Raw genomic sequence first — 57,267 nt, 5'->3', positions numbered from 1 at the left:
CACAGCTCCCCGCGACGACCCGGGCTAGGTGGCGAGTACCTCTTCCGGCTCCCCGCTCAGCCGCGGTTCCGGCATCTCCCGGTGTGCCGGGTCCCGGACCTCGCCCACCAGCATCTCCAGGACGTCCTCCAGGGCCACCAGACCCAGCACCTTGCCGGACGCATCCGCCACCTGGGCCAGATGCGTCGCCGCCCGGCGCATCACGGTCAACGCGTCGTCGAGCGGCAGCTCGGCCCGCAGGGTAGCCATCGGGCGCCACACGTGCTGCGGCACCGCACGGTCGGAGTCCTCCAGGTCCAGGACGTCCTTGACGTGCACATACCCCATGAAGGGGCCCTTGTCCGTGGCGGCGACCGGGAAGCGGGAGTACCCCGTGCGGGCCGTCAGCTCGACGATGCGTCCCGGGGTGACCGCAGGGTTCACCGTGACCAGGGACTCCCGGCGCAGCAGGACGTCCGTCACCGGGCGGGAGCCCAGTTCCAGCGCGTCCTCCAGCCGTTCCCGCTCCTCGGGGTCGAGCAGGCCCGCCTGGCCGGAGTCCTCCAGCAGACGGTTGAGCTGCTCGCTGGTGACCACAGCCTCCACCTCGTCCTTGGGCTCGACCCGGAAGAGGCGCAGGATCGCCTGGGCGCAGGCGCCGAGGGACACCGTGATCGGCTTGCACAGCCGGGCGAAGTACACCAGGCCCGGGCTCAGCCAGAGCGCCGCCTTCTCGGGGGCCGCCATCGCCAGGTTCTTCGGCACCATCTCGCCGATGACCAGGTGGAAGAAGACCACCGCCGCCAACGCGATCACATAGCCGAGCGGATGGACCATGCCGTCCGGCAGATGCACCGCCTCGAACACCGGTTCCAGCAGGTGCGCCACGGTCGGCTCGGCCACCGCGCCCAGCGTCAGGGAGCACACGGTGATGCCGAACTGGGCCGCGGCCATCATCTGCGGCAGCCGCTCCAGGCCGTACAGGACCTGGCGGGCCCGGGCGGTGCCGAGCGGTTCGATCTGGCTGCGGCGCACGGAGACCAGCGCGAACTCGGCGCCGACGAAGAAGCCGTTGGCGAGCACGAGCAGCGCGGCGAAGACCAGTTGCAGGACGCTCATCGGGCGGCCTCCAACATGTGCGCCGCCGGGGCGGTCCTGACCAGGCGGACCCGTTCGGCGCGGTAGTGGCCGACCTGGCGGACCGAGAGCCGCCAGCCGGGCAGTTCGGCCCGGTCGCCGGGGGCCGGGATCCGGCCGAGCAGGTCGGCGACCAGTCCTGCGACCGTCTCGTACGGCCCCTCGGGCACGTCGAGGCCTATGCGCAGCAGGATGTCGACGCGGCAGCTGCCGTCCACGTCCCACGCGGGCCTGCCGTCCTCGGGCGCGGCGGGGGCCAGCTCCGGCATGTCCTTGGCGTCGTGTTCGTCGCGGACCTCGCCGACGAGTTCCTCGACGATGTCCTCCAGGGTGACCACGCCGGCCGTGCCGCCGTACTCGTCGACGACGACCGCGATGGGCTGCTCGGAGCGGAGCCGGGCGAGGAGCGGCTGGACGGGCAGGGTCTCGGGGACGAGGAGCGCCTTGCGGGCGATACGGCTGACCGGCGTGCGCAGCCGGTCGTGCACGGGAACCGCCAGCGCGTCCTTGAGGTGGGCCATGCCGACGATCTCGTCGATCTTCTCCCGGTAGACGGGGAAGCGGGACAGGCCGGTGGCCCGGGTGAGGTTGACGACGTCCTCGGCGGTGGCCGAGTCCTGCAGGGCGCTGACCTTCACGCGCGGGGTCATGACGTGCTGCGCGGTCAGCTCGCCCAGGGACAGGGTGCGCACGAACAGGTCGGCCGTGTCCTGTTCCAGGGCTCCGGCCTGGGCGGAGTGCCGGGCCAGGGAGACGAGTTCCCCCGGGGTGCGGGCGGAGGCCAGCTCGTCGGCGGGTTCGACGCCGAGCGCGCGCACCAGCCGGTTGGCGACCGTGTTGAGCGCGGCGATCACCGGGCGGAACAGACGGGAGAAGTGGTGCTGCGGGCCGGCCACGAACCGCGCGACCTGCAGCGGCTTGGACACCGCCCAGTTCTTGGGCACGAGTTCGCCGATCACCATCTGGATCGCGGAGGCCAGCAGCATGCCGACGACCACGGCGACCCCGGAGACGGCACCGCCCGGGATGCCGAGGGCGGCGAACGGGCCGTGCAGCAGCCGGGCCAGGGCCGGTTCGGCGAGCATGCCGACGACCAGGGAGGTGATGGTGATGCCGAGCTGGGTGCCGGAGAGCTGGAAGGACAGCTCCTTGAGCGACTCCGCGACCCTGCGGGCCCGGCGGTCGCCCTCGGCGGCGGCCTTCTCGGCGTCCGTCGACTCGACGGTCACCAGGCCGAACTCGGCGGCCACGAAGAAGCCGTTGGCGAGGATCAGCAGGAAAGCCGCTCCGAGGAGCAGCAGGGGGGTGGTCACGCTGCCACCGCCTTCCCGGTATGTCGGGTCGGGGCGGCGCAGGTACTACAGGACGATCCGTCCATCGCTGGAGGGAGTCACTCCTCGGGTAGCAGGAACCCCTGTGCACCGGTTGGCACGCAGGGGCGGAGGCGCAGCGAACAGGCCTCCGTCACCAGATTAATCAAGACAGGGCCCACTCGGGCAGGGTGGGCGCCCCCGAGTCAGCCCTGATCTTCCGCCGGATGGGCCGGGGAGCGGGCTTCGGCGAGGGCCCTCAGGGCCTGCGCGTCGGCGATGGCGCGCTGCTTGGCGAGGCCCGGCTGGATGCCGAGCGCGGGCAGGCTGGTGCCGTCGCTGAGGTTGAGGAAGACCCACGGATCGCCCGGACGGAGGTTCACCTGGAGGATCTCCGCCCAGTCCAGGCGCCGCTTGCTGGCGATGTTCACCACGGTGACACCGGAGTCGTCGGCGACGACTTTCACCCGGGCCAGCTGGGCGAGCACCCAGAAGATCAGCGCCCCGGTGACGACGAAGCTGGCCCGCTCGCCCGGGCCGAGCTGCTCCAGCAGCATGGCGACCCCGGAGATGGTCAGGAAGATCGCCACACCGGCGGTGAGCAGGATCACGCGGGTGTGACCCGGCCGGAAGGTGACGGGAAGCGAGGGAAGGGTGGGAGCGTCGGACATCGCGGTGCGTACCCCTTACAGGCGGCAGGCGTGGATGGCCGTGGTGAGGATGGCGCGCGCGCCGATGGCGTAGAGGTCGTCCATGATCCGCTGCGCCTCCTTGGCGGGGACCATGGCGCGGACCGCGACCCAGCCCTCGTTGTGCAGCGGGGAGACGGTCGGGGACTCCAGGCCGGGGGTGAGCGCGACGGCCTTCTCCAGCTGCTCGACGCGGCAGTCGTAGTCCATCATCACGTAGGTCCGGGCGACCAGGACGCCCTGGAGACGGCGCAGGAACTGCTGGACCTTCGGTTCCTCGCCGTCCGCGCCGGTGCGGCGGATGACGATGGCCTCGGACTTCATGATCGGCTCGCCGAAGACCTCCAGACCGGCGTTGCGCAGGCTGGTGCCGGTCTCCACGACGTCGGCGATGACCTCGGCGACGCCCAGCTCGATGGCGGTCTCCACGGCGCCGTCCAGGTGGACCACGGAGGCGTCGACGCCGCTGTCCGCGAGGTGCCCCGCGACGATGCCCTCGTACGAGGTGGCGACCGTGCGGCCCTTGAGGTCCTCGACGCCGTTCGCGGTGCCGGGCTTGGCGGCGAAGCGGAAGGTGGAGCGGGCGAAGCCGAGCGGCAGGATCTCCTCGGCGTCGGCGCCGGAGTCGATCAGCAGGTCGCGGCCGGTGATGCCCACGTCGAGGCGGCCGGAGGCGACGTAGATCGCGATGTCGCGGGGGCGGAGGTAGAAGAACTCGACCTCGTTCACCGGGTCGACGATCCGCAGCTCCTTGGACTCACGGCGCTGCTGGTAGCCGGCCTCATGCAACATCTCCCCCGCAGGGCCGGACAGGGAACCCTTGTTGGGGACGGCGATGCGCAGCATGAGGTCGGCTTCCTTTGCGTGAAGGGTTTTCTACGGCTTTTACGACGGGCGGGCTTACAGGTGGGCGTAGACGTCGTCCAGGGAGATCCCGCGGGCGACCATCATCACCTGGACGTGGTACAGCAGCTGCGAGATCTCCTCGGCGGCCGCCTCCCTGCCCTCGTACTCGGCGGCCATCCAGACCTCGGCGGCCTCTTCGACGACCTTCTTGCCGATGGCATGGACGCCCTTGCCGACCAGCTCTGCGGTGCGGGAGGTGGCCGGGTCGCCGTGGGCGGCCTTCTGCTGGAGCTCGGTGAAGAGCTCCTCGAACGTCTTCTTGGACATGGTGGTGCCCACCCTACGCGGTTCGGGCGTCTGCCTAGTGCCAGGGTTCAGATACTGAGCGCAGCGTGGCCGCGGTCGCCACGGCGGCCGTCACCGCCTCGTGTCCCTTGTCCTCGTTCGAGCCCTCGATGCCGGCCCGGTCCAGGGCCTGCTCCTCGGTGTCGCAGGTGAGCACGCCGAAGCCGACGGGGACTCCGGTCTCGATGCTGACCTGGGTGAGGCCCTGGGTGACGCCCTGGCACACGTAGTCGAAATGGGGGGTGCCGCCGCGGATGACGACACCGAGGGCGACCACGGCGTCGTAGCCGCGTCCGGCCAGTACCTTGGCGGCGACCGGCAGTTCGAAGCTGCCGGGAACCCGGATCAGGGTCGGTTCGTCGATCCCCAGTTCGTGCAGGGCGCGCAGGGCGCCGTTCACCAGACCGTCCATCACCTTCTCGTGCCACTGCGCCGCGATGACGGCGACCCTGAGGTCGCTCGCATTGCGTACGGACAGCTCCGGTGCACCCTTGCCGCTCACGTGTCTCCTCAGTGCTTCTTGCTTACTTGTTGCCGCAGGCTGCGGTGGCCGGCGTGTCCAGCCAGGGCAGGTCGTGTCCCATCCGGTCCCGCTTGGTGCGCAGGTAGCGGAGGTTGTGCTCGCCCGCCTGGACCGGCATCGGTTCCCGGCTGCCGACCTTCAGGCCGTGCCGCAGCAGCGCGTCGGTCTTCTCGGGGTTGTTGGTCATCAGGCGCAGGCTGCGGACGCCGAGGTCCGCCAGGATCTGCGCGCCGGCGCCGTAGTCGCGGGCGTCGGCGGGCAGGCCGAGTTCCAGGTTGGCGTCGAGGGTGTCGTGGCCCTGTTCCTGGAGTTCGTACGCCCGGAGCTTGGACAGCAGGCCGATGCCGCGCCCCTCGTGGCCGCGCAGGTAGACCACCACGCCGCGGCCCTCCTCCTGGATACGCCGCAGGGCGGTGTCCAGCTGGGGACCGCAGTCGCAGCGCAGGGAGCCGAAGACGTCACCGGTGAGGCATTCGGAGTGGACGCGGACCAGGACGTCCTCGCCGTCGCCGATCTCGCCGTGGACGAGGGCGACGTGCTCGACGCCGTCGGCGGTGGAGCGGTAGCCGTAGGCCCGGAAGGTGCCGTGCCGGGTGGGCAGGTGGGTCTCCGCCTCGCGGCGGACCGTCGGCTCGCTGCTGCGTCGATAGGCGATCAGGTCCTCGATCGAGATGATCGTCAGCCCGTGCTTGCGGGCGAACGGGATCAGCTCGGGCAGGCGGAGCATACGGCCGTCCTCGCCGGCGATCTCGACGATGGCCCCGGCCGGGCGGAGCCCCGCGAGGCGGGCCAGGTCGACCGCGGCCTCGGTGTGGCCGTCGCGGACGAGGACGCCACCGGGCCTGGCACGCAGCGGGAAGACATGGCCGGGGCGGACGAAGTCCGTCGGCTCGGCCGTACCGCTCGCGAGCAGCTGGAGCGTCGTCGCGCGGTCGGCGGCCGAGATGCCGGTGCTCACACCGTGCGCGGCGGAGGCGTCCACGGAGACGGTGAACGCGGTCTTCATCGACTCGGTGTTGTCCTGGACCATCTGCGGGAGCTGGAGCCGGTCCAGCTCCTCGGGCTCCATGGGAGCGCAGATCAGGCCGCGGCACTCGCTCATCATGAAGGCGACGATCTCGGGCGTCACCTTCTCGGCGGCGATGACGAGGTCGCCCTCGTTCTCCCGGTCCTCGTCGTCCACGACCACGATCGGGCGGCCGGCCGCGATGTCGGCGATGGCCTGTTCGACGGGGTCGAGCGTGAAGTCCTCGATGTCCTCGGCGTTGTAGAGGATGGGGGCCGTGCTCATGCCGGTGCTCCTTCCAGGACCGGCTGCGCGGTCCGGCGGGAGCGCAGCCACCAGTCGCGCATGCCCCACAGGACGAGCGCGCCGTAGATGACGTAGACGAAGCCGGAGAAGGCGTAGCGGTTGGCGAAGTTGAGGGGCACGCCGACGAGGTCGACGAGCAGCCAGGCGATCCAGAACTCGACCATGCCCTTGGCCTGGGCGTACATGGCGACGATGGTGCCGACGAAGATGTAGGCGTCGGGCCAGGGGTCCCAGGACAGGGACGGGTAGGCCGTGAAGAGCAGGGCGACGGCGACCGTGCCGGCGGCGGCCGCGCCGAGCATCGCCGCACGCTCGCGCCAGGTGGCGAACCGCGGGGCGATGTGGCCGTCCGCGGACCGGCCCCGGTTGCGCTGCCACTGCCACCAGCCGTACAGGGCGACGGCCATGACGACGGCCTGCTTGCCGGCGCTGCCGGTCAGGTGGCCGTAGAAGGCGACGAAGAGGACGAGGCCGGACAGGAACTGCACGGGCCAGGTCCACAGGGAGCGGCGCCAGCCGAGGGCGAGGGTGATCAGGCCGAGGATGTTGCCGACCATGTCCGACCAGATGATGCGCTGGCCGAAGAGGGTGAAGGCCTCGGCGTTCATCCAGTTCACCGGGTGGCTCCCTGGGCGCGGTCGCCGAGGAGCCGCTCGACGTACTTGGCGATGACGTCGACCTCAAGGTTGACCGGGTCGCCGGGCTGCTTGTGGCCGAGCGTGGTCAGGTCGAGCGTGGTCGGGATGAGGCTGACCGTGAAGTGGTCCGGGCCGGCCTCCACGACCGTGAGGCTGATGCCGTCGACGGTGATGGAGCCCTTCTCGACGACGTAGCGGGAGAGGTCCGCGGGGAGCGAGACCTTGACGATCTCCCAGTTCTCGGAGGGCCTGCGCTCCAGTACCCGGCCGGTGCCGTCGACGTGGCCCTGCACGATGTGCCCGCCGAGGCGGGCGCCCACGGCGGTGGGGCGTTCGAGGTTGACCCGGGAGCCGACGGCGAGCGCGCCGAGGCTGGAGCGGTTCAGGGTCTCGGCCATGACGTCGGCGGTGAACTCGTCGCCCTCGTGCTCCACGACGGTGAGACAGACGCCGTTCACAGCGATGGAGTCGCCGTGCTGGGCGCCCTTGGTCACGACGGGGCCGCGGAGCCGGAAACGGGAGGCGTCGCCGAGGTTCTCGACGGCGGTGACCTCACCCAGCTCTTCGACGATTCCGGTGAACACTTCCCGGGTCCTCCTGCCTCTTCGGGCACGGACTCCGGGGCCTGTCGATGACGACAGAGTCTACGGGTGAGCACACACCGGAGGCGTCGCCGAAGAGGAGACACGTCCGCGTACGGACGAGTCCCGGTACGGCGGCGCGCACACGGAAAACGCATGCCCGCCCGCCGCGCACTGCCTCCCATCCGGACTTTAACCGTCGGTCCAGGAATTTCACCTGGTCAACCGGCCGCTGGAAGCGACCGGGTCGCGGACTGTAACCGCCGGTTCGGACTTTCACCGACCCCGGAGTGCGCTGCTTCTGGTACAGGGCCAGTGTGCCACGCCGGATGACCGTTCAGACAGGTGCGGGGTGTGGGCTCCCTCACAGCGCGTGTCACCCCTCTTGCGCGGCGCGGTCACCCCGCACAACTACCGGGAGGGCAGGGCGGATTGACCCCGGTCCGAACCCATTGACCATGCTGGTCTAGTCCTTTTAGGGTGCGGACGGGTCCGGCGGCGGTGACGACGGCCCTTGCCCGCCGCCGGACCACCACCGACCGCCGCCGGCCGGGCGGGGCCACCGAGGCATGTCACGTTCACGGAGGCCCGCCCGGTCTCATCCGGAGGAGGGCACCCCGACCGGGGCGCCCCGGAGTCCGGAGGGACAGGTACGGCATGACCACGATCCTGGTGACCGGCGGCACCGGCACGCTCGGCCGGTGCGTGACGGCGCGGCTGCGGGCGGACGGACACGAGGTGCGGGTGCTCAGCCGGCACACGCGGCCGTACGCCGTCGATCTGCGCGTGGGCGGCAGCGGCCTCGACGCGGCGCTCGCCGGCGTGGAGACCGTGGTGCACTGCGCGAGCAGTCCGCGGGGCGGGGACGAGGAGGCGGCCGAACAGCTGATCGCGGCGGCGCGGCGGGCCGGGGTGGGGCATCTGGTCTACATCTCCATCGTCGGTGTCGACCGGGTGCCGCTCCGCTACTACAAGACCAAGCTGGCCGTGGAGCGGCAGATCGAGACGTCGGGGCTCGGCTGGACCGTCCTGCGCGCGACCCAGTTCCACGACCTGCTGGTCTCGGTCCTGGGCGGGCTGGCCAAGGCGCCCGTGCTGCTGGTCCCGGCCGGCGTGCAGGACCAGCCGGTGGAGGTGGAGGAAGTCGCGGACCGGCTGGCCGGGCTGGCGCTCGCCGCTCCGGCCGGGCGGGTGGCGGACATGGGCGGCCCCGAGGTGCGGACCCTGGACTCCCTGGCCCGCTCCTACCTCCGCGCGACCGGCCGGCGCCGGGCGGTCCGCAGGGTTCCGCTGTTCGGCGGAACCTATCGCGCCGCCCGCGCGGGCGGACTGCTGGCGCCGGAACAGGCCGTGGGGAAGACCACGTTCGAGGAGTATCTGGGGCGGCGGTTCGGCGGCTGACGCGAGGCGGGTGACCGGGCGCCCCTTCGGGACAGGGGCCGGCCGACGGCGCCGGGGGCGGTCGCATCCGTAGGCGGGCGCGCGGCCCGGGGTGATCCGGTCGACCGGCCGCACCGGGCTAGGGCCGCGCGAACAGCTCCTCCTGGGCGCGGTCCCGGGCTGTCAGGAGGGCTCCGCGCAGCACCGCCGCGCCGCCGAGGGTGCTCGCCCGGACCTCGGTGAGCAGGGGCGACATCCGGCGGAGCCGGTCCTGGACCAGTCCGGCGAGCACCGCGCCGCCGGCCTGCCCGGCCTCCCCGCCGAGCACCACGCAACCGGGGTCGAGCACCGCCACCACGGACGCGGCGCCGAGGGCGATCCGGTCGGCCAGGGCGTGCAGGAACCGGCCGGCGGGCCGTGCCGCTGCCAAAGGGGCCGCGCCTGCCGCGCCCTCCTCCCCCGCCCGAGGCGTACCCGGCTCCCCCGCCGGGCCCGCGGCCGAACCGCTCTGCTGCCCGGCCAGCTCCGCCACGGCCGCCCGCAGCACCACCGCCGCGCCCGGTCCGTCCATCGCGGCCGGTACCGGCAGGCCGCACTCGGCCGCCAGAGCACCGATCGCCGCCGCGCCGGCCAGCGAGTGGAACCCTCCGTCGCAGTCACCGGCGGAGGGCAGTGAGGTGGTGCCCGGGACCGGCAGGAAGCCGATCTCGCCCGTGCCTCCCGAGGCGCCGCGACGGAGCGTGCCGTCGAGGACGACCGCCGCGCCGACGCCATGGCCCAGCCAGAGCAGGACGAAGGTGTCCCGGTCCCGGGCGGCGCCCTCGCGCTGTTCGGCCAGGGCGGCCAAATTGGTCTCGTTCTCCACGGTGACGCGGGCCCCGGACAGCCGTTCCTGCAGGGCGGCGGCCAGGCTGCGGTGCCAGGCGGGCAGTCCACCGGAGTCACGGAGATCGCCGGTGGCCGGGTCGACGAGCCCGGGCGCGCCGATGCCGACGGTGTGCAGCCGGTCCGCCCCGGCCTCCTTCGCGGTCCGCTCCACCGTGGCCACCGCCTGTTCCACGGCGGGTCCGGTCCCGGTGTCCCCGCCGATCGGCACGGACGCCTCGGCGAGGACCCGGCCGACCAGGTCGGAGACCAGCACGAAGACGCCCCCGGTGCGGACGTCGAGCGCGGCCAGGTGGGCCCGGTCGGCGACGATGCCGTACAGCCGGGCGTTGGGGCCGCGACGCTGTTCGCCGGCCTCGCCGACGACGGTGATCAGCCCGGCGGCGGTGAGCCGTTCCACGAGGTCGGCGACCGTGGGCCGGGACAGACCGGTCAGCTGCTTCAACTGCCCTGCCGTGAGCGGGCCTTGCTGCTGCAACAGCCGCAGGGCCAAGCGGTCGTTGATGGCCCGGGCGGTGCTGGGTGATGCAGGCATGGCGGGAATCCTCCCAGATCCACGCGCCGGGGAACGCCGACGGTGGCCGTAGAACCGCCTATCTATCAGGCAGGGTTCCTGATAGTTTACGGCGCGTCCGCGAGGGCGACCTGTGGGGAGGGACCGGACCATGAGTGACGTGGGCTTCGCGCGCGGTGAGGTGAGGCGCGCCCGGTACGCCGTGGCGGCCGTGTTCGCCGTGCACGGCGCCGTGACCGGCACGTTCGCCACCCGGGTGCCGTGGATCCAGGACCACGCCTCACTGGGCGCGGGCCGGCTGGGCTTCGCACTGGCCTTCACGGCGTTCGGCGCGTCGTGCGCGATGCCGCTGGCGGGCCGGATCAGCCACCGCTTCGGCAGCCGTACGGCCCTGCGCGGGCTGCTCGCGCTGTGGACGCTCTCCCTGGTGCTGCCGTCCCTCGCGCCGAACCTGTCCACCCTGTGCCTGGCGATGTTCGCCTACGGGGCGAGCGCGGGCATGGCCGACGTGGCGATGAACGCGCTCGGGGTCGAGGTCGAGCGGCTGCTCGGCAAGTCGATCATGTCGGGGCTGCACGGCATGTGGAGCGCGGGTGCCCTGACGGGCTCGGCGGCCGGCACGCTCGCGGCGCACCTCGGCTCGGACGCCCGGCTGCACTTCGCGCTCTCCGCGGCCGTGCTCACCGTGCTCGGCGGGGTGGCCTGCGCCTGGGTGCTGGACCTGCAGCCGGCCGACGACGAGGAGCCGCCGCCGCGGTTCACGCTGCCGCCGCGCTCGGCGCTGCTGATCGGCACGGTCGGCTTCTGCGCGGTCTTCGCGGAGGGCGCGAGCCTGGACTGGTCGGCGGTGTTCCTGCGGGACCGGCTGGGCGGTTCGGCCGCGGTCGCGGCGGCCTGCACGACCGGCTTCATGCTGACGATGGCGGTGGCCCGCATCGCCGGGGACGCGGTGGTGAACCGGTACGGCGCGGTCCGCACCGTCCGCGCCAGCGGCGTCCTGGCCGTGCTGGGCGGGCTGCTGATCGTCCTCGCCGGCCGGCCGGCGGTCGCGATGGCCGGGTTCGCGCTGATGGGGCTCGGCATCGCGGTGGTCGTACCGCTGTGCTTCGCGGCGGCCGGGCACGCCGGGCCGAACCCGAGCCAGGCCATAGCGGGCGTGGCGACGATCACCTACACCTCGGGGCTGATCGCGCCGAGCCTGATCGGCGGGGTGGCCCAGGCGACCAGCCTGGTGGTGTCGTTCTGCGTGGTGACGGCGCTGGCGTGCGGACTCGCGGTGTTCGCGGGCGTGCTGCGCACCGCCGCACCCGGCGGCCGCGAGGAGGTCAGTCCGCGGGCCGCAGCAGTTCCCGGCCCACGGCCCTGAAGGCGTCGGTCCACGGCGTGGGCCGCAGGGTCGTGGCGTCCAGCCGGACCAGCACCCGGGCCCCCTGGGCGTAGGTCCGGGTGCCATCGGCCGAGCAGAACCGGAAGCCGTAGGTCAGGCCGGTGGTCCCGAGCCGTTCCAGCCAGAGGTGGACGGCGTAGGTGCCGGGGCGGGTCACCGGCGCCTCGTAGCCGATGCGCAGCTCGCGCACCGCGTTGCAGGCGTCGCCGGCCGCATGCCAGTCGCCGTCGAAGCGGACGCCGTGCTCGTTCCACAGCTCGGTCCAGGCGCGCTCGACCATCAGCGGGTAGCGGGCGTTGTGCAGGAGTCCCAGGGCGTCGAGGTCGTCGAAGTGGACGGTGACGGGGATCAGCCGGCCGTAGGCGACGGCGGGCGCGATCGGGGCTTCGGCGGTCACGGGAGGGGCTCCTGAACATCGCTGATGTTGACGATTCATACTAAGCGACCGCTCAGAAGACCCCTCCGGTGGAGCGTTCTCGTACATGAGCGAAGTTCACGAACAGGACCGTGCGAGCGAAGAGCCGCGAGATACCCGTGACAATGGTCCGGAACCCCTTCACAGACGTGAGAAAGCGAAACCCCACCATGGATCTCGGCGTGCGCTGGAAACTGCACGGTGACGGGCGCACGCCCGCACCCGGAGCGGTGGTACGCCCCGACGAACGGCTCTCCTGGCCCCGCACGGTGGGCCTGGGCGCCCAGCACGTGGTCGCCATGTTCGGCGCGTCGTTCGTGGCGCCGGTGCTGATGGGCCTCGACCCGAACCTGGCCATCATGATGTCGGGCGTGGCGACCGCGATCTTCCTGCTCGCCACCCGCGGCCGGGTGCCGAGTTATCTGGGCTGCTCCCTGTCCTTCGTGGGCGTGGCCGCCGTCATCCGCGCACAGGGCGGTACGAGTGCCACCGTGACCGGCGCGGTCCTGGTCGTCGGCGTGGTGCTGTTCCTGGTGGGCCTCGCCGTGCAGCGCTTCGGCGCGCGGATCATCCACGCGGCCATGCCACCGATCGTCACCGGTGCGGTCGTCATGCTGATCGGCTTCAACCTCGCCCCGGTGACCGCCGCCACCTACTGGCCGCAGGACCAGTGGACGGCCCTGCTGGTCATGCTGTTCACGGGCCTGGCCGTGGTCTGCCTGCGCGGCTTCTGGTCCCGCATCGCGATCTTCCTCGGACTGGTCTTCGGCTACGGCGTCTCCTGGGCCTTCGACCGGATCTTCGGCAAGATCCACTCCATGAGCCCGGGCGGCAAGGTCACCGACCACTGGCGGCTCGACCTCTCCGGTGTCTCCAAGGCCGACTGGATCGGCCTGCCGCACTTCCACGGTCCGTCCTTCCAGTGGTCGGCGGTCCTGGTGGCGTTGCCGGTCGTCATCGCCCTGGTCGCCGAGAACGCGGGCCACGTCAAGGCGGTCGGCGAGATGACCGGCGACCCGCTGGACGACAAGCTCGGTACGGCGATCTCGGCGGACGGCGTCGCGTCCGTGCTGTCCACCGCGGTGGGCGGCCCGCCGAACACCACCTACTCCGAGAACATCGGCGTGATGGCCGCCACCCGCGTCTACTCCACCGCCGCCTACTGGGCCGCCGCCGGTTTCGCGCTGCTCTTCGGTGTCTGCCCCAAGTTCGGCGCGGTCGTGGCCGCGATCCCGGGCGGTGTCCTCGGCGGCATCACCGTGATCCTCTACGGCATGATCGGCCTGCTCGGCGCCCAGATCTGGCTCAACGCCAGGGTCGACCTGCGCAACCCGCTGAACCTGGTGCCGGCCGCCGCGGGCATCATCATCGGCGTCGGCAACGTGAGCATGAAGTTCACCAGCACCTTCTCGCTCAGCGGCATCGCCCTCGGAACCCTGGTCGTCATCACCGGCTACCACGCGCTGCGCGCCTTCGCCCCGGCGCATCTGAAGACGCAGGAGCCCCTGCTGGACGAGGGCACCTCGACCTACGACGCTCAGGAGGCTCCGCGCGCCAAGTCGTAGGCGTACGAGGGCGTGAACGTGCCGGCCGCGCCCCGGCAGCCGTCGGACTCCCCCGGCAGTTTGACCCACAGGTAGGCGTCGATCCGCGGCTCGCCGGTGGCCAGGGTCGGGACCCGGCCGAGCTTCCGGCCGGCCGGGTCGCACCACCGGCCGTCCGGCGGGGCGCCGTTGCCGTTGCGGCTGGTGTCGATCACCGCTCCGAGGCTCGGCGGGCCGGCGAGCGCGTCGAGGACCTGACGGTCGTAGGCGATCTCGTCGGCCGTGGTGCGGAAGTTGGAGACGTTGCTGAAGACACCGTCCGCGGCCGCCGCTCCCGCCCGTCGCAGCAGGGCGGCCTGCTCGGCCGGCGGGTTCCAGCCGGAGTGGCCGGCGTCGTAGTAGACACGCGCCCGCGGATCGGCGGCCTTCAGCACCCGGCCGGCGCGGGCCAGCGAGGCGAACCTGGCCGCGCGAACGGCCTCCGGCAGACAGCCGGACTGGGCGATCGAGTCCGGCTCCAGGATGACGATCACCTCGCCCTGGCCCAGCCCCCGCGCGAAGGCGTCGACCCAGGCGTCATAGGCCACGAGATCCGGCGCGCCGCCCCCGGAGGCGCCGCCGCAGTCGCGGTCGGGAATCGCGTACGGCACGAGCACCGGGACTTCGCCCCGCGCCGTCGCGTCCGCGGTGACCGTGCGCACCCGGGCGGTGACGGCGTCCGGGTCCGGGTCGGTGAACCACACCGCGGCCGGCCGGTCGGCGATCCGGGAGGCGATGACGGCGGCCCGCGGGTCGCCGGGGTGGGCGCGGACCCAGTCCAGCACCTGGGAGCCGGGGTGGCGGTACAGGAAGGGCGACACGGGCCCGGTGCGCTGCTTCCGGCTGGTCGGCGTGGGGGCGGCGGTGGGAGTGGGCCGGGGTATGAGGGTGGGTGTCCGGCTCGGTGGAGCCGGCGTCGGCCTGCCTGCGGCGGGCTCGCCTGGCGACGGGGTGGACGGCCCCGGCGCGGGTGCCAGGGCCGGCGGGCGGGCCACCTCGGTACGGGGCCGGCCGGTGCCGTGGCCGGAGCCGAGCGCGGCGACGGTCCCGGTGACCGAGCCGACCAGGGTCACCACCGAAGCCGCCGCGACCATCACGCCGCGCCGCACGGCACGCCTGCGCGCGGCCCGGCGCTCGGCAAGACGCCGGGTACGTAAGCCTGACACGGTGCCGTTCCCCCCTCGCATCCGCGGCTCGCCGTCCGTTCCCCCGTTCCGGCGAAGCACCGGGCCGGTCGGCACGCCCGTCGGCCCAGGGCTGGGACCCTTCCCCCATGACGCAGTTGGAACACTTCACCACTCCGGTCGACACGGTCGTCTTACGGATGCGCGCCCTCGACGCGGCGCTGCCCGAGCGGGACGGTGTCGCCGTGTTCAACCGCGTCTACCTCACCGTCACCGAGGAGATCGACCGGCGCCTGAACGCCGGGGAGTTCCCGGACCCACGGGCGGCGATCGCGCTGGACGTGCGGTTCGCCGAGCGGTATCTGACGGCGGTCGACGCGTCGGTCGCGGACCGCCGGCCGCCCGCCTGCTGGCGTCCGCTGTTCCAGCTGCGCCGCCATCCCGGGGTACGGCCGCTGCAGTTCGCGCTGGCGGGCATCAACGCGCACATCGGGCACGACCTGGCGCTCGCCGTGGTGGACGCCTGTCGTACGCTCGGCTGCGAACCACCCGATCTGGAGGACGAGTTCGACCGGGTGGGTGAACTCCTCGTCTCGCTGGAGGAGCGCATCCGCGAGGATCTGATGCCGGGTCCCGACCTGCTCCAGATCGCCGATCCGCTCACCCATCTGCTGGGCTCCTGGAGCCTGGAGCGGGCCCGGGACGCGACCTGGGTGACGGCACGGGCCCTGTGGGCGCTGCGCCACTGCGACGACGTGGCCGAGGAGTTCACGCAGCGGCTGGACGCGGCGGTGGGGTTCGCGGGGCGGATGCTGCTCACCCCCCTGACCGACTGAGGTGGCCTGATCCTTTCGCCGCGCGCCGCCTCCGGAACTGCCCGGTGCGGACCCTACGTTGACCGGTGCGTACCCGATCGCAGAGGAGCAGCGGTATGGCGACCAGGCTCGGCCTCAGCCTCCCCCAGATGCGCCAGTACTCCATCGGAAGGGACGTGCCCGACGTGGCACGCGCCGCCGAGGCCATCGGCTATGACAGCCTGTGGGTCTTCGAGCGCGCCCTGTTCCCCGAGCCGGCCACCCAGGGCCTGTACGGCATCGAGGGCCTGCCCTGGCCCGACGAGTACCGGGACGTGGCGGACCCGCTGGTCACCCTCGCCCTGGCCGCGGCGGCCACGGAGCGGGCGGAGCTGGGTTCCAGCGTCCTGGTGGCACCGCTGCACGTGCCGTTCCAGCTCGCCAAGGCCCTGGCCTCGCTGGACGCGGCGAGCGGGGGCCGGGTGATCGCGGGCTTCGGTACCGGCTGGTCCCTGGACGAGTACGCGGCCTCGGCCGTTCGGCCGTTCGAGGAGCGGGGCGCCGCACTGGACGAGATCATCGAGGTGTGCCGGGCCGTGTGGGGTCCGGATCCGGTCGTGTACGAAGGGCGGTTGACCAGGATCGCCTCCGCCGTCGTCGGTCCCAAGCCGGCACGGCCGATCCCGGTCATGCTGGCCGCGGGCAACAGGCGGGCGTGGCGGCGGCTGGTGGACCACGCCGACGGCTGGCTTCCGGTGGGCATGGGCGCCGAGCAGGTCGCGGCCCAGTGGCGCCAGGTGCGGGAGCTGGCCGAGCAGCGGGGGCGTACGGAGCCGATCCGGACGGTCCTGCGGGTGAACACCGTCCGCCTGCCCAAGGCGTACGAGGGCGCGGACCGCCGGCCCTTCCAGGGCAGTGTCGACCAGATCGTCGAGGACCTGGCGGAGCACGCGGCGATCGGCCTGGAGGAGATCCTCGTCGACCTCCAGGGCAACGCGCGGGACGCGCGTGAGCTCAAGGACGTCGCCGCGGAGGTGTTTGAAAAGGCGCGGGCGGCCGGAATCTGAGTCCGGCCGCCCGCGCCTTGGTCCTTGCTCGCTCCTGGGTCAGTCCTCGGGCAGCTCCACAGGGGCGATCTCGTCGTAGACGTCACCCGGGCCGGGGTTGGCCGCGTCGGTGGTGCCGCCGAAGTGGTGCATGACGCCCCAGACCGCGTTCAGCGCGGTCTGGATCGCGCCCTCGGCCCAGCCGGCCGTCCAGGAGATGTCGTCGCCGGCGAGGAAGATGCCCCGCTTGTCCTCGGGCAGCCGGTCCTGCATGAAGTGCGTGAACAGGCGCCGCTGGTAGCGGTAGTGGCCGGGCAGGTTGGCCTTGAACGCGCCCATGAAGTAGGGCTCGTTCTCCCAGGAGACGGTCACCGGGTTGCCGATGATGTGCTTCCTGATGTCGACCTTCGGGTAGATCTCGCCGAGCGACTTCAGCATGACCTCCATCCGCTCGTTCGCGGACAGCGGCAGCCACTTCAGGCTGTCGTCGCACCAGGTGTAGGACAGGCAGATCACGGCGGGCTTGTCCGGGCCGTCGTCCAGCAGGTAGGTGCCGCGGGTCATGCGGTCGGTCAGCGTCATCGACATGACGTCCCGGCCCGTCTCCTCGTCCTTGTCCAGCCAGAACGGCCGGTCGACCGGGACGAAGAGCTTGGAGCTCTCCATGTAGTGGGTGCGCTCGATCGCGGTCCAGTGGTCGATCGGGAACAGCGAGTCGTCGCAGGCGATCTTGGACAGCAGCATCCAGGACTGGGCGGTGAAGATCGCCGCCTTGTAGGTGCGGATGTCGCCGTTCGCGTCCGTCACGGTGATCTGGTTGCCCGCCGTGCGGTGCAGCCGGGTCACGGCGGGCTTGGGCTCGCCGTCCACGTGCAGGGACTGCAGAGAGGTCCCGTACGGCCAGTGGACGATCTTCTCCGGCTCGCGCTCCCACAGGCGCAGCGGCAGCTGCTGGGAGCCGCCGACGATGCCGCGGTGGTGGTCGTCGGCCTCGGTGTAGACGACGCGCAGGATCTCCAGGATGGAGTTCGGGAAGTCGGTGTCCCAGCCGCCGGTGCCGAAGCCGACCTGGCCGAAGATCTCGCGGTGCCGGAAGGACTTGAAGGCCTCGGAGTCGCAGAGGAAGCCGTAGAAGGTCTGGTTGTCGAGCTTCTCGACCAGCTTCGCCCAGATCTCGCGGATGCGCGGAACGTCCCGCTCACGCATGGCGCGGTTCATGTCGGAGAAGTCCGCGCCCTCTTCCAGGCACTTGTTCCAGGCGTCGGCGACGTCCCGGTAGACCTGGGGCAGGTCGTCGACGGTCTCGGCGTAGTGCGACTCGCCCTTGAGGTCCACGACGGTCGAGGGGGTGGCCTCGGCCAGCGGGTTCGGGAAGGGCGTGGTCTCCAGGCCCACCATGTCGATGTAGTGCTGCAGGGCGGTCGAGGACGGCGGGAAGCGCATCGCGCCCATCTCGGCAGTCAGCGACTCGTCGCAGCCCTCGAAACCGACCGTGCGCAGCCGGCCGCCGATCTGGTCGGCCTCGTAGACGACGGGCTTGAGGCCCATCTTCATCAGCTCGTACGCGGCCACGATGCCGGACAGGCCGCCGCCGATGACCGCGACCTCGGTGCCGTGCTCGGTCGCGGGTATCTGGCCGAGGCCCGCCGGGTGGGCGAGGAAGTCGTCGTAGGCGTAGGGGAAGTCCGGGCCGAACATGGTGATCGGCGGCTGCTGCTCGTCGGTGTGCTCGACGGCGTTGGGCACCGTGGACGTCATGGGGTACGGACTCCTTGCGCGGGGGTGACTCGGGGGAAGGCTCGGGGGGTTCAGACCAGGGACCCGTACAGACCGGGGCGGCGGTCCTTCAGGTACGGGTTCGCCTCGCGGGAGGCGGCCAGGAAGGCGGGGTCGACGTCGGCGAGGACCAGTTCCTCACCGCGGCCGGCGCGGGTACGGGCGATGCCGTCGGGCCCGGCGAGGGCGGAGAGCCCGAAGAACTCGAACTCGCCCTCGTGGCCGACCCGGTTGACGTACGCCACGTACATCTGGTTCTCCCAGGCACGCACCGGCACCATGGCTTCGGCGACGAACTGGAACGGGTGCATGTTCGCCGTCGGCACGACGAGCAGGTCGGTGCCGGCCAGGGCGTGGGCGCGCGCGTTCTCCGGGAACTCGACGTCGTAGCAGATCATGATGCCGACGGTCAGACCACCCAGCCGGGCCTGGACGAGCGACTGCTCGCCGGGGGTGAAGTGCTCGCGCTCGGCACAGCCGAAGAGGTGGGTCTTGCGGTAGTTCGCGAGGCGGGAGCCGTCGGCCGAGACGAGCTGGGCGGAGTTGTAGACGGTCTCGCCGTCCCGCTCCGGGTAGCCGTAGGCGATCGCCAGGCCGTGCCGGGTGGCGATCTCGGCGATCGCGTCGGCGGAGTCGCCGTCGGCCGGCTCGGCGAGGCGGGCGATGTCGTCGCCGATGGCGTAGCCGGTCAGGAACATCTCCGGTGCGGCGAGCAGCGCGGCTCCCCCGGCGGCGGCACGGCCCGCGGCGGCGTCGAGGACCTTGAGGTTCTCGGCGATCGAGCCGGGGCGGCCGGAGCTCTGGAGCAGGGCGGTGCGCATGCGGGTTCCTCACCGGAAAGAGGGTTCTGGGGGACGGAACAGCGGGCCGGGAACGTTTTTCGGGGCCATGAAGAAGGTACGGTCGGCGCGCTCGGCCGGACAAGAAGGAGCCGTTGCGCGCCTGTGCGCGGTTCGTTGCGTGACGGGCGGGTCGGGCGGCGATTCGTTGCGCGCCCTCGGGGCCGGTTCCCGTCCTCCCTGGGGCGCAGGTCACGGCCGGGGTTCCCCGCCGGATGGCGGAGGTGGGGTCCCGCCCGCGGGGCGATGTGCGGGATGCCCGCCGCCGGGAGAGTGGTGAGCGTTCAGTTCACGCTTTTGACCTGCGGAAAGGACCGCCATGAAGCGTCGTACGAAGATCGCTGCCGTCACCCTCACCGCCGCCCTGCTGATCACCGCCGGAACGGCCGGGGCGGCCCTGGCCTCGGGCGGCGGGGCCTACCACCCCCAGCGGGAGGCCGCCGCCCTGACGGGTACGGCCAAGCTGTACCGGTCGGCCGGGGACGACATCACCTTCAGCTTCGACGCGCATCTGGCGCAGAAGGACAACATGAACCCGCGCAAGGCCACCGGCACCTTCGAGTTCAGCCACTACCTGCACGGTCAGGGGGCCTGGGCCAAGGCCAGGGTCGACTGCCTGGTCACCGGCGGCCCGGTCGCCGTCGTCTCCGGTGTGATCACCGCGTCCGACCTGCCGGGGGCGAAGGGCAAGCGGGTCGGGGTCACGGTCCACGACCTCGGCCGGCACGACCGGCTGGGCTACAGCTGGGCGGGGGTGGGCAGCCCCACGGACACCAAGAATCTGCCGCCGTGTGTGTCGTCGGCCCCGTTCGAGAAGGTCGAGCAGGGTACGGGTGACTTCACGGTCGTGCCCTGGCAGCCGAAGCTCTAGGTTCGGCCACCGGACGCCGGCCGCGGCTCGCCTAGATCTCCCGCAGGCGCTGCACGATCTCCCGCAGCAGCCCCGGGTCGGCGGCCGGGCCGCCGGCCGGGAGGCGGCGCGGCTCGTCGATGCGGACCAGGCCCGCCTCGGCCAGGTCGCCGAGCAGGACCCGGACGACGGTGAGCGGCAGATCGGCGTCCGCGGCCAGCTCCACGACGGGGCGCGGGCCGCGCCGGATCAGGTCGAGCAGGGCGGCCCGGGCGTGGTCGAGGTCCGGCCCCGGCGTGTCGGTGTCCAGCGCGGTGACCCGGGACATCAGGTCGATGGCGTGCCCGCCCGAGGGCCGGGTGCGGCCGCGGGTCACCGTGTAGGGGCGCACCATCGACCCGGTCTCGTCCTCGTACCAGTGTTCGTCGCTCACCGCGGGATCAGCTGGGGTTGCGGACGGCCGCGTCCAGGTGGCGGCCGAGGCGGCGGACGAGCAGGGCCATCTCGTGGCCGAGCTGGCCGACATCGGTGCGGGCCTCGCTGAGCACGGCGAGCCGGCTGCCGTGTCCGGCCGGGGTGATGAAGAGGTAGGCGTCCTCGAGCATCACCATGGTCTGCCGTACCCCGCCCGCGGCGAACCGCTCGCCCGCGGAGCGGGCGAGGCTGTGGAAGCCGGAGCAGACGGCGGACAGATGCTCGATGTCCGCCCGGCGCATCCCCTGCGAGCTGCTGAGCGGGAGGCCGTCGGCGGTGAGCAGCACGGCCTGGCGGACGTGCTCCGTACGCGCCACGAGGTCGTCCAGCAGCCAGCCGAGGTCCGCGCCGGGCGCGGCCGCGGGCACACCCTGCGGCTCGGGGTTCTGGTCGTCACCGGTCATGATCGGTGTCGGTCCCTTCGTCGGCGTGGCTGGTCACGGATCGGCAGTCGGCACCGGTGGAGGCGCCGCCCGCGCCATCGGGCACGGGAGCTTCGTCGGGCGCCTGCGCGGTGGGGGGAACGGGTGCGGGGAGCTGGGGGCGGGGCTCGCTGGTGCCCGCGGTCTGGGTGCCCGCGGTCTGGGTGCCCGCGGTCTGCGTGCCCGCGGTCTGGGGGCCGGCCGGCTGGGTGCCCGCGGTTCGGTGGGGCGGTGGGGCCGTGGGTTCTGCCGGGTCGGAGCTGCGGACAGCCGTATCGGTCGCCGGCAGGCCCTTGCGGCCACGGTCGAGGCCGCGCTGGAAGGCGCCGAAGATCGCCCGCATCTCCTCGGCGTCCAGCTCCGCCCCGGCCGCGCTCTCCCGGGCCGGCGGGTCGTCCCGCAGCTCCGGCACGAGCGACGCCTGCCGGATCCGGGTGGGCAGAGCGGGCGGGGCCGTCGGCGACTCGGAGACGTCCTGCGGACCAGGGGTGGAAGTGGGCCCGGACAGGGGTGAGAACGAGGGCCGCTCCCCCGGCGACGGCTCGGCCCCAGGGCCCGGCGTGGGCAGGGACACGAGCCGGTTCCGCGGCGGCGGCTCCGCCCCGGCCGAGCTCGGCTGCCCGGCCCGTGCAGCGGATCGCGTCCTGGACGGCAACGTGTGTACGGCGGCCCCCTGCTCCCGTGGCGCGGGCACCACCGGATCCACCTGTGCCAGCACGGCCTCCGGCAGCAGGACCACCGCCGTCGTCCCCCCGTACGGCGAGTCCCGCAGGGTCACCTCGATGCCGTGCCGGGCGGCGAGGCGGCCGACGACGTAGAGGCCCAGCCGGTCGTGGCGGGTGGGGTCGAAGGCGTCGGGGTCGGTGAGCGTGCCGTGGGCCTCCTCGCGTGCTTCGGCGTCGAGGCCGAGCCCCCGGTCGTCGATCTCCAGCACGAACCCGCCGCCGACCGGCCCCGTGCGCAGGGTGACCTGGGTGTGCGGCGGCGAGAACACCGTGGCGTTCTCCAGCAGTTCGGCGACGAGGTGGACGACGTCGGCGACCGCGTCCGCCGCGACGCCGGTCTCCGGCATCGGCGGCACCACCACGCGCGCGTAGTCCTCGATCTCACCGACGGCCGAAGCGACCACGTCCGCGAGCGGCACGGGCCGCCGCCAGCGCCGGCCGGGCGTGGCGCCGGAGAGGATGATCAGGCTCTCCGCGTGCCGGCGCATACGCGTGGTGAGGTGGTCGATGCGGAACAGCTCGCGCAGCACATCGGGGTCGTCCGTGCGCCGTTCCAGGGTGTCGACCAGCTTCAGCTGCCGGTGGACGAGGGCCTGGTTGCGCCGTGCGATGTTGAGCAGAACCGCGAACAGACCGCGGCGCAGGCCGGCCTGTCTGACGGCGGCCTCGACGGCGGCGAGCCGCGCGGTGTTGAAGGAACGGCCGACCTGTCCGATCTCGTCGTCGCGGACCTCGTCGGCGGCCAGCGGCGGCGCCTCGGCGAGCGCGTCCACCTCCTCGCCGGCGCTCAGTCGGCGCATGACATCGGGGAGTTGGTCCCTGGTCAGGACGTCGGCCGCGTCCCGCAGGGTCTCCAGGCGCCGTGAGATGCGCCGCGCACCACGCACCGCGGACCACAGGGAGAGCCCGACGGCGCCGAGTCCCACCACGCCGACCACGGCCGCCTTGGTCAGCTCCCGGTAGGCGAAGGCCCGGCCCCGTGCGGCGGAGTTCTCGGCGGCGGTGGTGCACAGCTCCCGGTACCGCACGACGGCCCGGTCGGTGGTGGACCGCCAGGTGTCCGCGGCGACGGCCTTCGCGGCGCCGGCGGCCCCGGCCCTCAGCAGCGCGTCCTCCCCGCGCACCAGCGAGCCGTACTGCTCTGCTCGCTGGAAGTCCTCGAACAGCGCCCGCGAGTCGGCGGGCAGGTCCGGCACGTACGTGCGCTGGAACACGCGCCGGTCCTCGATGGTCGCGGTCAGGCTGTCGTACTGCCGGTCGGTCAGCGTGCCGGCCGCCCGTGCCCCGGCGACCAGCGCGTCCTCCCGCGAGACGAACTCCCGTACCCGCACCAGCTCGATGACGACCTGTGCCTCACGGGCGAGCTGTCCGGCCTGCAGTGCGGTGAGCGTGGACTGCACGTCGAAGCCGGGCTCGACGAGCGCGCTGTACCGGTCCACGGCCCGGTCCCAGGTGATGTGCCGGGACAGCACCTGTGTGCGCAGCCCCTCCAGCCCGCCGGTGGCGGTGACCATCGTGTCCAGTGCCTGGCGCTGCCGTGCCGTGAGCCGGCTGCGGTCGCCGTCCCGGACCGCCTCCCGCATCGCCTCGACGGCCCGGTCGGTGCGGCGCTGCTGTCCGAGCAGGTCGCCGGCGGTGGCCGTGTCCAGACGGGCACCGAGGTAGGCGGCGGACATCCGGCGCTCGATCTGGATCTGCCCGATCGCGGTGTCCACGGGGGTGCCGAAGTCCTCGTACACCCCCTGGAGCCGGATCAGCGCGCGCAGTTCGGCGGTGACGGACACCATGGCGAAACTCCACAGCGCCATCAGCGCGACGGCCGGGGCGAGCGCGAGCGCCACGATCCGCGTGCGGACAGTGGTGGAACGGCCGAGGGGCCAGCGCATGGAATACCTGCCGGTGTTACCAGTCAGTAGAAAGTTCGGCACAACCTACGGGATGGTCACCCCGTACCGCAACGGTGACCTGCGGTAACCCCCGGTCACATGCGGGTCACGGCGAAGGTCGTGAGGACCGCCGCGTGGTCGGAGGGCCATTCGTTGTCCGCGACGTCCGGCCACGGCCGCGGGGTGCCGGTGACGAGGGTTCGCGCGTCGCGCACGGTCAGGCCCCGGTGCAGCACGTAGTCGATCCGGTCCTGCGGCTCGGGCCGCCCGCCGCCGTCCTCGTGCTCGGGGTGGACGGGCGACCAGGTGTGGCCGGGCTCGGCGGCGGGGTCCGGGTGGACCTCGCGATAGGAGTCGCTGAAGCCCGCGTCCTCGGCGGCCTGCGTCACCGGCCAGGCGACGTCCGGCCAGTCCAGGTGCGAGGGGCAGTTGAAGTCGCCGACGAGGACCGCCGGGACGCCCGGGGCCGAGGACTTCGCGATCCGGCCCAGCGCGTCCCGCATCTGCGCCAGCCGCAGCTCCTCGTGGGCGATCAGCTCGGCGGCCGGCAGCCCGTCGAAGGCGGACTCGTAGGGGCCGTACGGCGTGTAGTGCAGATGCGCGGTCCACACGTCGACCTCGCGGCCGGGCGCGACGGCGATCCGGACGCCGGCGGCGCCGTAGAAGCCGACGTCCGGATCGCCGAAGCGGGCGGTGATCGGGTGCCGGCTGATGACGCCGAGGTTCTCGCCGGCCCGGTGGTGGTGCCAGCCGAGCGCCTCGGCCAGCTCCTGGGCGGCGGTTCCGCCCGTCTCCTGGAGTCCGACGACATCGGCGCCGCTGTCCAGGATGACCTTGAGCTGCTTGGCGCGGTGGTCGTCGACCGCGCTGCCGCCCAGCCACAGGTTCCAGCTCATGACCCGGAGTTCGGGCGCGGCCATCTCCCGCAGCTCCTCGACCGTGACCCCGGCGAGACTCTCCCGCACGGTCCGGCCTGGTGCCGTACCGATCGGCGCGAGGGACGGCACGGCGAGCACGGCGCAGCCGGCGGCCTCGGCCGACGCCACACCGGTCTCGGTGTCCTCGACGGCCACGCAGCCGCCCGGGTCGACACCGAGGGCCCGGCAGGCCGCGAGGTAGGGGTCGGGAGCGGGCTTGGTGCGGGCGGTGTCGTCGGCGGTGACGGACGCCGAGAAGCGCTCGGCACCCAGGGCGTCGAGGACGACGTCGGCGACCGCCCGCGGGGACGCGGTGACCAGGGCGGCGGGGACGCCGGTGGCGGCCAGCGCGTCCAGCAGCTCCAGCGCGCCGGGCCGGGGCACGATGCCGGTGCGGACGCGGTCGGCGAACTCGCGGTGCAGGTCGGCCGCGAGGTCGGCGGCCCCTCTGCCGGTGGGCTCGGCGAGCCAGGCCGCGGTGTGCTCGACCGGGCGGCCGAGCACGTCCGGCTGGTCGGCCTCGGTCAGCGCGCGTCCGGCGACCTGCTCGACCGCCTCCCACCACAGCCGCTCGGTGTCGACGAGCGTGCCGTCCATGTCGAACAGGACGGCCTGGAGCGGGAGTTCGAAGGTGTGGGGGGTCACGTTCGGTCATTCCTCACTTCTGGATACGTTCGGACACGAGCACCGGCCGCTCCGGCAGCGACACGCCGACGGCGGTTCCGGCGCCGAGCCCGGTGGCCTCGTGCGCGGGCAGGTCGGCCTTGACCTCGGTGCCGTCGGCGAGCCGGACGGTGGCGCGGACGACCGCGCCGAGGAAGGCGGTGGCGACGAGGCGGGCGCTGCCCTGCTCGTCCGGGTGGACCCGGACGGCCTCGGGCCGCACCAGCACGTCCACCGCGCCGTCGGGCACCTCGCCGTCGGCCGGCAGCCGCTGCCCGAGCACCTGGACCGTGCCGTCCGTCAGCTCGCCCGGGATCCGGCTCATGGTGCCGACGAACTCGGCGACGAAGGCGGTGGCGGGGCGGCCGTACAACTCGGCGGGTTCCGCGCACTGTTCGAGCCGGCCGGCGCGCATGACGGCGACCCGGTCGGCGACCGACAGGGCCTCCTCCTGGTCGTGCGTGACGAAGAGCGTCGTGATGCCGAGTTCCTGCTGGAGCCGCCGGATCTCCTCGCGCAGGGTCAGGCGCACCTTGGCGTCGAGGGCGGACAGCGGCTCGTCGAGCAGCAGCACGCGCGGGCGCAGGGCGAGGGCGCGGGCCAGCGCGATGCGCTGCTGCTGGCCGCCGGAGAGCTGGTGCGGGTAGCGCTCGCCCTTGTCGCCGAGGCCGACCAGTTCCAGCAACTCGGCGGCGCGGGCCCGTCGTTGGGCCGTGCGGACCTTGCGCATGCGCAGTCCGAAGGCCACGTTGTCGACGGCGTTCAGATGCGGGAAGAGGCTGTACGACTGGAACACCATGCCGGCGTCACGGCGGTGGGCCGGGACGTGCGTGACGTCCTCGCCGTCCACCAGTACGGCTCCGGAGTCGGGGTGTTCGAACCCGGCGAGCATCCGCAGCGCGGTGGTCTTGCCGCAGCCGGACGGCCCGAGGAGGGCCAGGAACTCTCCGGGGCGTACGGTCAGGTCGAGCCCGTCGAGGGCGACGGTGGTCCCGAACTCACGGCGCAGCCCCCGGAATTCGACGGTGGCGGCCTTTTCGAGGGTCTCGGGCAGGGTGGCGGTCATGTGTGTCATCCCCGGGAGGAAGCGGTTCGGTTGCGGCCGCCGGCACCGGCGAGCGCGAGGAGCAGGGCCCAGGTGACGAGCAGGCTGAGCACGGACACGGCGACGGACATCTGGGCCTGCGAGCCGCCGACGTCGTAGATCCACACGGCGAAGGGCCGGAAGCCGAGCAGGCTGGCGACGGTGAACTCGCCGAGCACCAGGGCGAGGGTGAGGAAGGCCGCGTTCAGCAGGGCCCCGCGCAGATTGGGCAGGACGGCCCGCACGAGGGCCTGGGGCCAGGAGGCGCCGCAGCTGCGGGCGGCCTCGACGAGGGTCCGTACGTCGATGGCGCGCAGTCCGGCGTCCAGGGCGCGGTAGACGAACGGCAGGGCCATCACGACGTACGCGAGGACCAGCACGACCGGGAAGCTGTCGTCCTGGATCACCACGAAGGTCTCGAACAGCGGTGTCCGCGACAGGTACTCCGGGCCCCACTTCAGGACGGTGGCGATCCCGGCGACGAACGCGATGGGCGGCACCACCAGCGGCAGCGAGCACACCACCTCCACCACCGGCCGCAGCCGGGGCGCGCCGAGCCGCAGGGCGACCATGGCGGGCACCATCAGCAGCAGCACGACGGCGATGGTGGCCACGGCGAGCTCCAGCGAGAGCAGCAGGCTGGTCAGGAAGCCGTCGGTGGAGAGGATCTTGGTGTAGGCGTCGAAGGTGACACCTTGGCCGGGCACGTCCACGGTGAAGATCACGGACGCGCCGAGCGGTACCAGGAAGTACAGGGCGGCGAGGCCGAGGACGATCCACCGCCACAGGGTCAGGCGTCGAGCCATCGGGCACTCCGTCGCTGTAGGGGCAGGTACACGGCCATCACCAGACCCGCCACCAGGACCATGTCGAGGCTGAGGGCGAGTGCGACGTTCTCCTGGCCGACCAGGACGTTGCCGGACAGGGCGTCGGCGATCTGCAGGGTGACCAGCGGGACCGCGCTGCCGACCATGGCGGCGGCGGTGGCGTAGGCGGCGAAGGCGCTGCCGAAGAGCAGGACGAGACCGCCGAGCAGCGAGGGAGCGAGCACGGGCAGGGCCACGTGCCGCCAGTACTGGACGCCGGTGGCGCCGTTGTTCAGCGCGGCCTCCCGCCACTGGGAGCGCAGTCCGTCGAGCGCCGGGGTGATGGTGAGGACCATGAGCGGGATGAGGAAGTAGAGGTAGACGAGGACCAGGCCCCAGAAGCTGTAGAGGTCCCAGCCGCTGTCCTTCAGGCCGAGGTGCACGGTCAGCACACCCGCGTTGCCGAGGGTGGCGACGAAGGCGAAGGCCAGCGGGACGCCACCGAAGTTGGCGAGCACGCCGGAGGCGGTCAGCACGGCCTCGCGCAGCCAGCGCGAGCGGGAGCTGACCACGGCCTGCGCGAGCGGCAGCCCGATCAGGGCGCCGAGTGCGGCGGAGATCGCGGACAGCTTGACGCTGCCGAGCAGGGCGGTGAGGTACGGGCCCTGCAGCGAGGCCGTCATGTTGGCGCCGGTGTAGGAGGTGGCGCCCGTGGTGGCGTCCTTGGCCGTGAAGGCGCCGTCGAGGATGGCGACGGCCGGCAGCCCGAAGGCGACGGCCGTGAACACCAGCAGCGGCAGCACGGCGAGCCAGCCGGGGGCGCGGCGCCGTCGCTTCGCCGAAGCGACGGGCGCCACGTCCACGCGCGAAAGAGCGGTGGTCATCCGGAGACGGCCTTCCCCCAGCCCTGGGCGATGACCGTCTTGGCCTTGCTCTGCTGGTCCTCGGTCGGGAAGGACGGCGTGCCGGTGACCTTCGGGAGCTTGGCGGCGGCGGTCTTGTCGAGGGTGCCGGCCTTGTCCATGGCGGTCATCAGGGCCGGGCGGGCGTAGCCCTTGAGCCACAGGTTCTGGCCCTCGGCGCTGTAGAGGTACTCCTGCCACAGCCGGGCGGCGGCCGGGTGCGGGGCGTCCTTGTTGATGGCCTGGGAGTAGTACTGGGCGTACTGGCCGTCGCTCGGGATGGCGACCTTCCAGTCGAGGCCCTTGGACTTGAACTCGTCGGCGTAGCCGGCGTTCAGGTAGTCCCAGTCGATGGAGATGGGCGTCTCGCCCTTCTCGACGGTGGCCGGGGTGGACTCGACGGGCGTGTAGTTGCCGTTCTTCTTCAGCTTGCCGAAGAAGTCCAGGCCGGGCTGGATGTCGTCGAAGGAGCCGCCGCTCGCGAGGGCCGCCGCGTAGACGCCGCCGAAGGCCGAACCGGACTTGGTGGGGTTGCCGTTGAGGGCGACCTGGCCCTTGTACCGGGGCTTGAGCAGGTCCTTGAAGCTGGTCGGGCACTGCTTGACGCGCTTGGCGTCGCAGCCGATGGAGATGTAGCCGCCGTAGTCGTTGTACCAGCGGGCCTGCGGGTCCTTCTGGGCCGAGGAGATGTCGGCGAAGGAGGCGACCTTGTAGGGAGCGAGCAGGCCCTGCTGGGCGGCACTCAGCGCGAAGGAGCTGCCCAGGTCGAGGACGTCGGGGGCGCGGTCCTGGCCCTTGCGGGAGGTGACGGCGTTGATCTCGTCCTGGCTGGTGCCGTCCGGGCTCTCGTCGTCGATCTTGACTCCGTACTTCTTCTGGAATCCGTCGATGAGGGCGCCGTAGTTGGCCCAGTCGCGGGGCACCGCGATGATGTGCAGCGTCCCCTCCTTCTTGGCCGCCTTGACCAGGGCGTCCATGCCGCCGAAGTCGGCCGCGGAGGTGGCGGTGGCGGCGCTCTTGCCGTCCTTGGTGGTGGACGCGTTGTCGGGGGCGGCGCCGCAGGCGCTGAGCGCGAACGCGGCGACGACGGCGATACAGCCGCCGAGGACGGCGTTTCTCGGCAGGGACACGGTCACGGTCTCTCCAGGGGTGCACACGAGGGTTGAGGCAGTGCGGAGAACTTGTCTGAACAAGTTGCGTCACAGTACGCCCGCTCACGGTGTCCTGTCTGTAAACGGGAGCGAAACTTTGAGCCCTGGTTGGCTGCACAATCCAGACCGTTGCAGATCACGCTCCGGTCTCGATTAGGCTGGTCACGCTGTGCACAGCGACCTGAGCAGAGGGGAAGCATGACGGCGCGACACGAGGAGATCGCCGACGAACTGCGGCGCGCGATCGACCGCGAGCAGTACACGGTCGGCAGCCGCCTGCCCTCGGAGTCGGAACTCGCCGCGCACTACGGCGTCTCGCGCGGCACGGTCCGCCAGGCCGTCGCGACCCTGACCGCCGAGGGCCTGATCGGCTCCCGTCAGGGTGCCCGGCGCGTCGTGCTGGCCAGCCGCCGCAGCCAGAGCTTCGAGGAACTGCGCAGCTTCGCCCAGTGGGCCCGCGCGATGGGCCGCGAGGCCACGGGCCACGTGGTGACGCAGGAGTACCGCCCGGCCACCCACGAGGACGCCGTACGCCTCCAACTGCCCGCCGGCGCGCCCGTGTTGCACGTGCTGCGGGTACGCGGCCTGGACGGCGAACCGGTGCTGCTGGAACGGACCGTGTACGCGGACTGGATCTCCCCGGCGGTCGAGGCGATCGAGCCGGAGTGTCCCTCGGTCACCCAGCGGCTGTACGACGACACGGGCCTGGTCTTCGCGTACGGGGAGCATGTGATCGACGCGGTCGCGGCCGGTGCGCAGGACGCCGAGCTGCTGGGTGTGCGCCGTACCAGCCCGCTGCTGCGGGTGCGGCGCGTGACGACGACCCGCGAGGGGCGCCCGGTGGAGTGGTCGGACGACCGGTACCGCTCGGACGCGGTGAGTTTCAGTGTGTACAACTCGATCGGGAACAACGCGCTGGCGCGGAAGACGGCGGAATAGGACTCGGGCGGCTCACCGCCGCCGAGCGCGGGTCGTGTGGGGCCCTACCCCGGTGCCCCGGAGGAGAAGCGGCGCAGCAGCGGCGACAGCACCAGCACCGACTTGGTCCGCTCGACGAAAGGTTCCCCGGCGATCCGCTCGAGCACCCGCTCGAAGTGACGCATGTCGGACGCGAAGACCTGGGCGATCGCGTCCGCGTCACCGGTGACGGTCGACGCGGCCACGACCTCCTGGTACCGCTCCAGCCCCCGCTGAATGGTGTCCGGCGAGGTGTTGCGCCGGCAGTAGATCTCGATGTACCCCTCGGTCTCCCAGCCGAGCGCCGCCGGATCCACCCGCACGGTGAATCCGGTGATCGCTCCGGTGGCGCGCAGCCGGTCCACGCGCCGCTTCACGGCGGGCGCGGACAGGCCGACCATCTGCCCGATGTCCGCGTAGGAACGGCGGGCGTCCTCGGCGAGGGCGTGCACGATGCGTTCGTCGAGATCGTTCAGCACAGGGGGTGGTTCACTTCTTCGGTCCGGTCACTTCTCTGCCGCCACCGCGAGATCCTCACCGGCCGCGAGACGGGAACGGCGATAGCCGTATACGAAGTAGAACACGAGCCCGACAGCCATCCAGACACCGAACACGATCCACGTGACGGCCGACAGGCTGCCCATCATCCAGATGCAGAAGGCGAAGCCCAGCACGGGCAGCACCGGCGACAGCGGGACGCGGAAGGTGCGGTGCATCTGCGGGCGCGTCCGGCGCAGCACCACGACCGCGACGTTGACCAGCGCGAAGGCGAACAGCGTGCCGATGCTGGTGGCGTCCGCCAGCTGACCGAGCGGGATCGCGGCGGCGAGGACACCGCAGAACACGGAGACGATCACCGTGTTGGCGCGGGGCGCACCGGTCTTCGGGTGGACCTTGGAGAAGATCTTGGGCACCAGGCCGTCGCGGGACATGGCGAACAGGATGCGGGTCTGGCCGTAGACCACGGTCAGGACGACGCTCGCGATGGCGACGACGGCGCAGGCGGCCAGCAGGGTGCCCCAGAAGCTCTGCCCGGTGACGTCCTTCATGATCTCGGTGAGCGCGGCCTCGGAGCCGTTGAAGCTCCGCCACGGCTTGGCTCCCACGGCGACGGCGGCCACCAGCACGTACAGGGCGGTCACGATGACCAGGGACAGCATGATCGCGCGGGGCAGGTCGCGCTGGGCGTTCTTCGCCTCCTCACCGGCGGTGGAGGCGGCGTCGAAGCCGATGTAGGAGAAGAACAGCGTGCCGGCGGCGCCGCTGACGCCCGCCATGCCGAGCGGCATGAAGTTCGAGTAGTTGCCGGACTTGAAGCCCATGAAGCCGATCGCGCAGAACAGGATCAGCGCGGCGATCTTCACGCACACCATGATGGTGTTGGCCCGCGCGGACTCCTTGGCGCCGCCGAGCAGGAACACCATCGCGAGGATCACGACGATCAGCGCCGGCAGGTTGAAGATGCCGCCGTCGCCGGGCGGCGCCGCCAGGGCCGTCGGGATGGTCACGCCTATCGTGCCGTCCAGCAGCTCGTTCAGGTACTCGCCCCAGCCGACGGCCACGGCGGCCACCGAGACCCCGTACTCCAGCAGCAGACACCAGCCGCAGACCCAGGCGATCAGTTCGCCCATGGTTGCGTATGCGTACGAGTACGAGGAGCCGGAGACCGGGATGGTGCCCGCCAGCTCGGCGTAGGACAGGGCCGAGAACAGCGCGGTGAGACCGGCGATCACGAAGGCGAGGGTGACGGCCGGGCCCGCCTTCGGGACGGCGTTGCCGAGGACGACGAAGATGCCGGTGCCGAGTGTGGCACCGATGCTGATCATGGTCAGCTGCCACAGCCCGAGGGAGCGCCGCAGCGAGCCCCCCTCGCCCTGGCCGCCCTCCGCGACCAGGTGTTCCACGGGCTTGCGCCGCATGAGGCGCGCGGCGAGGCCCGGGGACACGGGGGCGGTCGCTGTGCGGTCGTGCGGGGGTGCGCCTTGATCGAGCACGCGCTGGCTCCTTCTTCCTGCCGGTCATTGCGGGTGGGGACCGATGGCAGCCCTGCGAAGGCAGGAGCCCACCGAGCGGGGTCCCCGCCACGCCACGTACAGACGAGCACCCTATGAGGCGGGCCTTCACGGGCGTAATGCAGCAACCTTGCGCGTCCCCGGATGATCATTGCGTTCATCCGCCCCGAACGCCAAATCGTTGCGCGCGGGCTGTCGACCGTTGCACAACCCCTCGCAGGCATCCCCGCCCCCACGGATGAGCCGCCGGGAAAGCCGACGGCCCCCGCCCTTCCCGGCGCGGGAAGAACGGGGGCCGTGCGGGACGCGGAGGGGTCAGCTCCAGCTGGCGTGCAGCGGCTTGCCCTCGGCATAGCCGGCGGCGCTCTGGATGCCGATGATGGCCTTCTCGGCGAACTCCTCCAGGGAGGCTGCACCGGCGTAGGTGCAGGAGGAGCGCACGCCCGCGATGATCGAGTCGATCAGGTCCTCGACGCCCGGCCGGGCCGGGTCGAGGAACATCCGGGAGGTGGAGATGCCCTCCTCGAACAGCGCCTTGCGGGCGCGGTCGTACGCCGACTCGTCGGACGTGCGGTTGGCCACGGCACGCGCGGAGGCCATGCCGAACGACTCCTTGTACGCACGGCCGTTGGCGTCGTGCTGGAGGTCGCCGGGGGACTCGTAGGTGCCCGCGAACCAGGAGCCGACCATCACGTTGGACGCGCCGGCCGCGAGGGCCATGGCCACGTCGCGCGGGTGGCGGACACCGCCGTCGGCCCACACGTGCTTGCCGTACTTCTTCGCCTCGGCGGCGCACTCCAGCACCGCGGAAAACTGCGGCCGGCCCACGCCGGTCATCATGCGGGTGGTGCACATGGCGCCGGGGCCGACACCCACCTTGATGATGTCCGCGCCGGCGTCGATCAGGTCCTTCACGCCCTCGGCGGAGACGATGTTGCCGGCGGCGATCGGCACCTGCGGGTCGAGCGCGCGCACCAGCTTGATGGCGCTGATCATCGACTCCTGGTGGCCGTGCGCGGTGTCGATGACGAGCGTGTCCACGCCCGCGTCGAGCAGCTGCTTGGCCTTGCCCGCCACATCGCCGTTGATGCCGACGGCGGCGGCGATGCGCAGCTTGCCCTGCGCGTCGACGGCCGGCGTGTACAGCGTGGCGCGCAGGGCGCTCTTGCGCGTGAGGATGCCGGCCAGCTTGCCGTCCTGGTCGACGGCGGGGGCGTAGCGGCGGTTGTGCTGGTCGAGGGTGTTGAAGGCCTCGCGCGGGTCGATGTCCGCGTCGAGCAGCAGCAGGTCCTTGGACATGACCACTTCGAGCTGGGTGAAGCGGTCGACGCCGGTCAGGTCCTGGTCGGTGACGACACCGACGGGCCGCTGGTTCTCGTCCACGACCACACCGGCGTTGTGGGCGCGCTTGGGCAGCAGGGCCAGGGCGTCGGCGACGGTCTGGTGCGGGGCCAGCACGATCGGCGTGTCGAGCACCAGGTGGCGGCTCTTCACCCAGGAGACGACGTCGGTGACGACGTCGATCGGGATGTCCTGCGGGATGACCACCAGGCCGCCCCGGCGGGCCACGGTCTCGGCCATGCGGCGGCCGGCGATGGCGGTCATGTTGGCGACGACGAGCGGGATGGTGGTGCCCGTGCCGTCCGGCGAGCCGAGGTCCACGCCCTGGCGCGAGCCCACCGCGGAGCGGCTCGGCACCATGAACACGTCGTCGTACGTCAGGTCGTACGCGGGCTGGATGTCATTGAGGAAACGCACGTGCTGCACATCCCAGTCGATCAGAGGTGACCCCCGGACGGGTGCGCCAGGGGGAAAGAGCACGTACTTCATTCTCCCATGTCGGGGCCGTTGTGACGCCCCTGCAGAACCTCCAGGGTGAGCACCGATCACCTAGGAGGATCCTCCAAGGGCCAGGACTACGGCGAGCGTGGGCGTCCGGTCCACCGCCTCGGCGAACACATCCTGGGCGGTCCGCCACTCACCCGGATTCGCCTCGGCGTACGGCTGCCAGCCGCGGATCACGATCAGCAGCCCCTGTTCGACGGCTCCCTCGGGCCAGACGCCGTGGTCGGAGAGGGAGTCGACCAGGGCGTCCCAGTTGCGGCCGAACCAGTCGGGCAGCGTGAGGGCCCGCGCGGTGCGGTCCATCAGGGCGGCCTTGTCGGTGACGCCGTCGAGGTCCAGGGTCACGACGAGCCTCCGCGTCAGCTCTGTCGGGTCTTCGTTCATCTCAGCACCGCCCGGAACGAGTTGTAGTGATCATCGGTGTAGTAGATCTCCCCGCCCTGACCGGTGACGATGCGCCGGGCCCCGCGATCGTGGGAGCCGGGCGTCGTGACGGTGTACTCGTGGTAGTAGCCGCGCTGGTGCCTCGGCAGCCTGCCCTCGAAGTTCCCGAAGACGACACCGTCCCTGGCGTACGGGTAGGGGCCGCCCTTGTCGATCAGGGCGAGCGTCCCGCGGGCCCCGGCCGGCAGCTGGGCCTCCCTGACCGTGGCCATTCCGTGCGCCCACGCCGGGCCGGAAACGCCGGTAGCGGACGGACGCGTGCCCGGGCCCGAGTGCGCCCCGGACGAGCATCCGCCGAGCAGCACCGCAAGCACGAACGCCAGCAGCCCGGCGAGCACAGGGGTCAGCGCCTGGGCCCGCTTGGACGCACGGGGCGGTACGGGGGTCTCTTTGCCCGCACGGGACGGTGCCGGGACCTCTTCGGGCCCACGGGGCAGCGCCGGGGTCCCCTTGGGCCCGCGGGGCAGCGCCGGGGCCTCTTCGGGCCCGCGGGGCAGTGCCCGTTGGGGCGCGCGGGGCAGTGTCAGGGTCCGTTTGGGCGCGCGGGGCGGTGCCGGGGTCCCCCGCACCGCGCGGGGCGGTGCCGGGGCCTCTTCGGGCCCGCGGGGCGGTGCCAGGGTTCGTTCGGACGCGCGGGGCGGCGCGGGGGTCGGCATGGACGGGTGGGTAGGCGGCAGGGGCGGTGTGGGTGCGTGGGGTGGCGTGAGGAGCGGGCTGGGCGCAGGTGCAGGGCCAGGCGGCAGGGACGGTGGGGGTGCGTGGAGAGGCGTGCCGAGCGGCCTGGACGCGGGGTCGGGCGGCAGGGACGGCCTCAGCGTGAGGGCCGGCGTGGAGCACGGCCCGGGCATGTGGGCCGGCGGTGGCGGCCGCCAGGGGGTGTGGGACGGCGGCAGGTTCTGCCCAGGGGGCGGTGCCAGGGACCTTCTGGGCGCGTGGGGGACGTACCGCGGCAGCATGCCGACGATGCTGCCACGCATGTCCTGTCGCGTCCGCCCCCGCCGCGGCTGTCCCGCACACGGCCGTCCCCGCCACGGCGGGCCGCCCACGACCGGCACCACCGGGGCATCCCGCCCACGACCAGCACCGCCACGGCATCCCACCCACGACCAGCGCCACTGACCCGTGAGGCCTCTCAGCGCCACGGCTGCCATGGCTGTCCAGCCACGCCAGTCCGCCCAGTGACCAACGGCCCAGCCCGCCAACGGCCCGACCGCCCGGCCGCCCAGCCGCTGGACGACAGAGCCCCACCATGAGCAGCCGCCGTGAAGGCGGACCGGCGCCCCTACGCCGGCCCACCACCGGACGGTGGCGGGCCGGCGGACGTCCCCCGGCGTGGGCCGTGTCGACGCGGCTCACCGGGTCCGAGCGTCACGGCGCCGCCGCGAGGCCCCTGTGCGGCCCCTCAGGCCCCGTCGGGGTCCGAGCGGCTGAGCGCGGGCTTCGGAGTCGGGCCGGCCGTCATCAGGTAGTCCGCGGCGGAGGTGTCCGTGACCAGGCTGGTGACCAGCCCGGAGCGCAGCACCGCGTCGATCGCGGACGCCTTGCGCTGCCCGCCGGCGATCGCCACGACCTCCGGGATACGGCGCAGCTGGTCGGCCTTGACCGTGATGCACCGCTCCCCCAGGTCACGCCCGATCCGGCGCCCCTCGGCGTCGAAGAGGTGCGCGGCCATCTCGGCGGCGACCCCGAGCGAGGCGTAGTGGGCGCGCTCCTCGTCGCTGAGCATGTCGTGCACGGTCGAGATGCCCGGCTCCCAGGAGCCGATGGAGACACAGGCGACCGTGACCTTGTCGAAGTACTCGAAGGCACGGGCGAGCCCGGTCTGGCTGCGCAGCGCCACCGCGGTGGCCGCGTCCGGCAGCAGCATCGGCGCGTAGATGGGGTGGGCGTCGCCGCCCGACACCTGGGCCGCGCGGCGCACGGCCTCGACCGAGCCGCGCTCCGAGGTGCCGGCGTCGTACACACCCGTCAGCTGCACGACCGTGCAGGGCGGCAGCCGGTCGAGCGCCGCCGCCATGTGAATGGTGGACCGGCCCCAGGCCAGCCCGAGCACGTCCCCCTCGTTGACGAGCTCGCCGAGCAGGTCGGCGGCGACCTCGCCGAGGTTCTCGGGGTCAGGGGTCTCCTCGGCCTCGGCCGGGGACTCGACCACGACGGCGTGCCTCAGGCCGTAGCGGGCGCGGAGCGCGTCGGAGCGCTCGGCGTCCAGCTCGGCCGGGACACGGATCTCGATGCGCACGAGATCCCGTTCGAGAGCCGTCTCCAGGACCCGTGCCACCTTGAAGCGGCTGACGCCGAACTCCTCCGCGATCTGGATCTTGGACTTGCCCTCGAGGTAGAAGCGGCGGGCCATGGCCGCCGCCTGCACCAGCTCAGCGGGTCCCATCCGCATGGCTGACCGGCCCGCCGACATACCCGACACGGCGATCTCCTCACTGCTGTTCACACTCTGGATTCGCCGTTCATCCTTGCAGATTCGGGGCGACTGATCCGCCCTGAAGGGCGCCGTTCACTTAACCGTTCATGTACCTGTGGCTCAGTGGTCGCATGCCCAGGACGCTTTGGCGGTGGCCGCCGCCGCCTGTGCGCGCAGTGCGTGGACCGCATCCGCCGGGTCCTTCGCCCCGTACACGGCCGAGCCGGCCACGAACACGTCCGCTCCCGCGTCCGCGCACCGCTCGATGGTCGAGGCCGAGACACCGCCGTCCACCTGGAGCCACAGCTGCAGGCCGTGCTTGTTGATCAGCTCACGGGTGCGGCGGATCTTGGGCAGCATGATGTCGAGGAAGGCCTGGCCGCCGAAGCCGGGCTCGACCGTCATGATCAGCAGCATGTCGAGTTCCGGCAGGAGGTCCTCGAACGGCTCGATCGGCGTCGCGGGCTTGAGCGCCATGGACGCGCGGGCGCCCTTGGCACGGATCTCCCGGGCGAGCCGGACGGGGGCCGCGGCGGCCTCCACGTGGAAGGTGACGGAGGACGCGCCCGCCTCGACGTACTGGGGCGCCCAGCGGTCGGGGTCCTCGATCATCAGGTGGCAGTCCAGCGGGGTGTCCGTCGCGCGGGCCAGGGACTCCACGACCGGCACGCCGAGCGTGAGGTTCGGGACGAAGTGGTTGTCCATGACGTCGACATGGAGCCAGTCGGCGCCTTGGACCGCCTTGGCCTCCTCCGCGAGGCGGGCGAAGTCGGCGGACAGGATGCTGGGGTTGATCTGCACGGCCATGCCCCAAGCCTGCCATGTCCGGAGCACTGATGTTCGCGCCGGTCCACAGGCGGGGCCTTCGACCGGGGCCCGCCCGGCCTGGTCTCCATGCCGCCAGGGTCGTGCGGCCGAGCGATCACCTGCCCGGCTCCGCGGGCCCGGGAGCGCCGGAGCGCCGGGTCACCCACCGGTCGACGTCCCGGGCGGCGGGTCCAGCGACGGCGGCGTGCCGCCGTTGCGCAGCCGCTCGTACACCAGGTCGAAAGTGAAACCCGAACTGAAACCTAGGGGGATCACGAAGAAGAGCAGTCTGCGGACATCGAGCTGGTCCAGGAGTCCCGGGAGCGCGAGGAGCTGGGAGGCCACGTACAGAAAGACGGAGACGAGCCCCGCGCCCAGCCCTCGGACGGCCGCGAGCAGTCCGCGGGCGTTCGCCTCGAAGGAGTTGCGAATGATCGCTCCGCCCATGGACGCCAGCAGCGGCGCGCTCACCAGGGTCGCCAGGGAACGGCCGTCGGCGGGCCCGGGGTCCCCCGCCAGCACCAGGGCCACGAGGGAGGCGAGCACGAAGAGAACGGCCACGCCGAGTCCGAGTCTCTCCCGCACCACCCGCTGGTGCAGCCCTTCCTCCTCCCGTCGCCGGGCTGCCAGGCGCCGGTCCCGCTGTCGCAACAGGCAGGCTGTCAGCTCGGCGGCCGAGGCCTCGGTCCAGTCGCCGCCCAGGAGGGAGATGTCCTCGTCGAGGGTGTCGTTGCGCACCTTGTCCAGGTTGGCCCACACCAGGCTGGCACCGCCGCCGAACGCGGCCACGGGCAGCACCGGGATCCGCTGCGACATCGCCACCACGCCGGCGGCACGGGTGGACTGTCCGCCACCGATCAGGATCACGCCGTCGCAGGACAGGAGGGTGCGGTAGAAGGAGACCTCCCACTCGGTGCTGCTGTCCCTGACCGTCCTCAGTTCGGCGGGGCTTCCCTCGGGAAGCGCGAACCCGAGGTCGCGCTGCCGGGGAACGTGCGCGAAGACGACGCCGGACCGCCCCTCACCGCCGGGCGCCGCATAGCCCTCGACCACGTGGGGTTCGGCATAGTGCGGCTTGCTCGAGAAGACAGCGAGATCGCAGCCCGCCCTCGCCAGTTCGCCGCCCAGCGCGCGGCAGGCCGCGCGTGCGCCGTCTGCCGCCTTGATCGGTGGGGTGATGCGGCTGTCGGGCTCGATACTGCCGACCACCGCTATGAGCGGTCTGCTGCGCGGCTGCGATGTCATCGGCTCGGGAGCCTAGCGAACCGGCACCCCGGCCGCCCCCGTTTTCGTGATGAACCGTCAAAAGTCCTGTTCCGATTGACTGCAGGAGCCAGGAGCTGGGAATCTCGTCGCACCAGGTGGACAGGCGGGGTGGTCGGCGTTCGATGGTGATGGTCTTCATCAGCCACAGCTCACGAGGGGACGCGAACGCCAATGCGGTGCGCCAGGCCGTCCAGGCCGCCCTTGAGGAGAAGGGCTGGACCGTCAAGGTCGACATGGACGCGCTGCAGCCGGGGGACGACTGGCGGTCCGTTCTCTACCACTGGGTGGCCGAATGCGATGCGGCGGTGATCCTGCTCAGCTCCGCCGCCATGAAGTCGACCTGGGTGCGCAGGGAGGCGAACTTCCTTCTCTGGCGCCGGGCCCTCGGCTCGCCGGTCACCCTGATTCCCGTCCTGCTCCAGGACATCGCGCCGGCGGACGTCCGAAGGTCGGAGCTGTCGCAGCTCTCCGCGCTGCAGTACCTCGTCCAGCATCCCGGCAAGCGAGGCGGGACCCCGAGGAGAATCGCCTCACGGGTCGTCGGCCTGCTCCCGCGGATCCCCGACCTCGTCCGGGACAGCGCCGAGCTGTCGCGGATGAGGAACTGGACCGAGGACATCGTCTGCTACCTGAATGGCGTCCCCGAGGACCCCCTGCACGCCGCGGCGCGGCTGCTCACCGCGAACGACGACCGGCACTTCCCGACGGCGCACGAAGGGCGCCGCTGCGTCGCCCACCAGCTCCTCGGCCACCGGGACAGCGAACGGGTCCACGAGGCGCTCACCCGCCTCGTCGGGAAGATCGGGACGGCCGACCTGCCGCGGCTCGGGCGATTGCTCCGGCCCGTGTGGATCGACGCCGAGGCGGCCAGGTGGCTGCTGCCCTCGAACGGCCGCGTGGTCGCGGCGCTGAACACCGCGAGCCCGGCCACCGCGGGGCAGTACATAGACCGGGCGGCCTGCTGCTCGTACAGCCACTGGTTCGAGACGGTGAGCCTCGTGGCCGGGGAGGGTCAGCAGGAGGAGTTCATGGCCGCGTGCGAGGACGCCATCAGGCAGCTCGCCCACCTGCGCGAGGACGATCCCCTCGACGACGCGGAGCCTTTCGCGAACGAGGTCGTGTATCTCGTCATCGACCCGCAGAGCGTGCCCCTGGACGACGTGGGAGTCCTGGTCACCGAGCTCAGTGACCGGTTCCGCTGGCTGAACATCGTGGTTCTCACCGGCCACCCGTCGCGGGACCACGAATGGGCTGCCGACCTGGGTCTGGACTGGCTGAAGGTGTTGCGGCCCGCCATGAGGGCGAAGGACGAGTCCGACGCGGAACGGGCGGCGAAGGCCATGGAGATGCTGATGAAGAGGGCCGGAGCATGACGAGGGAGTCCGCACTGTGACGACAGGCCCCATCGACGGCATGGCCGGTCCGGACGCGCGCGACGGAAGGACGTACGTCCCGTCGGAACAGCTGCGTCTGGCCGTCAAGGTGGCCCTCGCCACCGGGAGGCCGCTCCTGCTGCGCGGCGAACCGGGCACGGGGAAGTCCTCCTTCGCGTCCTACGCGGCGTACCGGCGCAACTGGCGGTACTACGAGCACGTCGTCACCTCCCGCACCGAGGCCCGGGACCTGCTGTGGACCTTCGACCTCGTGCGTCGTCTCGCGGATGCCCAGGCCCATCGCCTGGCGGAGGACGACCGCGCGTACGTCGAACCCGGCGTGCTGTGGTGGGCTCTGGCCCCGCGGTCCGCCATGCTCCGGGGCCACGCACGGAACCTCGTCGAACGGGTGGCTCACGATCCCCGGATGCCCACGGGCCACCGCCGGCCGCCCGGGCCGGGAGCCGTCGTCCTCATCGACGAGATCGACAAGGCGGACCCGGACGTACCCAACGGCCTGCTGTCCCCGCTGGGCTGCCGTTCCTTCGTCGTGAGCGAGACGGGCGACGCGATCAGCGTCGAACGCGGGCAGGCCGCCACCCGGCCGTCCGGCTCTCCACTCATCGTGGTGACGACGAACGAGGAACGGGAACTTCCGACGGCGTTCCTGCGCCGCTGCCTCACCGTGACACTGCCGGCGCCGGACGCGTCACAGCTGGTGGACATCGCCCGCCGCCATCTGAAGGTGTCCGCGGGTGAGGTCTCCGCCGGCGCCCTGGAACTGGCCGACGAGCTGGCGCGGACGGTGGTCGCGCGGCGCGCCGAAGCACGCGCGGCAGGTGTGCGGGCCCCCAGTACCGCCGAATACCTCGACGCGCTGTACGCGTGCCTGCGCCTGCGCATCACACCTCGGAGCAAGGAGTGGACGTGGCTGAAGGAAATGGCCCTGATCAAGGACCCGGGTATGGACTGATGCCGCGTTCCTCGCACGTGTGGCTGGGCGATCTCGTGCGCGCCCTGGCATCGCACCCCCACCGCTCCGCCGCCGGGGACATCGCACGGCTCCTCGGTCTTCTCGGTGATCCGGCCGGCGCCGTGGAGCCCGAGGAGGATCCGCTCGCGGACGCGGCGGGGGACACCTGGAGCGCCGCGTTCGACGCCGAGTGGCCGGCGTCCGCCGCGCCGGGGCACGACAGCCCACCGCGGGAGGAACGTCCTGGAGCGGCGCTGCCCGCCCTCGCCCCGGTGGCCCGCGACGCACCTGCCGGGCCCGACTGGACGGCGGTGCCGTCCCTGCCGGAGGTGCCCTCGCAGGCGGCGGCCTCCCCGCCTGACCCGGAGCCGTTGTTCCCGGCACGGTCCACTCGGGCCATCCTGCAGACCGCGCTGACGATGCCGGACGCCCGGAGCGGACCCGTACGGGTCGACGCCCTGGTGAAGGCCTGTGCGCAGGGAAGGTCATGTGCGCGTCTGCCACGGACCCCGCGTCCGACCCTGCGGTTCGGCGTGCAGGTGCTGATGGATCTCGGGGAGGGCATGCGGCCCTTCCTGAGGGACCAGCGGCGGCTGCTGGACGACATGCGGACGCTGATGGGGTCCGAGCGCGTCAGTGTCCGCTATTTCTCCGACTCACCGCTGCGCGGCGCCGGTCCGGGACAACGGCGTCATTGGGGACCCTACCGTCCGCCGTCCCGGGGAACCCGCGTCCTCATCGTGTCCGACCTGGGGATCGGCGGTGATCCGCTCGACCCGCGACGCGCCTCGGCCGCCGAGTGGTCGCAGCTGACGCACCTCGTCAGGCGAGCGGGCTGTGCCCCGGTCGCGCTCGTCCCCTATCCGAAGCACCGCGTCCCGCACCGGCTGCGTTCGCGGGTGCCGGTCATCCCCTGGTCCGAACGGACCACGGTCAACACGGTCGCAGCCGCGCTCGCCGCGGAGCGCCGGTGACGAGCCGGCCGTCCCCCGCTCTACGGCGGGCCCTGGAGAGCACGTCGCCAGGGCTGCCACGTCCGCTGTACGACATGGCGGCGGTGCTGAGCGTCGCGGTCCGTATCGAGCCGGAGTTGGTCAGAACCGTCCGAAGGAGCCTGTTTCCCTGGCTGGACGTGGACGCGGAGGCGGACTTCTGGTTCAGCGACCTGGTCGTGTCACGGGGCACGAAGGGCGTGCTCCTCGAACCACAGGCGAGGCGCAATCTGCATGCCCATCTGGCCCAGCTGCTGGCGGCCCGGCCGCCGGCCGACCGCCTGCACACCGCATGGTCCTGCATCGACCGTGTGCACGCCCACCTGTCCCCGGCGCTGCGGCTGGAGGAACACATCACCTGGCTGGCCCTGTCGGGCCGCCCGGACGAGATCGACGCCGCGCTCGCCCCCGCCCTCAAGGCGGTGATCGTCCAGGAACGCGGAGGTGTGGCCAAGTGGTTCGCCTCGGCCTGGGACCGCCTGCCCCCGGCCGCCCAGCAGACGTCCGCCGCCTGGAAGCTGGCCCATGTGGCCCTGGACCGTCGCCCGTCGGCGGTGACTCCGCTCGTCCCCCCACCCGCCATGGCAGCCTCCGATCTGTACGACGTGGTGCATCTGCTGCAGGACGTGGACATCGGTGTACGCAGGACCGCGGAGCGCCTTGAGGTGGGCGACCTGCGCGACGGACGCGGTGGGTACTCCATCGCCGTACCCGACACCTCACCGAGGCTCCTGACCCTCGTGGACCCCTCGGGCACGGCCGACCAGCACCTTGTCATCGACCCCGGCGCGGTGGTCAGCCGTCCGGTGGGCCCACAGCCGCTCCGCCTGCGCACGGCGCGTGGCGTCGAGTACGAGCTCCTCGCCCCGGCCCGGCGCGGCCGCCGGCTGTTCCTCGCGATCGGCACGCGGGCGGACTCCGGCCCCGGCGCACGCTCCGACGCGCAGCGCCTGGCGGCCGTCCTGCGGGACTCGGGGTACGAGACGCGCACGCAGGAGGACCTGTGGGGGCTGTGGGACCTGCCGGCGGGTCTGTCGTCCCTCGTCGTCCTGATCAGCGGTCACGGGTCTCGGCGGACCGCCGACGGAAAGCAGTTCGTGACCTTGGACGGCTCGGACGGCCAGGTCCCCGCCGACCGTCCGCCGGATCCCGGCCGGTCGATCGCCCTCGACGAACTGGGCGCGCGCCTCGGCGCCGCGTCCGCGGAGCGGGAGCTGCTGCTCCTGGACCTGTGCGACGCCCTCGGCACCGACGCCTCCCATACCGCCCCCCCGGCCGCGGCAGGACCCGGTGAATGGCGTGGTGTGATCGTCGCTCACCGTGCGCCGGAGAGCGACCGTGCCCCGTCCCTGGCCGGACAGGTCTGCGCGCTCCTCAGCGACGGCCCGTCCTCGCCGGGGCTCGTCGGCTGGGCCCCGGACCAGGAGTACATCACCGGTGAGGACCTTTTCCACGCGCTCCGCTCGGAGGAGGCGAGAAGCCGCCGGGGCAGGTCGAGCTCCTGTGCCACGACCGGACGGTCCGGGGCACTCTTCCGGAACCCCCTGTTCCGCCCCGCGGCGCGACCGCCTGCCGCTGCGGAACCGTCCCGGCCCGCGCCCGGTCGGCGGGCGGGCCTCCCGCCGGTGACGGATCTTGTGGTGGTCCTGCCGACCTTCATGGCCAGCACGTTGCGGCGCGGAGACGAACCGGTCTGGGACATCAGTTCCCGAACCGCCTGGCGCTGGGGAACCCGGCCCGATCGATCCCTGCGCGCTCTCTCCCTCGCCCCCGGCATCGGCGACGGGCCGGCCGACGACGGGATCGCGCCGGTGCGCCTGCAACCCACGGCGCAGTTGCTGCCTGGCCTGATCACCCTGTCCACGGGGTACGACAAGCTGCTCGCCCGTCTTCGCCATCTCGGTTGCCGTGACGTCTCCGCCGACCGCGCCTCGCCGCCGGGGAACCTCCTGCCGATCGCCTACGACTGGAGGCTGTCCCACCGGTGGGTCGGGAGGTGGCTGGGCACGCTCGTGGAGCCGGCGCTGGAGCGCTGGCGTGCCCAGGGCGGCCCCTACAGCGACGCGAAGGTCGTCTTCGTCTGCCACGGGACGGGCGGCCTTCCCGCGCGCTGGTACGTCTCGGTGCTCGGTGGAGCCGTCCTCACCCGTCGCCTGATCATGATCGGCACTCCCCTGCGGGGCGTTCCCAAGATGGTGCGCCAGATGGTCCATGGCAGCGGACCGCGCGTGTTCGGGGAGCGAATCGGCTCCCTCCTGCGCACGTTGCCTTCCGCGTACCAGGTGCTGCCCCAGTACGCGTGCGTGGAGCGCGGCGAAGAGCTGTTCCGCATCGACGAGGTGTCCCTTCCCCCGCTCGACCGCGCGCGGGTGCGGGAAGGCATGCTCTTCACCGACGAGCTCCTGGCGGCCGAGTCCTCCTCCGCCGACGACCGGCCCCGCGAGCAGCGCATCATCGGCACAGGCCAGCCCACCCCCACGACCCTCCGGATCACGGACGGCGTGGTCACCCTGCTCGACACGTACCGGGGAGAGGACTTCTCCGGCGACTCGACGGTGCCGTTGCTCAGCACCGTCCGCCCAGGGGAGTCCTTCCCCCCGCTCTTCCGCGTTCAGGCCCGGAGCGACAACCTCCACGCCCACCCGCATGTGCTGGACACCGTCGCTGAGGCGGTCACCGCCCGCCGCCCCCTGTCCTTCCGCTGACCGCGCGGCCGGCGCCGGGTCAGCCGGTGCGCCGGATGAGCGCCAGGTACATCGCGTCGGTCCCGTGCAGATGCGGCCACAGCTGTACGTCCGGGCCCTCGCCGAGCGCCGGCACACCCGGCAGCAGCGGACGGGCGTCGATCAGCTCGGCCTCCGGGCGCTGCTTGAGGACGTCGGAGACGACCGCGCGGGTCTCGGCGAGGTGCGGCGAGCAGGTGGCGTAGCCGACGACCCCGCCGACACGCACCGAGTCGAGCGCGGTGCGCAGCAGGGCGCGCTGGAGGGGAGCGAAGTTGTCCAGGTCCTCCGGGCGCCGCCGCCAGCGGGCCTCGGGGCGTCGGCGCAGCGCGCCGAGCCCGGTGCAGGGCACGTCCATCAGCACACGGTCGAAGGTGCCGGGCCGCCACGGCGGCCGGGTGCCGTCGGCGGCGATGACCTGGTACGGCCCCGGGTTGCCGGCCAGCGCCTTGGCGACCAGGCCCGCCCGGTGCGGCTGCTTCTCGGAGGCGAGGAGCGTGGCGCCCCGCTCGGCGGCGAGCGCGGCCAGCAGCGCGGCCTTGCCGCCGGGACCGGCGCACCCGTCCAGCCATCTGCTGTCGGAGCCCTCGACCGGCGCGTTGGCGAGCGCGAGGGCGACCAGCTGGCTGCCCTCGTCCTGCACCCCGGCCCGGCCCTCGCGCACGGCCTCCACGGCACCCGGCTCGCCGCCCTCGGCGAGCCGCACGGCGTACGGCGACCAGCGCCCCGGTACGGCGGCGTGCTCGCGCAGCAGCTCCTCGGCGGTGGCCCGCCCCGGCCGCGCGACGAGCGTCACCTCGGGCCGTTCGTTGTCGGCCTCCAGCAGGTCCTCGATGCCGGCGCGGCCACCGCCGAGCGAGTCCCAGAGCGCGGAGACCACCCAGCGGGGATGTGAGTGCACGACGGCGAGGTGGTCCTCGGGATCCTCGTCGTAGGGGGGCGCGACCTTCTCCAGCCACCCGTCGAGATCGTGCTGGGCGACCTTGCGCAGCACGGCGTTGACGAACTTGGCCCGCCCGTCGCCGAGCACGACGCGCGCCAGTTCCACGGAGGCGGACACGGCGGCGTGGGTCGGGATGCGGGTGCCGAGCAGCTGGTGCACACCGAGGCTGAGCACGTCGAGGACCGGCGGGTCGACCTCGCGCAACGGCCGGTCGACACAGGCGGCGATCACCGCGTCGTACGTGCCCTGGCGCCGCAGCGTGCCGTACACCAGCTCGGTGGCGAGGGCGGCGTCCCGCGCGTCGAAATTCTCCGGTCCCTCCTTCTCGCGCGCCTTGCGCAGCAGCGGGGGCAGCACGAGGTTGGCGTACGCGTCCCGCTCGTCGACCGCGCGCAGCGCCTCGAAGGCGAGGATGCGGACGGGGTCCTTCTGGGGACGGCGGTAGGGCTTGGCAGGCTTGCGCGGCCGCCGGGACTGCTCGCTCACGAAAAAGGTGCTCCGGATGTGAAAGAGGAGGGTGCGGTGTCCAGCGTACGTCGGGACACCGTCACCCCCGCCGCCCGGGCCTCAGCCGCCGAGCGTCTCGCCCTCGGCGATGCGCACGCCGCGGGCCCAGTCGGCGGCGCGCATCGGCTTCTTGCCCTGCGCCTGCACCCAGAGCAGCTCGACGGCGTACGAACCGGTGCCCACGTGCACGCTGTTCTTGCCGACCGCCATCCTCCCCGGCGCGAGGTCGGTGCGCTCGGGCACGGGAGTGACGTGGATGAGCTTGAGCCGCTCGCCGCGGAAGGTGGTCCAGGCGCCGGGCGCCGGGGTGCAGCCGCGCACGACCCGGTCGACGCGCAGCGCGGGCGTGGCCCAGTCGACCTGGGCGTCCTCGACGGTGATCTTCGGTGCGAGGGTGATGCCCTCGGCCGGCTGCGGTACGGCCTTCAGGGTGCCGTCCTCGATGCCGTCCATGGTCGCGGCGAGCAGTCCGGCACCGGCGAAGGCGAGCCGGGTGAGCAGGTCTCCGCTGGTGTCGGTGGGCCGGATCTCCTCGGTGACGGTGCCGTACACCGGCCCCGAGTCGAGTCCCTCCTCGATGAGGAAGGTGGCCGCACCGGTGATCTCGTCGCCCGCCATGAGAGCGTGCTGCACCGGTGCCGCCCCGCGCCAGGCGGGCAGCAGCGAGAAGTGCAGGTTGACCCAGCCGTGGGCCGGGATGTCGAGGGCGACCCTGGGCAGCAGGGCGCCGTAGGCGACGACCGGGCAGCAGTCCGGGGCGATCTCCTTCAGCCGCTCCAGGAACTCCGGGTCGCGCGGGCTGAGGGGCTTCAGCACCTCGATCCCGGCCTCCTCCGCGCGCTGGGCCACGGGTGACGCGACCAGCCTGCGCCCGCGCCCGGCCGGCGCGTCGGGCCGCGTGACGACGGCGGCCACCTCGTGCCGCCCGGAGGCGATCAGGGCGTCCAGAGCGGGAACGGCGACCTCGGGGGTACCGGCGAAGACAAGCTTCATGGGCGGGATCGGGCCTCTCGGGCGGGGGTTGACGGGCAGCGCACCAGTCTATGACCACCGGCGGCGGGACGGGTCATGACCACGGACGCACGCACCTGGCACCGCAGACGGGCGCGCGAGCCACCGCCCGGCGTATGCATATGCCCGTACGCCCCCACCCCGTGACCAGCGGAGCGCACACGCGTTGGTCAAGAGAGAGTTGACCACCCAGGGCCTTTTCGCGGCCCGATTTCTTTCAACGCCGGTTCGAGAGGCTTGTTCATGGCCGACCACGCAACCCACGACGCCCAGGCCCGGGCCAGCCTGCACTTGCTGGTGCGGGACATCGAGCGGGTCCGCCGGCAGGTGGACGCGCTGCGCACGCTCACCGCCCAGCTGGGCAACGTCTACCGCCCGCGCCGCTCCGGCCCGTCCACGGGCTTCGTCGTCTACGGACGCGCTCCCGCCCCGACGGTGCGCCTCGCCCAGGAACTCCGGGACAGTGTCGAAACCCTGGTCACGGCCGCCGTGGACTTCGACCGCTCGCTCGGCTTCTCGTGGGACGCGGTGGGCTCCGCGCTCGGTGTCACCAAGCAGGCGGTGCACCGCCGTTACGGCGCCCGCCGCGCCGCGACCCAGGCGGCCGCCGAGGCCGAGCGGAGCACGGAGCCGTCCGGTACCCGCACGCTCAACGTCAACACCGGCCTGCCCACGGTTCCCGCGGCCCGCTCGATGCCCCAGCAGCCGACCGCCGGCAGCCAGACCCTGCGCGACGACGCCCGCCCGACGGCTTTCCCCGGTCCGCGCAACGGCTGACGGTCCTGTCCCCGCCCTCCCGGGAGCGTCCGGGAGGGCTGACGCACCTGCGAGGGAGCACGCACGGACACCGAGGAAGCGGCAGGGAACAGTCACCTTTCCTCGTCCGAAGTCCGCCGGCCCCCCTCACCCGAAGTCCGCCGGACCTCCCCCACCCGTTGTCCACCGGACTTCCCCCACCCGTTGTCCACCGGGGTTCCCCTCACCCGATGTCCACCGGATCGATCCGCACCCGCACCGGTTCCTCGCTTCCCCGGGCCATGCGCGCGGCCTGAGCGGTCTTCAGCGCGGAAGCCAACGCGGCCCCACTGCCCGGCGGTACGCGGACCAGAGCCCGGTCCCAGTGCTCGCCCGGCGGCGGCGCTCCGGGCCTGCGGGGCCGCCCGGGCGGCGTGGACGGCATCGGCACCGGACCCAGCACCTCGGCGTCCGGCGGTAGTTCGACCGAGCCCAGGAAGTCGGCGACGGCCGCGGGCGGCCCCGACACCGCCGCCATCCGCGACACCGGCGGGAACCCCAGCTCGGCCCGCTCGGCCAGCTCCCGCACCGCATGCCCGACGGGGTCCCAGCGCACCAGCGCCTGCACGGGACGCAGCGTCGGCTCGGCCACCACGACCACCGTGCCGCCCTCGCTCTGCGGCCGCACCAGCGCTCCCGCCGCGATCCACCGGCGCAGCGCGTCCTCACCGGCCCGCAGGTCGGGCCGGACGAGCATGGCCCAGCCGTCGAGCAGGAGGGCGGCCGCGTAGCCGCCCTCGGCGACCGGTTCGGCCCCCGGGGTGCTGACGACCAGCGCGGGCGTGCCCGGCACCGTGTCCAGCACGTGTTCCCGTCCCGAGGTGCGCACCGGGACGGCGGGAAAGGCGCGCCCCAGTTCCTCGGCCGTCCGCCGCGCCCCCACGACCTGGGCGCGCAGCCGGAAGCCGCCGCACTCCGGACAGTGCCACGCGCTCTCCTCGCGTCCGCACCAGCCGCACCCCAGAACGCCCGCGTCCTGTCCCTGGAGCGGTCCCGCGCAGTGCCGGCACCGGGCGGGCGCCCGGCACCGGTCGCAGGCCATGCGGGGGGCGTAGCCGCGCCGGGGGACCTGCACCAGCACCGGGCCGTGCCGCAGCCCTTCGCGGGCCGCCTGCCAGGCGAGGGTCGGCAGCCGGGCGGCGCGGGCGGCCTCGTCGCGGGCGAGGTCCTCGTCCCCGACCGTCCGGACCAGGGGCGCGGCCCGGCGCACCTGGTCCCGCCCGGCGACCAGCGGCCGGGCCCAGCCGCTCTGCACGAGCTGTGCGGCCTCCACGGTGCAGGCGAACCCGCCCAGCAGGAAGGCGCACTTGTCCAGCGCGGCGCGCAGCAGCAGCACGTCGCGCGCGTGCGGCTGCGGGGCGTGCTGCTCGCTGTGGCTGTCGTCGCCGTCGTCCCAGAGGGCGACGAGCCCCAGGTCCTGCACGGGCGCGAACATCGCCGCGCGCGTGCCGACCACGGCCCGTACGGAGCCCCGGCGTATGGCGAGCCACTGGCCGTACCGCTTCTCGGGCCCGGCGTCGGCGGTGAGCAGCGCGTGCCGGCCTTCGCCGAGCAGCGCGGTGAGCGCCGCGTCGACCCGGGCGGCGGCCCGCCCGTCCGGTACGACGACGAGGGCGCCGCGTCCCGAGGCGAGGGTGGCGGCGACGGCGACGGCGATCTCCTCGCTCCACAGCGGACCCGGCAGCGCGTTCCAGACAGCCCGCGGCGATCCGCCTGAGGCGAGCGCCTCGATGAACGCTCCCCCGTGCTCGTACCGCCGCCAGGAGGCCGGCCCGGGGGCCTTCGGCGGTGGCAGCGGCGCGGGCGAGGGTCGCTGTTCGGCTCGCGCGCTGCGCGGTGGCACGGCCAGCTGGAGCACGTCGGCGAGGCTTCCGGCGTACCGGTCGGCCACGGCCCGGGCGAGTCCGAGCAGTTCCTCGCCGAGCACCGGCTCCGGTGACACGACCTGGGCCAGCGCGGCCAGCGGCCCCGGGTAGTCGGACTCGGCCCGGCGCTCGACGAGGAACCCGTCGATGAGTCCGCCGCCCTCGCGGCGTCCCTCGCGCACCCGGCCGCGCCCGGCACCGAACCGCACCCGCACCCGCACGCCGGGCTGGGCCTGCTCGTCCAGGTCCTCGGGCACCGCGTAGTCGAAGTACCGGTCGAGGTGCAGCACACCCTTGTCGACCAGGACCCGGGCGACGGGCAGTTCCTTGGCGAGCGCGGCCCCCCGCCACGTCCGCGGTTTGGCCCGGGGTGTCCGGGCCTTGCGCACACTCTCCCGGATGAGCGCGAGCTGCTCCGGCGGCGCCCCTTCGGCCCCGCCGTCCCCCTCTGCCCGGGGCGCCCCGTTCTCGCTGCTCACCCTTGCATTCTTACCAAACGGCACTGACAACCGGCGTCGGCCCGGGATCCGGATCGGTGGCGGCACGGATTCGCCGTGGATACGGCCCGGGCGCGCCCGGCGGCCGGGCCCGCCGGCCGGTTCGGCAATGCCCGGGCTCCTTGCCCGGGACCGCACCCGGACACGCCGAGGCCCGGCCCCCAGCGACGGGGAGACCGGGCCTCGGCGAGAGGAGCGGGCGGGCTTAGAGGCCCACGGCCTTGCGCAGGGCGTCCACGCGGTCGGTGCGCTCCCAGGTGAAGTCGGGAAGCTCGCGGCCGAAGTGGCCGTAGGCCGCCGTCTGGGCGTAGATCGGGCGGAGCAGGTCCAGGTCGCGGATGATCGCGGCCGGACGCAGGTCGAAGACCTCGTCGATCGCCTTCTCGATCTTCTCGGTCTCGACCTTGTGGGTGCCGAAGGTCTCCACGAACAGACCGACCGGCTCGGCCTTGCCGATCGCGTAGGCCACCTGGACCTCGCAGCGGGAGGCCAGGCCGGCCGCCACCACGTTCTTGGCGACCCAGCGCATCGCGTACGCCGCCGAGCGGTCCACCTTGGACGGGTCCTTGCCGGAGAAGGCGCCGCCGCCGTGCCGGGCCATGCCGCCGTAGGTGTCGATGATGATCTTGCGGCCGGTCAGGCCGGCGTCGCCCATCGGGCCGCCGATCTCGAAACGGCCGGTGGGGTTGACCAGCAGGCGGTAGCCCTCGGTGTCGATCTTGATGCCGTCGTCCAGGAGCGCCTTCAGCTCCGGCTCCACGACGAACTCGCGGATGTCGGGGGCGAGCAGCGACTCCAGGTCGATGTCGCTGGCGTGCTGGGAGGAGACGACGACCGTGTCGAGGCGTACGGCCTTGTCGCCGTCGTACTCGATGGTGACCTGCGTCTTGCCGTCCGGGCGCAGGTAGGGGATGGTGCCGTTCTTGCGGACCTCCGACAGGCGCTTCGACAGGCGGTGCGCCAGGAAGATCGGCAGCGGCATCAGCGTCGGCGTCTCGTCGGACGCGTAGCCGAACATCAGGCCCTGGTCGCCCGCGCCCTGCCGGTCCAGTTCGTCCTCGTCGCCCTCGACCCGGGACTCGTAGGCCGTGTCGACACCCTGGGCGATGTCCGGGGACTGCGCGCCGATCGACACCGACACGCCGCAGGAGGCGCCGTCGAAGCCCTTCTTGGAGGAGTCGTAGCCGATCTCCAGGATCTTGCCACGGACCAGGGTCGCGATGTCCGCGTAGGCCTTGGTCGTCACCTCGCCGGCCACGTGCACCAGGCCGGTGGTGATCAGCGTCTCGACGGCGACCCGGGAGGACGGGTCCTCGCGCAGGAGCGCGTCGAGAATGGTGTCGCTGATCTGGTCAGCGATCTTGTCGGGGTGACCCTCGGTGACGGACTCCGAGGTGAACAGGCGACGGGACACAACGCTCCCTGTGGTTGCAGCGGCTGCTGGCTGATCATTTGCGGCGACGCGCGGGGCTGCGCCCGGCGTCGACCGTGAACAGTTTATCGGTCGCACTCGGCCGATGGGCCACCGTCTCGCCTCTCGGGAGCGCTGTGACCTGCGGCACGGGCATTCTGCACTTGCCGGGCGGCGTTGGCCAGGTGCCGCCGCCCCTGATTTGATCGGTCCCCGAGCGCCCCGTCAACCGGGCACCCGGGGCCCCGTACGTCACCCCAGCCGCTCTACCACCAGGTCCCAGACGATGTCGGCCAGGGCTTCCTTGGGGCCGTGCGGCACCGGTGTCTCACTGCCGTCGGTGCCCAGCACCACGGCCTCGTTCTCCTCGGAACCGAAGGTCTTGCGCTCCCCGACCTCGTTGACCACGAGCAGGTCACATCCCTTGCGCGCGAGCTTGGTGCGCCCGTTGGCGAGGACGTCGTCGGTCTCGGCGGCGAAGCCGACGATCACCTGTCCGGACCGCGCCCGGTCGGCCGAAACCTCCGCCAGAATGTCTGGATTCCGCACCAGGACGATCGGGTCGGGGTCCTGGCCGTCCTTCTTCTTGATCTTCCCGGTGGCGTAGACCTCCGGCCGGAAGTCGGCGACGGCGGCGGCCATGACGACCGCGTCGGCGTCCGCGGCCGCCTTCAGGACGGCCTCACGCAGCTGGACCGCCGTGCCGACCGGTACGACGTCCACTCCGGCCGGATCGGGCAGGCCGGTGTTGGCCGCGATCAGGGTGACCCGGGCACCGCGGGCGGCGGCGGTGCGGGCGAGGGCGTAGCCCTGCTTGCCGGAGGAGCGGTTGCCGAGGAAGCGGACCGGGTCGAGGGGTTCGCGGGTGCCACCGGCGGAGACGACGACATGCCTGCCCTTGAGGTCCGGCTCTGCGGTGCCCCGGGCCAGCACCCGGCGACAGACCTCGAAGATCTCCGCCGGGTCGGGCAGCCGGCCCTTGCCGGTGTCGACACCGGTGAGCCGGCCGACGGCGGGCTCGACGACGACGGCGCCCCGGCGGCGGAGCGTGGCCACGTTCTCCTGGGTGGCCGGGTGCTCCCACATCTCGGTGTGCATGGCGGGCGCGAAGACGACCGGACAGCGGGCGGTCAGGAGCGTGTTGGTGAGCAGGTCGTCGGCGAGGCCGTGGGCGGCCTTGGCGAGCATGTCGGCCGTGGCGGGCGCGACGACCACCAGGTCGGCGTGCTGGCCGATGCGGACGTGCGGTACCTCGTCGACGTGGTCCCAGACCTCCGTCGAGACCGGGTTGCCGGACAGGGCGGACCAGGTCGCGGCGCCGACGAAGTGCAGCGCGGAAGCGGTGGGCACCACGCGGACGTCGTGGCCCGACTCCGTGAGCCTTCTCAGCAGCTCACAGGCCTTGTAGGCGGCGATGCCGCCGCTGACCCCCAGAACGACCCTCGGCTTGTCCACCGTCTCTCCCCGGACTCGGAAACCTGGCACACCCATGAGACACCACAGGCCCGGCAGTCGCGCTGCCGGGCCTGTGGACAAGTCAATAGCAGGCAGAACGTACTGCCGCGCAGGACTACTGAGCGGGGCCCTCGACGGCCTCGGACGTCAGCAGACCGGCGTTGATCTCGCGCAGGGCGATCGAGAGCGGCTTCTCGTGGACGTGCGTGTCGACGAGCGGACCGACGTACTCGAGCAGGCCCTCGCCGAGCTGCGAGTAGTACGCGTTGATCTGGCGGGCACGCTTGGCCGCGTAGATCACGAGGCTGTACTTGGAGTCGGTGGCTTCAAGCAACTCGTCGATCGGCGGGTTGATGATGCCCTCGGGCGCGGTGATGGAAGAGGACACGCTCTACCTTCCGAAGGAGGGGAAAAGATCAGACATGATCACACAACGTCCATCAAGGCTAGCAGCTCGCGCGCCACGTCCTCGACGGAGGTGTTGACCAAGGTCGTATCGAACTCCGGCTCGGCCGCCAGCTCGGTCCTGGCCGCCTCCAGACGGCGCTCGATGACCTCGGGCGGCTCGGTGCCGCGGCCGGTCAGCCTGCGCACCAGCTCCTCCCAGGAGGGAGGAGCCAGGAACACCAGCTGAGCGTCGGACATGGACTCCCGGACCTGCCGGGCGCCCTGGAGGTCGATCTCCAGCAGGACCGGCTCGCCGTTCTCCAGCCGCTCCAGCACTGCCGCGCGGGGCGTGCCGTACCGGTTGCCGGCGAACTCGGCCCACTCCAGCAGCTCGCCGTTGGCGATCAGCTTGTCCATCTCCTCGTCGGTGACGAAGAAGTAGTGGACTCCGTGCTGCTCACCGGGGCGCGGCTTGCGGGTGGTGGCCGACACCGAGAGCCAGACCTCGGGGTGTTCCTTGCGCATATGGGCGACGACCGTGCTCTTGCCGACCCCCGAGGGGCCGGAGAGCACGGTCAGCCGCGGACGTTCGCTCATGCAGCGATTATTCCAGCAATCCCGGAGTGCCCGGGACTCCCGGTCCGGTGCGGTGCCGGACTCAGGAGCCGGTGCTGCCGAACTCACGCTCCAGGGAAGCGATCTGGTTGGATCCGAGACCGCGCACGCGGCGGCTCTCGGAGATACCCAGACGCTCCATGATCTGCTTGGCGCGGACCTTGCCCACGCCGGGCAGCGACTCGAGCAGTGCGGAGACCTTCATCTTGCCGATGACGTCGTTCTCCTGGCCCTGCTTGATGACCTCGTGCAGGGAGGCGCCGGAGTGCTTGAGTCGATTCTTGACCTCGGCCCGCTCCCGGCGAGCCGCGGCGGCCTTTTCGAGCGCGGCTGCGCGCTGTTCGGGGGTAAGGGGCGGAAGAGCCACGCCTACGTCACCTCGGATGTCGAACTGTCGGATACGGACCGGTGAGGAACCTAGTCGCCCCACACCTGGGGAGCTACGAGCAACACGCTTCGCCCGTTCTCCCCCACTACCTAATGGGTGTGGGGGTGTCCCCACAGCTCGGAGACTAGCGGTCAAGTCCGCCAGAGTCAGCGAGAACAGCGGAAAAGTCCTGGTCAGCCTCCGCCAGGTCGGACATTTCAGACATAATGCCCTCGATTTGAGGATGTATTCACACTCAAGTCACCGGGTCACCGCTCGCCGGGGGCGCACATCGGAGGACTCAGGCGCCCCCGACAGCGGCACGGATCTCCTCCGCGAACCGCTCGGCGGACGCGCGCAGCGCCCCCACGTCGGGACCCTGCCGCAGCACACCCCGGCTGACGTTCGGCACGACGTTGCCCAGGGCCGGCCCGAACACCTTCGGAAGGTCGGCCGGCGTCGCCCCCTGCGCGCCCACGCCGGGCGCGAGCAGCGGGCCGTTGATGGCGAGGTCGTACGACGACAGGTCACCGACCGTGGCGCCGACGACGGCACCGAAGGAGCCCAGCGGCTCCTCCCCCGCGTTCTCGGCGGCCAGGTGGGCCAGCATGGTCGCGCCCACGGTGCGGCCGTCGCCACGGACCGCGTGCTGGACCTCCGGGCCCTCCGGGTTCGAGGTCAGCGCCAGCACGAACAGCCCGGCGCCGCTCTCCCGGGCCAGCACGACAGCCGGGCTCAGCGAGCCGTAGCCCAGGTACGGCGAGACGGTCAGGGCGTCGGAGAACAGCGGGGCGTCCTTGTGCAGGTAGGCCTCGGCGTACCCGGCCATGGTCGAGCCGATGTCGCCGCGCTTGGCGTCCATCACGACGAGGGTGCCGGCCGCGCGCGCCTCCTGGACGACCTTCTCCAGGACGGCGACACCGCGCGAGCCGAAGCGCTCGAAGAAGGCGCTCTGCGGCTTCATCACGGCGACCCGGTCGGCCACCGCCTCGACGACCGTGCGGCTGAACCGCTCCAGCCCGGCGACGTCGTCGTTCAGCCCCCACTCGGCGAGCAGGGAGGCGTGCGGGTCGATACCCACGCACAGCGGGCCGCGCTCGTCCATGGCGCGGCGCAGGCGGGCGCCGAAGGGCTCGTACGAGGTCATGCGGGCTTCCTCACGTCGGCGCCGACCGCGTCGGCGAGGGTGGCGTACGGGCTGGTGCGCAGGCGGGCGGCCAGGCCCTTGTGGATCGCGCGGGACCAGAAGGGGCCCTCGTAGATGAAGGCGCTGTAGCCCTGGACCAGCGTGGCACCGGCCAGGATGCGCTGCCAGGCGTCCTCGGCGGTCTCGATGCCGCCGACACCCACGAGGGTGATCCGGTCGCCCACGCGCGCGTACAGGCGGCGCAGGACCTCCAGGGAGCGCGCCTTGAGCGGGGCGCCGGACAGGCCGCCGGTCTCCTTCACCAGCGCCTGCGAGGACGTCAGCCCGAGGCCCTCGCGCGCGATGGTCGTGTTGGTCGCGATGATGCCGTCCAGACCCAGCTCCACGGCCAGGTCGGCGACGGCGTCGATGTCCTCGTCGGCGAGGTCCGGGGCGATCTTCACCAGCAACGGGACGCGCCGGTTGGCCACCGTGCGGTCGGCCGCCTCGCGCACGGCGGTCAGCAGCGGGCGCAGCGCCTCGGTCGCCTGCAGATTGCGCAGGCCGGGAGTGTTGGGCGAGGAGACGTTCACGACCAGGTAGTCCGCGTACGCCGCCAGCCGCTCGGCCGACTTCACGTAGTCGCCGACGGCCTCCGCCTCCGGCACGACCTTGGTCTTGCCGATGTTGACGCCCACGACCGTCCTGAACACCGGCTCACGGGTCGCGAGACGGGCCGCCACGGCCAGCGAGCCGTCGTTGTTGAAGCCCATGCGGTTGATCAGCGCACGGTCCTCGACGAGGCGGAACAGCCGCTTCTTGGGGTTGCCGGGCTGCGGCTCGCCGGTGACCGTGCCGATCTCGACGTGGTCGAAACCCAGCATCGACATGCCGTCGATCGCGACGGCGTTCTTGTCGAAGCCGGCGGCGAGCCCGAAGGGGCCGTGCATGCGCAGCCCGAAGGCCTCCGTGCGCAGCTCCTTGTAGCGGGGCGCCAGGGCGGCGGCGACGAAGGTGCGCAGAACGGGGATGCGGACGGCGAGGCGGATCCAGCGGAAGGCCAGGTAGTGGGCCTTCTCGGGGTCCATCCGTCGGAACACCAGACGGAAGAAGAGCTCGTACATCTCGGAAAGTCCTCAGGGGTCCTCATGAAGACCTCAGGGGTCCTCATGAAGAGGGGGACACCGTTTCCGGTGTCCCCCTCGGGGCTGGCTGCTAGTCGCGGGCCGCGGTCAGGTGTTCGGCGTGTTCCTGCAGGGAGCGGACGCCGACGTCGCCGTGGTTGAGGGCGTCGATGCCCTGGACGGCCGCGGCCAGGGCCTGGACGGTGGTCAGGCACGGCACCGAGCGGGCCACGGCCGCGGTCCGGATGTCGTACCCGTCCAGACGGCCGCCGGTGCCGTACGGGGTGTTCACGATCAGATCGACCTCGCCGTCGTGGATGAGCTGGACGATGGTCCGCTCCCCGTTCGGGCCCGTCCCCTCGGACTGCTTGCG

General features: G+C 72.4%; 53 protein-coding genes and 1 riboswitch. Of the genes, 12 read left to right on the top strand and 41 right to left on the bottom strand.

What is annotated here, in order from left to right; all coding sequences use genetic code 11:
- Positions 1–24 precede the first annotated feature (24 nt).
- The 9 genes from IE244_RS35515 to IE244_RS35475 all read right to left on the bottom strand — a co-directional run bounded on the left by IE244_RS35515 (position 25) and on the right by IE244_RS35475 (position 7,363).
- Complete coding sequence (locus IE244_RS35515) at positions 25–1,098, bottom strand: hemolysin family protein (protein WP_031174438.1); 1,074 nt, start codon at positions 1,096–1,098, stop codon at positions 25–27.
- Positions 1,095–2,429, bottom strand: coding sequence for a hemolysin family protein (locus IE244_RS35510; protein ID WP_191877700.1), 1,335 nt, complete (start codon positions 2,427–2,429; stop codon positions 1,095–1,097). The genes IE244_RS35515 and IE244_RS35510 overlap by 4 nt, the downstream gene beginning before the upstream one ends.
- A gap of 203 nt (positions 2,430–2,632) precedes the next feature.
- Complete coding sequence (locus IE244_RS35505; RefSeq protein WP_191877699.1) at positions 2,633–3,097, bottom strand: PH domain-containing protein; 465 nt, start codon at positions 3,095–3,097, stop codon at positions 2,633–2,635.
- A gap of 15 nt (positions 3,098–3,112) precedes the next feature.
- Positions 3,113–3,961 carry an ATP phosphoribosyltransferase gene (hisG, locus tag IE244_RS35500; protein WP_191877698.1) on the bottom strand — a complete coding sequence of 283 codons (849 nt, stop codon included), beginning with the start codon at positions 3,959–3,961 and terminating at the stop codon, positions 3,113–3,115.
- Positions 3,962–4,015: 54 nt separating this feature from the next.
- The gene (locus IE244_RS35495) at positions 4,016–4,288 is read right to left on the bottom strand and encodes a phosphoribosyl-ATP diphosphatase (RefSeq protein ID WP_031174442.1); all 273 of its coding nucleotides are present in this window, start codon (positions 4,286–4,288) and stop codon (positions 4,016–4,018) included.
- A 34-nt stretch (positions 4,289–4,322) separates the two neighbouring features.
- Positions 4,323–4,808 (bottom strand): 6,7-dimethyl-8-ribityllumazine synthase, encoded by a 486-nt coding sequence (ribH, locus tag IE244_RS35490; RefSeq protein ID WP_031174443.1) that lies wholly within the window; start codon positions 4,806–4,808, stop codon positions 4,323–4,325.
- A 22-nt stretch (positions 4,809–4,830) separates the two neighbouring features.
- Positions 4,831–6,120 carry a bifunctional 3,4-dihydroxy-2-butanone-4-phosphate synthase/GTP cyclohydrolase II gene (locus IE244_RS35485; RefSeq protein ID WP_191877697.1) on the bottom strand — a complete coding sequence of 430 codons (1,290 nt, stop codon included), beginning with the start codon at positions 6,118–6,120 and terminating at the stop codon, positions 4,831–4,833.
- Entirely contained in the window at positions 6,117–6,758 is a 642-nt protein-coding gene (locus tag IE244_RS35480) for a nicotinamide mononucleotide transporter family protein (RefSeq protein WP_191877696.1), read from the bottom strand. The genes IE244_RS35485 and IE244_RS35480 overlap by 4 nt, the downstream gene beginning before the upstream one ends.
- Positions 6,755–7,363, bottom strand: coding sequence for a riboflavin synthase (locus IE244_RS35475; RefSeq protein WP_191877695.1), 609 nt, complete (start codon positions 7,361–7,363; stop codon positions 6,755–6,757). Before IE244_RS35475 ends, IE244_RS35480 begins: the two co-directional genes overlap by 4 nt.
- A 164-nt stretch (positions 7,364–7,527) precedes the next feature.
- A riboswitch (FMN riboswitch) is annotated at positions 7,528–7,658 on the bottom strand.
- A gap of 359 nt (positions 7,659–8,017) precedes the next feature.
- On the opposite strand from IE244_RS35475, the gene IE244_RS35470 reads away from it, so the two are divergent.
- Entirely contained in the window at positions 8,018–8,761 is a 744-nt protein-coding gene (locus tag IE244_RS35470) for an SDR family oxidoreductase (protein ID WP_191877694.1), read from the top strand.
- A gap of 118 nt (positions 8,762–8,879) precedes the next feature.
- Here IE244_RS35470 and IE244_RS35465 read toward each other — a convergent pair whose 3' ends face one another.
- Complete coding sequence (locus IE244_RS35465) at positions 8,880–10,160, bottom strand: ROK family transcriptional regulator (RefSeq protein ID WP_191877693.1); 1,281 nt, start codon at positions 10,158–10,160, stop codon at positions 8,880–8,882.
- 130 nt (positions 10,161–10,290) lie between these two features.
- Between IE244_RS35465 and IE244_RS35460 the strand changes: the two genes are divergently transcribed.
- Positions 10,291–11,505, top strand: a complete 1,215-nt coding sequence (locus tag IE244_RS35460) for an MFS transporter (protein ID WP_191877692.1) — start codon at positions 10,291–10,293, stop codon at positions 11,503–11,505.
- On the opposite strand, the gene IE244_RS35455 is transcribed toward IE244_RS35460, so the two are convergent.
- Positions 11,465–11,923, bottom strand: a complete 459-nt coding sequence (locus IE244_RS35455; protein WP_031174450.1) for an acyl-CoA thioesterase — start codon at positions 11,921–11,923, stop codon at positions 11,465–11,467. The two genes, IE244_RS35460 and IE244_RS35455, sit on opposite strands and share 41 nt — an antisense overlap.
- A gap of 188 nt (positions 11,924–12,111) precedes the next feature.
- Between IE244_RS35455 and IE244_RS35450 the strand changes: the two genes are divergently transcribed.
- Positions 12,112–13,506, top strand: coding sequence for a uracil-xanthine permease family protein (locus IE244_RS35450; protein WP_191877744.1), 1,395 nt, complete (start codon positions 12,112–12,114; stop codon positions 13,504–13,506).
- Here IE244_RS35450 and IE244_RS35445 read toward each other — a convergent pair.
- Positions 13,479–14,618 (bottom strand): glycoside hydrolase family 6 protein, encoded by a 1,140-nt coding sequence (locus IE244_RS35445; RefSeq protein ID WP_191877745.1) that lies wholly within the window; start codon positions 14,616–14,618, stop codon positions 13,479–13,481. The two genes, IE244_RS35450 and IE244_RS35445, sit on opposite strands and share 28 nt — an antisense overlap.
- Before the next feature lie 179 nt (positions 14,619–14,797).
- On the opposite strand from IE244_RS35445, the gene IE244_RS35440 reads away from it, so the two are divergent.
- Positions 14,798–15,484 carry a DUF5995 family protein gene (locus tag IE244_RS35440; RefSeq protein WP_191877691.1) on the top strand — a complete coding sequence of 229 codons (687 nt, stop codon included), beginning with the start codon at positions 14,798–14,800 and terminating at the stop codon, positions 15,482–15,484.
- 95 nt (positions 15,485–15,579) lie between these two features.
- Positions 15,580–16,509, top strand: a complete 930-nt coding sequence (locus IE244_RS35435; RefSeq protein WP_191877690.1) for a TIGR03619 family F420-dependent LLM class oxidoreductase — start codon at positions 15,580–15,582, stop codon at positions 16,507–16,509.
- A 39-nt stretch (positions 16,510–16,548) separates the two neighbouring features.
- Here the strand turns inward: IE244_RS35435 and IE244_RS35430 are convergent, their stop codons facing one another.
- Positions 16,549–18,246 (bottom strand): flavin monoamine oxidase family protein, encoded by a 1,698-nt coding sequence (locus IE244_RS35430; protein ID WP_191877689.1) that lies wholly within the window; start codon positions 18,244–18,246, stop codon positions 16,549–16,551.
- Between the two features lie 50 nt (positions 18,247–18,296).
- A complete protein-coding gene (locus IE244_RS35425) occupies positions 18,297–19,085 on the bottom strand; it encodes a carbon-nitrogen hydrolase family protein (RefSeq protein WP_191877688.1) in 789 nt (262 codons plus the stop codon).
- A 337-nt stretch (positions 19,086–19,422) separates the two neighbouring features.
- On the opposite strand from IE244_RS35425, the gene IE244_RS35420 reads away from it, so the two are divergent.
- Positions 19,423–19,974, top strand: coding sequence for a Repetin (locus tag IE244_RS35420; protein WP_191877687.1), 552 nt, complete (start codon positions 19,423–19,425; stop codon positions 19,972–19,974).
- 31 nt (positions 19,975–20,005) lie between these two features.
- Here IE244_RS35420 and IE244_RS35415 read toward each other — a convergent pair whose 3' ends face one another.
- From IE244_RS35415 to IE244_RS35380, 8 genes are all read right to left on the bottom strand, one after another.
- A complete protein-coding gene (locus IE244_RS35415; RefSeq protein WP_229854603.1) occupies positions 20,006–20,386 on the bottom strand; it encodes a DUF742 domain-containing protein in 381 nt (126 codons plus the stop codon).
- A 7-nt stretch (positions 20,387–20,393) separates the two neighbouring features.
- Positions 20,394–20,831, bottom strand: coding sequence for a roadblock/LC7 domain-containing protein (locus IE244_RS35410; RefSeq protein ID WP_191877685.1), 438 nt, complete (start codon positions 20,829–20,831; stop codon positions 20,394–20,396).
- Positions 20,821–23,460 (bottom strand): sensor histidine kinase, encoded by a 2,640-nt coding sequence (locus tag IE244_RS35405; RefSeq protein ID WP_191877684.1) that lies wholly within the window; start codon positions 23,458–23,460, stop codon positions 20,821–20,823. Before IE244_RS35405 ends, IE244_RS35410 begins: the two co-directional genes overlap by 11 nt.
- Positions 23,461–23,555: 95 nt before the next feature.
- Complete coding sequence (locus IE244_RS35400; protein ID WP_191877683.1) at positions 23,556–25,022, bottom strand: HAD-IA family hydrolase; 1,467 nt, start codon at positions 25,020–25,022, stop codon at positions 23,556–23,558.
- Between the two features lie 13 nt (positions 25,023–25,035).
- The gene (locus IE244_RS35395; RefSeq protein WP_191877682.1) at positions 25,036–26,106 is read right to left on the bottom strand and encodes an ABC transporter ATP-binding protein; all 1,071 of its coding nucleotides are present in this window, start codon (positions 26,104–26,106) and stop codon (positions 25,036–25,038) included.
- A 5-nt stretch (positions 26,107–26,111) separates the two neighbouring features.
- On the bottom strand, positions 26,112–26,930 hold the full coding sequence (locus IE244_RS35390; protein ID WP_191877681.1) for an ABC transporter permease: 819 nt from the start codon (positions 26,928–26,930) through the stop codon (positions 26,112–26,114).
- Entirely contained in the window at positions 26,915–27,814 is a 900-nt protein-coding gene (locus IE244_RS35385) for an ABC transporter permease (RefSeq protein WP_191877680.1), read from the bottom strand. Before IE244_RS35385 ends, IE244_RS35390 begins: the two co-directional genes overlap by 16 nt.
- Entirely contained in the window at positions 27,811–28,968 is a 1,158-nt protein-coding gene (locus IE244_RS35380) for an ABC transporter substrate-binding protein (RefSeq protein ID WP_191877679.1), read from the bottom strand. The genes IE244_RS35385 and IE244_RS35380 overlap by 4 nt, the downstream gene beginning before the upstream one ends.
- 213 nt (positions 28,969–29,181) lie before the next feature.
- On the opposite strand from IE244_RS35380, the gene IE244_RS35375 reads away from it, so the two are divergent.
- Complete coding sequence (locus IE244_RS35375; protein ID WP_191877678.1) at positions 29,182–29,922, top strand: GntR family transcriptional regulator; 741 nt, start codon at positions 29,182–29,184, stop codon at positions 29,920–29,922.
- A gap of 44 nt (positions 29,923–29,966) precedes the next feature.
- Here the strand turns inward: IE244_RS35375 and IE244_RS35370 are convergent, their stop codons facing one another.
- The 8 genes from IE244_RS35370 to IE244_RS35335 all read right to left on the bottom strand — a co-directional run bounded on the left by IE244_RS35370 (position 29,967) and on the right by IE244_RS35335 (position 38,709).
- Positions 29,967–30,419, bottom strand: a complete 453-nt coding sequence (locus IE244_RS35370; protein WP_031174468.1) for an Lrp/AsnC family transcriptional regulator — start codon at positions 30,417–30,419, stop codon at positions 29,967–29,969.
- Positions 30,420–30,446: 27 nt separating this feature from the next.
- Positions 30,447–31,934 (bottom strand): amino acid permease, encoded by a 1,488-nt coding sequence (locus tag IE244_RS35365; protein ID WP_191877677.1) that lies wholly within the window; start codon positions 31,932–31,934, stop codon positions 30,447–30,449.
- Positions 31,935–32,267: 333 nt separating this feature from the next.
- Positions 32,268–33,710, bottom strand: coding sequence for a GuaB1 family IMP dehydrogenase-related protein (locus tag IE244_RS35360; RefSeq protein ID WP_031174470.1), 1,443 nt, complete (start codon positions 33,708–33,710; stop codon positions 32,268–32,270).
- Between the two features lie 132 nt (positions 33,711–33,842).
- On the bottom strand, positions 33,843–34,181 hold the full coding sequence (locus IE244_RS35355; protein ID WP_191877676.1) for a barstar family protein: 339 nt from the start codon (positions 34,179–34,181) through the stop codon (positions 33,843–33,845).
- Positions 34,178–34,588 carry a guanyl-specific ribonuclease gene (locus IE244_RS35350; RefSeq protein WP_191877743.1) on the bottom strand — a complete coding sequence of 137 codons (411 nt, stop codon included), beginning with the start codon at positions 34,586–34,588 and terminating at the stop codon, positions 34,178–34,180. The genes IE244_RS35355 and IE244_RS35350 overlap by 4 nt, the downstream gene beginning before the upstream one ends.
- 1,055 nt (positions 34,589–35,643) lie before the next feature.
- Positions 35,644–36,687 carry a sugar-binding transcriptional regulator gene (locus tag IE244_RS35345; RefSeq protein ID WP_191877675.1) on the bottom strand — a complete coding sequence of 348 codons (1,044 nt, stop codon included), beginning with the start codon at positions 36,685–36,687 and terminating at the stop codon, positions 35,644–35,646.
- Positions 36,688–36,777: 90 nt separating this feature from the next.
- Positions 36,778–37,464 (bottom strand): ribulose-phosphate 3-epimerase, encoded by a 687-nt coding sequence (gene rpe, locus IE244_RS35340; RefSeq protein WP_191877674.1) that lies wholly within the window; start codon positions 37,462–37,464, stop codon positions 36,778–36,780.
- 159 nt (positions 37,465–37,623) lie between these two features.
- Positions 37,624–38,709, bottom strand: a complete 1,086-nt coding sequence (locus tag IE244_RS35335) for a hypothetical protein (RefSeq protein WP_191877673.1) — start codon at positions 38,707–38,709, stop codon at positions 37,624–37,626.
- Between the two features lie 143 nt (positions 38,710–38,852).
- Between IE244_RS35335 and IE244_RS35330 the strand changes: the two genes are divergently transcribed.
- From IE244_RS35330 to IE244_RS35315, 4 genes are read left to right on the top strand one after another with little or no spacing between them, the layout of a single operon-like run.
- Complete coding sequence (locus tag IE244_RS35330; protein WP_191877672.1) at positions 38,853–40,103, top strand: toll/interleukin-1 receptor domain-containing protein; 1,251 nt, start codon at positions 38,853–38,855, stop codon at positions 40,101–40,103.
- Between the two features lie 16 nt (positions 40,104–40,119).
- Positions 40,120–41,076, top strand: coding sequence for an AAA family ATPase (locus IE244_RS35325; protein ID WP_191877671.1), 957 nt, complete (start codon positions 40,120–40,122; stop codon positions 41,074–41,076).
- On the top strand, positions 41,076–42,050 hold the full coding sequence (locus IE244_RS35320; RefSeq protein ID WP_191877670.1) for a hypothetical protein: 975 nt from the start codon (positions 41,076–41,078) through the stop codon (positions 42,048–42,050). The genes IE244_RS35325 and IE244_RS35320 overlap by 1 nt, the downstream gene beginning before the upstream one ends.
- On the top strand, positions 42,047–44,773 hold the full coding sequence (locus tag IE244_RS35315) for an esterase/lipase family protein (protein ID WP_191877669.1): 2,727 nt from the start codon (positions 42,047–42,049) through the stop codon (positions 44,771–44,773). Before IE244_RS35320 ends, IE244_RS35315 begins: the two co-directional genes overlap by 4 nt.
- A gap of 19 nt (positions 44,774–44,792) precedes the next feature.
- Here the strand turns inward: IE244_RS35315 and IE244_RS35310 are convergent, their stop codons facing one another.
- Both IE244_RS35310 and fmt read right to left on the bottom strand, forming a co-directional pair.
- Positions 44,793–46,220: an RsmB/NOP family class I SAM-dependent RNA methyltransferase gene (locus tag IE244_RS35310; protein ID WP_191877668.1), complete on the bottom strand. Its 1,428-nt coding sequence runs from the start codon at positions 46,218–46,220 to the stop codon at positions 44,793–44,795.
- A gap of 81 nt (positions 46,221–46,301) precedes the next feature.
- Complete coding sequence (gene fmt, locus IE244_RS35305; RefSeq protein WP_191877667.1) at positions 46,302–47,234, bottom strand: methionyl-tRNA formyltransferase; 933 nt, start codon at positions 47,232–47,234, stop codon at positions 46,302–46,304.
- A gap of 261 nt (positions 47,235–47,495) precedes the next feature.
- Here fmt and IE244_RS35300 point away from each other — a divergent pair, with 261 nt between their 5' ends.
- A complete protein-coding gene (locus IE244_RS35300; protein ID WP_191877666.1) occupies positions 47,496–48,029 on the top strand; it encodes a hypothetical protein in 534 nt (177 codons plus the stop codon).
- A 202-nt stretch (positions 48,030–48,231) separates the two neighbouring features.
- Here the strand turns inward: IE244_RS35300 and IE244_RS35295 are convergent, their stop codons facing one another.
- The 9 genes from IE244_RS35295 to IE244_RS35255 all read right to left on the bottom strand — a co-directional run.
- A complete protein-coding gene (locus IE244_RS35295) occupies positions 48,232–50,391 on the bottom strand; it encodes a primosomal protein N' (protein ID WP_191877665.1) in 2,160 nt (719 codons plus the stop codon).
- A gap of 223 nt (positions 50,392–50,614) precedes the next feature.
- A complete protein-coding gene (gene metK, locus IE244_RS35290; RefSeq protein WP_031174484.1) occupies positions 50,615–51,823 on the bottom strand; it encodes a methionine adenosyltransferase in 1,209 nt (402 codons plus the stop codon).
- Positions 51,824–52,072: 249 nt separating this feature from the next.
- Positions 52,073–53,275 (bottom strand): bifunctional phosphopantothenoylcysteine decarboxylase/phosphopantothenate--cysteine ligase CoaBC, encoded by a 1,203-nt coding sequence (gene coaBC, locus IE244_RS35285; protein WP_191877664.1) that lies wholly within the window; start codon positions 53,273–53,275, stop codon positions 52,073–52,075.
- A 115-nt stretch (positions 53,276–53,390) separates the two neighbouring features.
- Complete coding sequence (gene rpoZ / locus IE244_RS35280; RefSeq protein ID WP_003982715.1) at positions 53,391–53,663, bottom strand: DNA-directed RNA polymerase subunit omega; 273 nt, start codon at positions 53,661–53,663, stop codon at positions 53,391–53,393.
- Positions 53,664–53,701: 38 nt separating this feature from the next.
- Positions 53,702–54,346, bottom strand: a complete 645-nt coding sequence (gene gmk / locus IE244_RS35275) for a guanylate kinase (RefSeq protein WP_466447637.1) — start codon at positions 54,344–54,346, stop codon at positions 53,702–53,704.
- Positions 54,321–54,644 carry an integration host factor gene (locus IE244_RS35270; RefSeq protein WP_003977346.1) on the bottom strand — a complete coding sequence of 108 codons (324 nt, stop codon included), beginning with the start codon at positions 54,642–54,644 and terminating at the stop codon, positions 54,321–54,323. Before IE244_RS35270 ends, gmk begins: the two co-directional genes overlap by 26 nt.
- Before the next feature lie 301 nt (positions 54,645–54,945).
- Complete coding sequence (pyrF, locus tag IE244_RS35265) at positions 54,946–55,791, bottom strand: orotidine-5'-phosphate decarboxylase (RefSeq protein WP_191877663.1); 846 nt, start codon at positions 55,789–55,791, stop codon at positions 54,946–54,948.
- Positions 55,788–56,894, bottom strand: a complete 1,107-nt coding sequence (locus IE244_RS35260) for a quinone-dependent dihydroorotate dehydrogenase (RefSeq protein WP_191877662.1) — start codon at positions 56,892–56,894, stop codon at positions 55,788–55,790. Before IE244_RS35260 ends, pyrF begins: the two co-directional genes overlap by 4 nt.
- Positions 56,895–56,985: 91 nt before the next feature.
- Positions 56,986–57,267 (bottom strand): hypothetical protein (locus tag IE244_RS35255; RefSeq protein ID WP_191872939.1); only part of this gene is annotated, 282 nt, incomplete at its 5' end.

Source organism: Streptomyces filipinensis (assembly GCF_014649495.1).
Lineage (GTDB): Bacteria > Actinomycetota > Actinomycetes > Streptomycetales > Streptomycetaceae > Streptomyces > Streptomyces filipinensis.
This window is presented reverse-complemented; position numbering and strand designations above follow the sequence as displayed.

Bases quoted from the DNA above. Each gene is read 5' to 3' on its own strand.
- IE244_RS35420 (WP_191877687.1), top strand. From the start codon at position 19,423: ATGAAGCGTCGTACGAAGATCGCTGCCGTCACCCTCACCGCCGCCCTG.
- hisG (WP_191877698.1), bottom strand. From the start codon at position 3,961: ATGCTGCGCATCGCCGTCCCCAACAAGGGTTCCCTGTCCGGCCCTGCG.
- IE244_RS35375 (WP_191877678.1), top strand. From the start codon at position 29,182: ATGACGGCGCGACACGAGGAGATCGCCGACGAACTGCGGCGCGCGATC.
- IE244_RS35395 (WP_191877682.1), bottom strand. From the start codon at position 26,106: ATGACCGCCACCCTGCCCGAGACCCTCGAAAAGGCCGCCACCGTCGAA.
- IE244_RS35390 (WP_191877681.1), bottom strand. From the start codon at position 26,930: ATGGCTCGACGCCTGACCCTGTGGCGGTGGATCGTCCTCGGCCTCGCC.
- fmt (WP_191877667.1), bottom strand. From the start codon at position 47,234: ATGAAGCTTGTCTTCGCCGGTACCCCCGAGGTCGCCGTTCCCGCTCTG.
- IE244_RS35495 (WP_031174442.1), bottom strand. From the start codon at position 4,288: ATGTCCAAGAAGACGTTCGAGGAGCTCTTCACCGAGCTCCAGCAGAAG.
- IE244_RS35465 (WP_191877693.1), bottom strand. From the start codon at position 10,160: ATGCCTGCATCACCCAGCACCGCCCGGGCCATCAACGACCGCTTGGCC.
- IE244_RS35405 (WP_191877684.1), bottom strand. From the start codon at position 23,460: ATGCGCTGGCCCCTCGGCCGTTCCACCACTGTCCGCACGCGGATCGTG.
- IE244_RS35515 (WP_031174438.1), bottom strand. From the start codon at position 1,098: ATGAGCGTCCTGCAACTGGTCTTCGCCGCGCTGCTCGTGCTCGCCAAC.
- IE244_RS35470 (WP_191877694.1), top strand. From the start codon at position 8,018: ATGACCACGATCCTGGTGACCGGCGGCACCGGCACGCTCGGCCGGTGC.
- IE244_RS35485 (WP_191877697.1), bottom strand. From the start codon at position 6,120: ATGAGCACGGCCCCCATCCTCTACAACGCCGAGGACATCGAGGACTTC.
- IE244_RS35410 (WP_191877685.1), bottom strand. From the start codon at position 20,831: ATGACCGGTGACGACCAGAACCCCGAGCCGCAGGGTGTGCCCGCGGCC.
- IE244_RS35335 (WP_191877673.1), bottom strand. From the start codon at position 38,709: ATGACATCGCAGCCGCGCAGCAGACCGCTCATAGCGGTGGTCGGCAGT.
- IE244_RS35330 (WP_191877672.1), top strand. From the start codon at position 38,853: ATGGTGATGGTCTTCATCAGCCACAGCTCACGAGGGGACGCGAACGCC.
- rpe (WP_191877674.1), bottom strand. From the start codon at position 37,464: ATGGCCGTGCAGATCAACCCCAGCATCCTGTCCGCCGACTTCGCCCGC.
- IE244_RS35445 (WP_191877745.1), bottom strand. From the start codon at position 14,618: ATGGTCGCGGCGGCTTCGGTGGTGACCCTGGTCGGCTCGGTCACCGGG.
- IE244_RS35320 (WP_191877670.1), top strand. From the start codon at position 41,076: ATGCCGCGTTCCTCGCACGTGTGGCTGGGCGATCTCGTGCGCGCCCTG.
- pyrF (WP_191877663.1), bottom strand. From the start codon at position 55,791: ATGACCTCGTACGAGCCCTTCGGCGCCCGCCTGCGCCGCGCCATGGAC.
- IE244_RS35440 (WP_191877691.1), top strand. From the start codon at position 14,798: ATGACGCAGTTGGAACACTTCACCACTCCGGTCGACACGGTCGTCTTA.
- IE244_RS35450 (WP_191877744.1), top strand. From the start codon at position 12,112: ATGGATCTCGGCGTGCGCTGGAAACTGCACGGTGACGGGCGCACGCCC.
- IE244_RS35435 (WP_191877690.1), top strand. From the start codon at position 15,580: ATGGCGACCAGGCTCGGCCTCAGCCTCCCCCAGATGCGCCAGTACTCC.
- IE244_RS35505 (WP_191877699.1), bottom strand. From the start codon at position 3,097: ATGTCCGACGCTCCCACCCTTCCCTCGCTTCCCGTCACCTTCCGGCCG.
- IE244_RS35425 (WP_191877688.1), bottom strand. From the start codon at position 19,085: ATGCGCACCGCCCTGCTCCAGAGCTCCGGCCGCCCCGGCTCGATCGCC.
- IE244_RS35260 (WP_191877662.1), bottom strand. From the start codon at position 56,894: ATGTACGAGCTCTTCTTCCGTCTGGTGTTCCGACGGATGGACCCCGAG.
- IE244_RS35460 (WP_191877692.1), top strand. From the start codon at position 10,291: ATGAGTGACGTGGGCTTCGCGCGCGGTGAGGTGAGGCGCGCCCGGTAC.
- IE244_RS35385 (WP_191877680.1), bottom strand. From the start codon at position 27,814: ATGACCACCGCTCTTTCGCGCGTGGACGTGGCGCCCGTCGCTTCGGCG.
- IE244_RS35430 (WP_191877689.1), bottom strand. From the start codon at position 18,246: ATGACGTCCACGGTGCCCAACGCCGTCGAGCACACCGACGAGCAGCAG.
- IE244_RS35355 (WP_191877676.1), bottom strand. From the start codon at position 34,181: ATGAACGAAGACCCGACAGAGCTGACGCGGAGGCTCGTCGTGACCCTG.
- IE244_RS35300 (WP_191877666.1), top strand. From the start codon at position 47,496: ATGGCCGACCACGCAACCCACGACGCCCAGGCCCGGGCCAGCCTGCAC.